The organism is Intestinirhabdus alba (genome assembly GCF_009711095.1).
Taxonomy (GTDB): Bacteria; Pseudomonadota; Gammaproteobacteria; order Enterobacterales; family Enterobacteriaceae; genus Intestinirhabdus; species Intestinirhabdus alba.
This window is the reverse complement of sequence record NZ_WMJZ01000020.1, coordinates 1-53,527: the sequence shown is the minus strand read 5'-3', so window position 1 is coordinate 53,527 and position 53,527 is coordinate 1. Positions and strand designations below refer to the sequence as shown.

Sequence of the window (53,527 nt, the reverse complement as noted above, 5' to 3'; positions counted from 1 at the left end):
GATCTGGCCGAGCCGCTATTTTTCTGACAACCGTCTGACGGCGTAGCCGGGGGAACCATGAATATCTGGTTAACTGCTAAAGAATCCGTCGGACTTCCGGGGCTGCCGGGAACAGAACACAACATCCGCAACAGCCTGAACAAGCGCGCAGGAGAGAATGAGCTGTTGCGCCGCCGCCGTTCCGGGACTAAAGCCTTTGAATATCATGTTGACTGTCTGCCTGCCGAGGCTCAGGAAGTCATTCGTCAGCGCCACTATAGCGAGTTGCTTGAACAGAGCGCGACAGCTGAACCCGCCGCCGTTCCGGCAGCGAAAAACACTATCAAGCCGCGTAATAAGCTGGCTCTCATTCGTCAGTGTCCTGCCCTGCTGGAGCGCGAGGTCAGCACCCTGACGGATAAACAGCGCCAAATTTCAGATGCGCGGGCTGTACTGGCTCAGACCGTCGTCACTATGTGCCAGTCTGGCGTATCCCGTGCGGCAGCTGTCCGGCAGATTGTCAGCGCATCCCGCGACGGCTCGTTACCGTTATCGCTGCGTCAGGCCGCTGAAATAGCCAGCGCCCGCAAGGGTCAGCGCTGTGGCATCGGTAAAAGCAGTCTGCAGGAGTGGGTCTCCATCTATATGGCCACTGAGAACAGCGCCGAGCGGCTGAAAATGCTGGCGCCCGGTCACCATAAATCACGGGCACCGGAGCAAATCGGCTGGCTTCCCCGGTTCCTGGCTCACTGGCGCAATCTGAACGGCCCCAGCCTCCAGGCGGCTTATAACTCATTCCGTGACGAGTGGGAGGCAGATTACGCGGACCAGCCCGCTATGCAGGCGGCCTGCCCGTCATACCATGCCGTCCGTCGGGCGATGGAAAAGCTTCCCCGCCGCGAACGCGCACGGGGGCGTGTTTCCGCCTCTGCTGCCCGGGCGCTTGAAACCTACGTTAAGCGCGACTGGTCCATGATGCCGGTTAATGGCTGCTGGGTATCAGATGGTAAATCGCTGAATATGAAGGTGGCGCATCCTATCCACGGGCGCCCCTTTACCCCAGAACTGACCATGGTTATTGATGGCCGTTCACGCGTTGTGGTGGGCTGGAGTCTGGCCTTGTCAGAAAACGTGATCGCCGTTGCTGATGCTTACCGCCATGCCATGAGCCGCTTCGGTAAGCCGCTGTTCACTTACTCAGATAACGGTGGCGGCGAGAAGAACAAAACGCTGGATGCGGATATTACGGGTATTTTCCCGCGTCTGGGGATCCAGCATATGACCGGCATCCCTGGCAATCCGCAGGCTCGCGGCATTATTGAACGTCTGAACGCCGTTATTCCCCGCTCCGTGGCCATCAAATTCGGCACGTATAACGGCTATGGCGCCGACCGCGAGAATGTGCGAATCACCAGCCGTGCCATTAACTCCGCGATTAATGCGCTGGAAAAGAACAAAGAGCTTAACCCGGTGCAGCGTAACGCTCTGGCGAAACTCCCCAGCTGGCAGCAACTGCTGGACGTAATCGAAGAGGAAGTCGAGAAATACAACAACACGCACCGCCATAGCTCCCTTCCCAAAGTTGATGGCAGACATATGACGCCAATGGAAGCGTATCGCGCAGCCCTTAAGGAAGGCGGCGACGAAATCGAATATCTGAGCGTCGTTGAACTGCGCGATATGTTTATGCCGGAACAGGTCCGTAAGGCCCGCCGTGGCTGGCTAGACCTGCAGAATAACAGCTATTTCAGCGAGCAACTGCTGGCCGTCGATGGCGAGGACGTCCGGGTCGCTTATGACATTCACGATGCCACTCGCGTGGTCGTTCGCCGGATGGATGGCTCGTTCGTCTGTGAAGCTATCTGGAACGGTAACACCCGAGCCGCTGTACCTGTTCCTGCCGTACAGACAGCGATGGAGCAGCGCCGCCAGCGCCGCCTGAACCTGAACGACCAGAAGCGCCGCGAAATCGAAGCCGAGGGTCGCCCGGTACTGGAAGCCCCCACACTGCCGGATTTCAATTTTGGCCAGGTCCTACAGGGAGAGCTGCAGCAGGCCGAACAACAAAACTACCACTTCTTAGAGGCTGACCGGGAACACCACCAGAAGACCGGCACCTGGGACCGTAAATAAGGACACGACTCATGATTAACCAACTCAATGAATTAATGGCCCGCCGTAGCTGGTCACAAACGCAGGTAGCCCGCGCTATCGGCAAAAGCCCGGCCGCGATTAACCAGTACCTGCAGGGGAAATATCGCGGTGACGTTGCCGGTCTGGAAAGCGATATCCAGGAATTGCTTAACCGCGAGGCGGAGAGAGAGAAAAGCCAGAAATTAAGCGTCTCTTTCATCCGTACTTATACCGCCAGTAAGTGCCTGGAGGTTATCAAGATGGCCCACCTGGACGGTGAGATTAACGTTATCTATGGCGACGCCGGAATGGGTAAAACTATGGTCATGCGCCAGTATGCCCGCGAAAACCGCTCCGCTGTTCTGATTGAAGCGGATCCGGGTTATACCGCCCGCGTGGTCCTGGAAGAGCTGTGCAGCCGTCTGGGACTGAACCGGCGCGGGAATATGCATGAACTGAGCGATGCCATTATTAACGCCCTGCGCGATTCCGGCCGCGTTCTGCTGGTCGACGAAGCGGAGAACCTGCCGCACCGTGCGCTGGAGGTTATCCGGCGTATCCATGACAAATCCGGTATCGGCGTGGTGCTGGCCGGTATGCCGAGGCTGATTATCAACCTGAAAGGTAAGCGCGGGGAGTTTAAGCAGTTGTATAGCCGCGTGGGCTTCGCGCTGCCGCTGGGTGAAGTGCTGCCGCGTGAGGATATCGACGCCATAGCGACCAGCGTTCTGACTGATGCTCAGGATGAAAACGTCAGCGACGCCCTGTTCAATGCCTCCCGGGGCAATGCCCGCCGTTTGTTTAAGCTGCTGCGCGGCGTACACCGTTACAGCCTGCTGAACAACACCCGGGTGGATGCCGGGGCGGTCCGTCACTTTGCCGAAATGCTGATTAACTGAGGTGCTGCGATGGTTAACGGACGTAATACCAACGAATTACTGCAGGCAATGGCCACCGTCAGCCTGGTGATTAAGGCGCTCAGCGCTCAGGGGATAACCATCAAAGGCGTGACGCTGACGAAATCCCGCCCGGTTATTCGCGTGGAGCGTTGCGGCTGGTGCGATGGCCTGATTGATAACGGCCGCGCTGCTTATCTGGAGTTTGGTTGTGGCGCCACCGGTCGGTATCGCCAGGGCCACTTTTATACCGGCGGCTGTAAGGTCGTCTGGTCTGAGTCTTTACATTAACAAGGTAATTACTATGTCAGTGAAATTAATTGTATCCGTGAACTCTACGGGAGAAGGAAAAGTCGGCTTTACGATCCAGATTGACGACAGTCAACAGACAGCCGTTCTGGAGCACAAGGTGGCCGATAGCATGGCGGCGGCCTGCCTCATGGAACTGCAACGCCTTTCAGCAGATACCGGTGAGGCCGTTATTAAGGAGTGTAAGTATGGCCATTAAATTCGAAGTCATCATTGTGGGCGATGAACATAGCGAAACCATAGGGGCTTCCACCAGTATTTTGTATGCCAAAGACGGCTATACGCAACACGAGAATGACCTTGCTCAGTGGCTTAAAAGTACCGTTGATGGGTTATTTAAGACGAAATTCAATTCCACCCAATATAAAGTTAATACCAGTGAGGAAAACAGCAATGTCCACTAATACCACCACCAAACAATACACCACTGAACAGGCACCGGAAGGCTACTGGACCGACGCTCGCGGCGTTCTGACCCCTGTCAGTCTGATTAAGCCGATCGACCAGGACCGCGACCAGCTGGTCGGCGAACTGGTGGAGCTGGCTTTATCGGTCTCCAGTGCGCTCCGTGACTTTAAAGAACGTGCAATTGCAGACGTTCAGGCGTTCGTTGACCTTTCCGCCGAGAAGTACGGCACAAAGACCGGCGGCGCCAAAGGAAACGTGACGCTGTTCACCTATGACGGCCGTTTCAAGCTCCAGCGCCAGATGGCTGAGAACATCAAATTCGATGAACGCCTGCAGGCGGCCAAGACGCTGATAGACGAGTGTTTATCTGACTGGATGGAAGGCGCCCGCCCCGAGATTCACGCGCTGATTAGCTCGGCATTCGCCACCGACTCAGAGGGCAATATTAAAACGGGCCGCGTTTTGGCCCTGCGTCGGCTCGAAATCGACGATGAACGCTGGCAGAACGCTATGCTGGCTATCGGTGAGGCCGTCCAGGTTGTTGGCACCAAAACGTATATCCGCGTCTATGAGCGCATTGGGGATTCTGACGAGTATCGTCCGATCCCACTGGATATGGCGGGGGTATAAGTGAACGCAGCGGAATTTAACCGGCTGTATCCGGTTGGGACCATACTCAGGCATGAATCGGCATCACAACCGGTACGCGGTGGCCGCCTGGTGCGAACGGTGGGACGGGCTAACGATTTCAAATGCGGTTGTGTGGTTGAAATCAATGTCGAGCCGTATTTCGCTAAAGCACGGGACTTAAAACCGGCTTAACCGGATATTAAATAAATCACTTTTAAATTAATTGGCGTAAACCCGCCGGGGCTGGCTTACGCCAAATTCTGGAGAACTGATTATGAACATATTGCTAGATTCTGAATGTCCCCGCTGTCAGCACGCTGCCACGCTGGAACTATCAGCAGGTGCTGCAGAGCATGACGCACAGCAACTGGACATTATTGTTAAGTGCCATTTTTGTAATGCCACTTTTAATGACTTTATTTCTATTGATGAAATGGTGGCCATCGATGAATAAAGAAAAATACCTCGCCAAAATTAAAAAGCTGCTGAATCTGGCCCGTAAGTCGACCAACACCAACGAGGCCGCCGCTGCGCTGCGTCAGGCTCAGAACCTGATGAAACAACACAACGTCAGTGAGCAGGACGTGGCGTTTATCAATATCAGCGAAGCCAGCAGCAAAGGCGCCCCCAGCAATGCGCAGACACCGCCCCGCTATATGGGCTGGCTGGTTGATGTCATCAATCGCGCCTTTGGCGTTCAGGCCATGCTGGACTGGCGTTACAGCAAGTACGGAGACGCCCGCCGCATCGTGACGTTTTACGGTCCGGACTGTCGCCCCCAGATTGCCGCCTATGCCTTTGACGTTCTGGCCCGGCAGCTGACGGCCGCACGCCGTGAGTTTATCGCGAGTCTGCACCGCAACACCAAACCGGCAACCAGAACGGCCCGAGCGGACCAGTTTTGCGAAGGCTGGGCGGCTGGCGTCTGGGAAGTCGTCGCGCAACTGGCCCCCACGGAGTCAGAAGCCACGCTAATGGCCGCATACCGTAAGCGTCAGATTGACCAGGGGATGCAGACAGCGACCTGCAGGGATGCCCGTAAATGCCGTGGCGGTGAGAGTGCCGGGACTGCCGGATATCTGGCAGGGCGCCGGGCGAAACTGAGCCACGCCGTTAACGGCGCGACTGGCGTTCAGCGTATCGGGAGGGAAGTATGAAACCGAATCCGATTATTTCGGCGCTGATGGAGCATGGCCCGCAGACCCACAAACAACTGGTTGCGCTTACTGGTATGTCGGCCCGTCAGGTCACCATTGCGATACAGCGCGGCCTGCATCGGGGCGTAATTGAACCCGGCAGGATTGGTGCCTTTCGCAGCTACGGTATTGCCGGAGTAAACCGCCGTCAGCGCTCACCAATGGGACTTACCAGCCCTTTCAGGGCCAGCGCGATTGCAGCGGCTCAGTTGGAGCGTACCGACTGTTTCAGTGATGCCGCCAGGGTGTGGCTCAACGCGGCCCGGCAGGCGGTCAAACCACGCAACGAGGAATACTGTCTGAATCGTGCCGAGTTTTGCAGTAACGCCGCTATCAGGGGCTGGAGCAATATCCCCTCATCCTTTAGCGGTCGGTAATGACCAGATTAATCATTTTGGCGAACCAAAATAACCGGAATGGCAATGGACATTAAATTAGTCGGAATGAAGGTTTTCAGGCAACTGGTAGAAAGTGGCGGCGTGGATGAATTTGTTATTCAGCGCTGTAACGGCGTTTATCACATGTTCGCCACTAATCGCCGCCGGGGCGTCTCCTTTCTTCTACAGGAGCGCAGGGGCGATTACAAGTCCTGGACCAGTATCGATCGTGCTGCTGCTTTCCTGTTCAGCCTTAACATCACCCGGTTTCTGGTTCGCAATGAGGATAAAGAAAATGGCAAAAATTGATGCTTCTCAGTGCCTGCGCCATTACACCGCAGAGCGATTTAATCAGCTGTATCCAGTGGGATCCGCCTTCGTCTACTTTTCCACGATGCACGTTTCTGATGGCGTTGAAGTCGTGACGCTCTCCGAAGCATGGGAACTGGGACTCGGTGATGCCGTGGTCCGCGTCTCCGGGGTTTCTGGCGGTGTGGCTATCTCCCATCTTGCACCGGACCCGCAGCGGGCCACCAGTCTGGAAAATATCACCTACCTGGAGTCAATTCGTCGGGCGTGGCCGGAGCATAGTCTCGTCCATCAACTGGTTGCCCGCCTTATTTACGCCATTAATCTCGTAGAGAATCTGAAGACAACACACCTGCGCGAACTTAATGCATATGAAACGACAGTCCAAAATCTGAATGCCCGAATTGAGGCGCTGGCGGCGAAGAATACAGAAGCAGAGGCGCAGGGCGTTGAAAAATTCGCTCATGAGACTATCGCTATCGGGCGGGAAGAGAACGACGACGATATTGTCTATGCAGGGAAACAGGCGCTCCTGTTTGCCAGGAAATTGCGCAGCGGTGAAGGTGGTCAACTATGACACCTAACGCCAAAAAGCTTATCGGCGCTATCAAGGCTGGCCAGACGTTCCTCGGCTGGGATGATGCCCTGTATCGCCAGACGCTGGAGCGCCTGACCGGCAAGACCAGCGCCACCCGTTGCAGTCTGGACGAACTCCAGACCGTTAAGGAGTACATGCATTCGGCGGGGTTTCCCCGCCAGTCACGCAAACACGGCCGACGCCCGTCAGTGGCCCGTAGCCGCCGGGCGCTACTGAGTAAGGTCGAGGCGCTGCTGGCTGATTCTGATCGTCCGTGGTCTTACGCTGAGAGCATGGCGAAACGCATGTTCAGCCGGGAGCGTGTGGACTGGCTGACGACCGACGAACTGACGCGGCTGATGCAGGCTCTGGCCATTGATGCAAAGCGGAGGGCTGAACGTGAAAATAACCGTAAACCATGACGAGCTGGCGCAGATTGAGCGCCTGCTTCCGGAGTCCGCCAAAATGCTGATCCATGTGCTCGGCTACAGCGCCACCTCCCGCCTGATTAACCGGTTTGGTGGGGTCACGCTGGCGGCAAAGAGCGGCGCCGCCCGGGAACGTTCCGGCGGTGTCCATGCGCTGCTGCGTGAGGTACTGACCGAAGACGAAAGTCGAAAGCTGATCGGCTATCTGGGTGCCGACCAGTTCTACATTCCCCGCTGTGATTCAGCGCTCCGGGAGCTGCGCAACGCGCGCTTTATAGCGGCTATCGCCGCCCGGCAGGACGAAGGAATGTCGATTCGTCAGGCTATGGCTCTGCTGTGCCCTGAGTACGGAATCAGCGACCGGCAGGGATGGAAGTTAATCAGAAGCAGCTCGGAGGCTGGGGAGCAGCCCGGGCTGTTTTAATAAATCGATCGCCAACAACGATCAATTATCTTGTATTGATCTATCAAACCAATTATCCGCACGGTTTGTGGGTTGTTACCATTCGCAGACAGGGCTGAATATTCGGGGGCAATATGTTTGATATTAAAATTATATTTAATGTTATCGCTGTGATTATATGTTTATGGCTTGTTAGGCATTTGACGGTTTTTCTTTTCGAGATTTTTTTCTGCAAATATGATGATGAGGAAAAAGACTAGCGGTCAGGCTTTCTAATCCTCAAACGCCCTCACTGGAGGGCGTTTTTATTTCCCACTTCCGTTTATAAACCGTCCGTAATATCCTGTTATCGCCGCCCTGGCATGAAGCGCTGAACCCCCTCAGCTGCTGATTTTCCTCCCCTCAATTCACAATATCCCCACTGTTTAACGTGGCTTGTGCCACCCATTCCATCCCGCGAGCATCGTATGAATCATGGGTTCTGGGAGAGTTCATTGAAATGGATTGCTGAAAATGCACCCGCGATCTGGTCGGGGTTGGCAGCTATAGGAGTGTCGTCGCTGATGAACATCAAAGACGGTAAACCCAAAAAATACACCGTAACCAGCTCCCTCGTATGCGGGATTATTGCCATGAGTCTGTCCGGGATGATGACTTATTTCGGTTTGCCCGGAGATGCATCTTCACTGGTGGGTGGGGTTGTTGGCTTTCTGGGGGCTGACAAGCTGCGTGACATAGCAAACGCCATTGTTAACCGCCGCATTAACGGCACTGATACGCAGGAAGGGAAAAATGATAACCAGCAATAACGGCCGACGCCTCATTCAGCAGCATGAAGGGCTGGAGTTAACGGCCTATCCGGATCCGGCAACGGGAGCCGCCCCCTGGACCATCGGGTATGGTCACACTAAAGGCGTGACGCCGGGGCAGCAGATTACCCGGGAACAGGCTGAGCAGTTTCTTATTGAGGATCTGGCCATTGTGGCCAATACCATTACTGCTAACGTCAAAGTGGCCCTGAACCAGAATCAGTTCGATGCCCTCAGCTCATTTATTTTCAACGTCGGAAGCGGCAATTTCACCGACTCCACGCTGCTGAAAAAACTCAATATCGGGGACTATGACGGCGCGGCCGATGAGTTTCTTCGCTGGGATAAGGCAGCCGGTAAGGTCATGCCGGGTCTGACGAAACGCCGCACCGCTGAACGCCAGTTATTCCTGGAGCCGTGTCCGTCATGATTAAGCCCCTGCTGATAGTGGCCGCCCTGGTTGCGGGATATTTCGCCCTCGACAGCTATATGACTACCCGGAACCAGGTGAAAACACTCACGGATGATAACGCCGAACTGACCCGGCAACTGGCTGTCAGTCGCACACAGCACAACACCGAGCAGGCTATCAGCCAGCAGGGGGTAACGTACAGCCAGCAGGAAGCGGACAGGCAGGAGAAAACGCGAATTGAAATACATCAACAAATTATTCGGGAGCCGTGCGCCGGTCAGCCTGTTCCTGATAGCAGCGCTCAGCGCCTGTGGCAGCTCACAACCGAAACCCGCGCCGCCGCCGTATCAGGCAATGCCCTCCAGTCTGACGGCGTCACGTCTGCCGCCGCTGCCGGGGAATAATCCCGGGCGGCTCAGTTGGGGCGAGTCGCTGGAGTGGAATGTCGGCCTGCTGGAGACGATACGGCTGGATAACTGCGATAAGGCGCTGATCCGGCAGATTGAACAGCTCAGGACCAGCGGGGAGACTGGCCGAACGCTTCCCCCGCCTCCTGAGTGCAGCCTGTTAACGAAGGACGCTCAGAAGGAGCACTGATTGATGGCCTGGCCAAAGGAAATGCGGGACAAAATCCGCAGCGGTTATATCTTCGACCAGCTCACGCTGGAGATGGTCGCGCTGAAGTGCGGCGTCCCGTATGACACCGCCCGCAGGTGGAAGATGCAGGCGGCAAAAACCGGTGACGACTGGGACAAACTGCGTGTCGCCCATACGCTGGCGGGTGACGGGCTGGAGACGGTGGCCAGAACGGTCCTGATTAGTCTGGTCGTCAAATGTCAGGCAACGATGGACCAGTTGAACAACAACCCGGATGTACCAGCTCAGCAATCCGTCGAGCTGCTGGCAAGCCTCGCGGACAGCCTGAGTAAAGCCGTATCGAGCAGTAAAAAAATCCTGCCGGAGACCGACCGTCTGGCCACGGCGCTGGAGGTCGTCCAGAAGCTGGGGGCGTTTATCAGCGAGCATAAACCGGCGTTGTATGTCGAGTTCGTCGACGTGCTGGAGTCGTTCGCCAGCGTTCTGGAAGATGAGTTTCGTTAATCACACTAACGGCCCGGACTCCCGGGCCATTTCATTTGGGGGAAGGATGCAAAAAGAGGTCATTGGTAATGCCACGCTGTATTGCGGCGATGTTCTGGACGTGCTGCCCCGGCTTGATGGTCCCTACGATGCCCTTATTACCGATCCGCCCTACAGCAGCGGCGGGCTGCATAAGGGGCAGCGGGCCGTTCCGCCCTCTGCAAAATATGTCGAATCACCCCGTTATGCCGAATTCAGCGGCGATAACCGCGACCAGCGCAGCTGGGCGTTCTGGTGTACTCAGTGGCTGACCACCGCCTCCCGTCTGGTCTCCCCGGGCGGTTACTTTATGATTTTCTCGGACTGGCGGCAGTTGCCGACCCTGACTGATGTTCTCCAGGCCGCTGGCGTACTCTGGCGTGGTCTGGTCGTCTGGGATAAGACCCTGTCATCACGCGCACCACATACCGGCTATTTTCGCCACCAGGCGGAATATGTGGTGTGGGGCAGCCAGGGCAGGCTGGAGAAATGCCCGCATGGTGGCCCGTTCCCGGGCGTAATCACTGAACGCGTTAACCCGGCGGAAAAGCTCCATATGACCGCAAAACCGGTCCGGCTGATGCAGGAACTGGTGGAGCCGCTGGCCGCTGATGCCAGCGTTCTGGATCCGTTTATGGGGAGCGGAACGACCGCGCTCCCGGTCCTGGCCCGGGGCGGTCGCTTTACCGGCATTGAACTGACTAACGAATATTTTGATATTGCCTGCGACCGCATCGAGAAGGCGCAGGCCATGGCTGGGGTGTAACGTGGCAAAGCGGAAATTATCCCTTAAAGCGTTCCAGCAGAGCCTGCAGGAATATATTTCTAACCTCCGCCAGACCATCGAGGCCGAGTGTCTGGGGTTCGCTGTTGACCCGCAGGCCACGAAAGAACGCCGCGCCGCCGTGGCTGACCCGGTCACGGGTTATGATTTTTTTGTTGAGACTTATTTCCCCCATTACGTCCGAAATCCGGCCAAAAGTGAGCTGCATAAATATTTATTCCGACGGCTGCCGGAAGTCATCGCCAGTAAGACCGGCGAGAATGACGCCATCGCTGCACCCCGTGGTGAGGCTAAATCGACGCTGGTCAGTCAGTTGTTTAATTTGTGGGTCATCATTCTGGGCCTGAAGCATTACCCGGTCATCATTATGGACAGTATCGACCAGGCCTATCCGATGCTGGAGGCCATCAAGGCAGAACTGGAGTTTAACCCCCGTTTAAAGAACGATTTCCCGGCAGTATGCGGCCAGGGGCGTGTCTGGCGAATGGGGACCATCGTCACCGCCAATAACATCAAAATCACCGTTGCCGGTAGTGGTAAGAAGCTGCGCGGCTTGCGTCATGGCCCCTATCGCCCGGACCTCATTATTCTGGATGATATCGAGAACGACGAGATGGTCCGCAACCCGGAGCAGCGCGACAAGCTGCACGACTGGCTGACCAAAACCGTCATGCCACTGGGCGAGGCTGGCGGTAAGACCGATATTGTCTATATCGGGACTATTCTCCATTACGACTCTGTCCTCTCCCGAACGCTGGATAATCCGATGTGGAAAACGGCCCGATTCAGGGCCGTGATCCAGTGGCCCGCACACATGAAACTATGGGACGAGTGGGAAGAGCTGATCCGTAACAAGCAACTGGAGGCCGCGGAGGCGTTTTATCAGCAGAATGAAGCCGATATGCTGACCGGTGCCGTCGTATCGTGGGCGGCGCGGCCGCTGCTGGCCCTGATGAAAATCCGTGTCCGTGACGGCCACGACACCTTTGATTCTGAATATCAGAACGACCCGGTCAGCGGTGAGGATGCCCTGTTTGCAGGCTGTATTAACTTCTGGGTTAACCGGCTGAATGAGTGGGTTTTCTATGGCGCCGTCGACCCCAGCCTCGGCAAGAAGAACAAGAAGCGCGATCCGTCGGCCATTCTGGTCGGTGGCTTTAACCGCTTTACCGGGATTCTGGATGTGGTGGAAGCCGATATCCGGCGCCGTCTGCCGAATAAAATCATTGAGGACGTCATCAAATACCAGCGTGAATGGCATTGCCTGTGCTGGTCGTTTGAGTCTGTCCAGTTCCAGGAGTTTTTACGCACCGTGTTAGTTGAACGTTCCGCCGCTCTCGGCATTCCTGTCCCGGCGTTGCCGGTCATTCCGCTGGATGATAAGGCGCTGCGCATTGAATCACTGCAGCCGCATATGGCCAACGGCCTGATCCGGATCAGTCCGGCCCACCAGACGCTGATTGACCAACTCCGCCACTATCCGAAAGCGGACCACGACGACGGGCCGGATTGCCTGCATATGCTCTGGACGCTGGCGGTCTCCCGCAGCGCTAAATTTCAGGTCCACACCCCGAAAAGCCAGGGGCGTGACACTCGCGGACGTTTTGGAACAGGGGGCTGGTAATGGCTCAGATTGTTGATATGTACGGGCGACCGCTGAAAAGCGAAACGCTCAAAACCACGCAGAGCGTTAAGTTAAGCGAGCGCCTGCGCATCTATCCCGATCACCCGTCACGCGGTCTGAATATCCGCCGCCTGCCGCGTATCCTGGAGGCCGCCGAACAGGGAAACCTGTCGGCGCAGGCGTGCCTGTTCGGCGATATGGAAGAGCGCGATGGTCACCTGTTCGCGGAAATGGAAAAGCGCCGTAATGCGCTGCTTACGCTGGACTGGTCCATAGAGCCACCGGCTAACGCCTCCCGCGACGAGCTGAACCTGACCGCCGCCGTGGCCGACTGGATGACCGGCATCCCCAATATGGAGGATGTGATCCTCAACGGTATGAGTGCGGTGGGCTATGGTTTCAGCTGTCAGGAAATCGTCTGGGAGCTGGTCGACAAGACCTGGCTACCGGCGTCGCTGACCAAAAAGCCGCACCACTGGTTTATTACCACGCCGGAGCACGGGGACGAAATCCGCCTCGACGATGGCAGCTATGAAGACGGAAAAAGCGGGTCCGAGCTGTGGCCGTTCGGCTGGCTGGTCCATCGTAATAACGCCCGCTCCGGGTTTATCGGTTCGTCGGGGCTGTACCGCGTTCTGGTCTGGCCCTATCTGTTTAAAAACTTTGCCCTGCGTGACCTGGCGGAGTTCCTGGAGATATACGGTCTGCCGGCCCGTATCGCCTATTATGCGCAGGGAACCAGCGACGAGGACCGGGATCAGATACTGGAGGCGCTGGTCACCCTGGGGCATGAAGCGGTGGCCGCTATTCCCCAGGGGAACGAAATCAAATTCGAAAACGCCGCGTCAGGTGGCGCCGACACGTTTATGGCCATGATTGACTGGGCGGAGCGCACCACCTCAAAGGCGATTTTAGGCAGTACGCTGACCAGCCAGGCCGACGGTAAAACATCGACTAACGCGCTGGGGAACGTCCATAACGAGGTGCGCCACGATATTCTGACGGCCGATGCCCGGCAACTGGAAGGGATGTTTAATAACCTGGCCCACATGCTGGCTACCCTGAACGGCTACGATGAAATCCATCCGCGCCGGTTGCCCCGTTTCGTGTTTGATACCCAGGAAGAGATTGATATCAGCAACTGGGCGACCGGGCTGGCCACGCTGGTGAATCAGGTCCGCCTGTCGGATATTCCGGTTTCGTGGGTCAGGAAGAAGACTGGCATCCCGACACCGAAGGACGGCGAGCCGGTGCTGGAGGTTCCGCCGGTGGCCACGCTGACCGCGCCAGTCAGCCTGAGACAGCGCTATGAATCCCTGAATCTGGCAGCGCTCAACACCCGCACAACCGACGATGACGATCCGGCTCAGGAGGCTATCGATCGCGCAGAACTGCCCGCCGGTGCCATCAATCAGGGGATGCAGGAGCTGCTGGCGCCACTGGTGCAGGCGCTGCAGCAGGGACAAAGCGCCGATGAGGCGATGAACATCCTGGCGGAAGCCTGGCCCACGCTGCCGGACGACACGCTGCGGCAGCTGCTGACCCAGGCGTTTTTTGTCTCGGATATCTGGGGGCGTCTGAATGCCGACAGCTGACGACGTTGATCTGGGTTATGCCTACACGCTGGCCCCGGAAGAAGCAATTAATTACTTCGAGTCAAAGGGGTACGCCATCGGCTTCAACTGGTTCGACGTCCGCGATGTGGCCCACGCCCGCTCGTTTACCGTAGCGGGGGTCATGAAGCTTGACGTGCTGCAGGATATCCGGGGCGCCCTCCAGTCTGCGCTGGAGAATGGCGACACCTGGCAGGAGTTCGTTAAGGGGTTGCTGCCTCTACTGGAGGCTAAAGGCTGGATGGGTAAAGGGCTGGTCGCTGATCCGGAGACCGGGGAACTACAGGGCAAACAACTGACGCCACGCCGCTTACAGACCATCTTTGATACCAATATTCAGTCCAGCTATAACGTCGGGCGCTATCAGCAACAGATGGCCAACGTTGCCGACCGGCCCTATTTTGAACGCGTGGCGGTGATGGACTCCCACACCCGGCCCAGACATGCTGCCCTGAACAGGTTTACGGCGCCAGCAGACGACCCGGTCTGGGAATATTTGTATCCCCCGGACGGGTACGGCTGCCGCTGTCGTATTCGTGCCCGCTCTCAGGCGGACGTGGAGAAATACGGGCTTACCGTTCAGAGCAGTGAGGGCCGTCTGGTCGAAGTAGAACAGGAATACGGCCAGCCCGGACAGACCATCAAAACGATGGGCCTCAGAATGCCGGATGGCTCTGTCTATACCGCTGATGCGGGCTTTGGTTATAACCCGGGGCGTGTTGCCTGGCAGCCGGAGCTGGATAAGTATCATTATGCGTCCGCCCGCCAGTACGTCACCGGCTCCCTGACCGGGCCGGACTTTGCCCGGGCATTGCGGAATACTGCGCAACTGGACGCCCGCCAGCGTTATCCGCTGGCCGTTCTGTCACCCGACCAGATGGGCCATACTGGCGCAGACCGTCAGACCGTCAGTCTGTCGGCTCCGGTCATGCAGCAGCTGGCGCAGCGTGACACACCGCCGCTGATGTCCGATTACGTTCTGATCCAGCAGACTATAGAGAATGCGCAGACGATGACGCAGAGCGGGAATGCGTGGCGCTATTCGATGCAGTACGGCAAACGCTGGTCGGTGGCCACTGTTCAGGGTGGCGAGCTGACAGGCTGGGCGCTACAGGACACTCCGGGGGCGTAATGGCAGCGGATAAACTGGATATTAAAATCGACTTAACGGCGTATAACACCACGCTCGACAAACTGATCCGCTCCACCACCCAACGCCATGACCTGATGACCGCGCTGGCCGGGACAATGCTCGATGTCGTAGAGGAAAACTTTCAGCAGGAAGGCCGCCCCAAATGGATGGGCTGGAGTCCGGCCTATGCAAAGCGGCGCGGCCCGGGGCAGATCCTCCAGAAATCCGGTCGACTGGCGGCGAGCATTAGGGCCGCTGTAACGAATGACGACGCCACTGTCGGGACCAATGTCAGATACGCCCGGATCCACAACGAGGGCGGCGAAATCAGGCATCCGGCCCGGACGACTAACCTGTATTTTAAACAGTACAAAAGCGGCGGTGTCAGCCGCCAGTTCGTCAGAAAGCGCAACAGCAATTTTGTACAGAGCGCGACCGTCGGCGCCTATACGGTGAATATGCCCGCCCGACCGTTCCTCCAGTTAATCGACAGCGATATCAGGGACCTGGAAGAAACCGCGATCCTCTACTTTGAACGCGTTATTGACTAGTCGATGACAAACGCGCTGTAATCCCCTGTGCGCGTTTTATCTTCCTGAGAGGCGCCGTTCTGTTACCTCCCCCCTGAAAACCCGTTACAGGCGTTTTTAAAAGGGGTTTAACAGGGGTTACTTTCCTGCTTTTCCCCTTACTTCCTTATTGCTACCGCTGAACCCCCTCAGCTTCTCCCGTTTTTGTGTCCCTGCCATCATGCCGCGTATGAAAACACGTATCGCGGCGTTAGCCATAGAAATCGCGAAAGCGAACCATAACGAAATCCAGCTTTTCCCCGCCGGGGAATTCAGCGCTGTGGATGGTCGGCCGGACGACGTCGATGGCGGTCGCTGGGTCATGACGGCGGAGCTGGCGGCCAGTCTGGTCTCTGCGGTGGACGCACGGGCCACGCCGCTGGTGATTGATTACGAGCACCAGACCCTTTACGCCGCTAAAAACGGCCAGCCTGCACCCGCTGCGGGCTGGTTCAGCCAGGTGGAATGGCGCGACGGGTCCGGGCTATGGGCCGTCGGTGTTGAATGGACCGACAAAGCCGCCGCCATGATTGCCGCCGGTGAATATAAGTACATTTCCCCGGTATTCCTCTACAACAAGCGCGGCGAAGTCACGCAGCTGCTGCACGCCGCGCTCACTAATACCCCCGCGCTGGATGGTATGGACGCGGTCATGCTGGCCGCAGCCAGCCGTCTGGCTAACCTGTCAACCCAAACGGAGACCACCACTGTGGATGAAGAATATTTAGCGGAACTACTGCGCAGCCTGCGCTGGATGCTAAACCTGCCCGAAACATCAACCCCAGAGGACATTAAGGCCGAACTGCAGAAAGTGGTGGATTACATTACCCAGAATCAGCAGAAATCCGGCACGGCGGCCGCCTCCAGCTTGCTGGACATCCTGACCGCCCGTGACGAGCAGGTCGCCAGCCTGTCCGCTCAGGCATACGACCCGGCCAAACATATTCCGGTCGCGGCATTTACTGAGCTGCAGGCCCGTTATGCGGCCCTGTCTCAGACCTCAGCCACTCAGGAAGTCGACACGCTGATTCAGGCGGCGCTCTCTGACGGCCGTCTGCTGCCTGCTCAGGAGTCGTGGGCGAAGGATTACGGCCAGAAGGATATGGCCGGGTTCAAAGACTGGCTGGATAAGGCGCCGAAACTGGCTGCACTGACTCAGACCCAGACCAAAACATTCATCCCGCCGAAACCGGAAGACAAGGTCAACACCGCCAGTATGTCGGCGGAACAGCTGGCCATCTGTTCCGCGTTTGGTCACGACCCGGCGGAAATTGCCAGACAACTGGAGGATTAAAAATGGATCGCGCTATCTGGCGTAAAGACGGCCTGCTGATTCCCCTGAAAGTGGCGGGCGGCGTGAACATCTACGGGGGCAACATGGTCGCCATCAATAGCGACGGGTTTGCCGTTCCTGCCGATAAAGGCACTGATACCGACTCTCTGGCGGTCATCGGGCTGGCCGATGAGTGTGTCGATAACACCGACGGCGCGGACGGCGACGCTCTGGTTCTGGTTCAGCGCGGCGCTGGCTTCTGTCTGGCGAACAGCTCAGCCAAACCAGTCGAGCAGGTCGCAGTTGGCAAGCGCTGTCAGGTGGAAGACAGCGTAACAGTCTGTGTGGATGGCACCGTAAACCGTACTGCCGGAACTGTTCTGGAAGTATCCCCGGACGGCGTCTGGGTTTTCATCTCTTAAGGAGTAACAAATGCTTGTTAACAAGGCGAATATTGCGACGTTTTTCGTCAATCTGAAAACCACTTTTAACGGGGCGTTAAAAGGCGCGCCGACGCAGTGGCAGAAGATTGCGATGAAAATTCCGTCAACCGGGAAATCAAACGATTATGGCTGGTTGTCCAACTTCCCTCAGATGCGTAAGTGGATTGGTGAGAAGGTCGTTAAATCGCTGGCCGCGTTCAAATACTCCGTTGAGAACGACGACTGGGAAGCGACCATTGAGGTCGACCGTAACGACCTCGAAGACGACCAGACCGGAATTTACGCCATCCAGGCGAAATCCGCCGGTGAATCTGCCGCGCAACTTCCGGATGAGATTGTCTCCGGGCTGGTAAGTAATGCGTTTACCTCACTTTGCTATGACGGTCAGTATTTTTTTGACACTGACCATCCTGTGGGGAATGGCGTCTTTTCCAATAAAGGGACTAAAGCGCTGTCCATCGACACGCTGGCAGCAGCGAAGGCGTCCTATGGTGCTGCCCGTACACAGATGGGAAAAGTCAAAGATGACGATGGCCGCGCTCTGAACGTTACGCCGAATATTCTCCTGGTCCCGGTGGCATTGCAGGATATTGCCAACGCCCTGATGACGTCGGACCGACTGGAAGATGGAAAAGTCAATATCTATAAGGGCACGGCGGAAGTCGTGGTGGATCCGCGTTTAACCAGCGACACCGCCTGGTTCCTGCTGGACACCAAAAAAGCGATTACCCCGTTCTTCTATCAGGAGCGTAAAGCCCCGCATCTGGTCGAACAGACCGACCTTAATTCGGATGATGTATTCACCCGTAAGAAATTTAAATACGGGGCAGAAGCCCGCGCCGCTGGCGGCTATGGCCTCTGGCAGCTGGCCTATGGCTCCACCGGAACGGAGGCATAATCCATGGAAAAGGTTATCGATATTACCGCTAAACGTGACGGGTTCCGCCGTGCGGGACTGGTTCACAGTGATAAAACCCAGACTTACCCGCTGTCCCGCTTTACGAAAGAGCAGCTGGAGCAGCTTAAATCTGAGCCGATGCTGGTCGTGGCCATCCGCAACGCAAACGACCAGCCGTCTGGTCAGTCCGATGAGCTGTACCAGCAGGTAAAACTGCTGACCGACCTTCTGGACGGCGAGCGTAAAAAGAACAGCGAACTGACTGCCGGGCTGGATGCTGAACGTCAGAAGGTTACAGACCTGACGGCAGAGCTGAAGGCAGAGCGCCAGAAGGTTACCGACCTGACGGCAGATCTGGAAGCGGAGCGTCAGAAAGCCGCCGATGTGGCCACGCAGCAGGACGCCGCACAATCCACCAAAAAAGGGAAATAAGCCATGGCCTACGCCACACCAGAACAGTTTATTAAATCGTTCAGCGAACGCGAAGCAGTCTCACTGACTGACGAGCAACGCACGGGAACGGTTGATAACGAAAAGCTGCAGTTTGCCCTGGAGCGGGCCAGCTCTCTTATCGACGGCTATCTGGTGGGGCGTTACAAAACCCCATGGCCGGATACCCCGGGCGTGCTGATTGGGTATTGCTGCGATATTGCCCGCTATCAGCTGACGACGGATTACCGACGCCTGACCGACGAAATCAAGCTGCGCTATGACGATGCGATCAAGTTCCTGCGCGACGTGGCCAGTGGAAAAGTCAATCTGGGGCGCGATACGTCCGGCTCAGTGATCCAGTCATCGTCCCAGATGCGTATCTGTTCGGGAATCCGTCAGTTCGGCCGGGAATCCACCCGGGGCGGTGCGTTTTGATTACGTCCATTGAACGGGCCATAGTTGAGCGCCTGCGTCGTGGACTGGGAGAGATGGTGCTGGATGTGACCACCTACTCTGGGGAGCTGGACGACGATCCGGGCGAGATTGTTCGCCGTTTACCCTCCGCGTGGGTCACGTTCGGCGGCATTGTCAAAACCGAGCGTTACAGCACCTCACGCCAGAAGCGCATCGCTACCGGGCGTTTTGTGGTGGTTGTGGGTGACTACAACGACCGCGACGACGAAAGCGCCCGCCACGGCGGCGTTAATCTGAATGAAGTCGGGACCAACCGCCTGGTAACGTCGGTTCGCCGTCTTATCACCGGGCAGGATTTGGGGCTGAAAATTGACTATTTCGAGCCGGGCCGGGTCCGCACGTTGTTTAACACCCGGATGAAAGACCAGGCGCTGGCCGTCTTTGCGTGTGAATTCGATACCCGCTGGGTGGAGCTGGCGCTGGAGAATGGCAGATGGCCGGAGCGCTCAGGCGACCCCGCCTCACCGGATGCCGACTTCAATATTTACCGGGGCGAACTGTCCGATCCGGATCCGGATTTTCTGCGCGTCGGTATGCGTTATCACCAGCCAGGCACCCGACCGGAGGACGATCCGGAAGACCTGGTCGAACTGCAGGAGCCAGACCATGATTCAGGGCGTGATTAGTCTTATTTCTCTTTTTCTGCCGGATTCCATTAAAGGGCGGCGATGGTGGCACTGGGAAGACCGGATGTTGTTCCAGGATAACCGCAGGCGTTACGGGATAGCCTGGGCGTATGGATTCACCCGCTTCATCGTGCGTACCCGGGAGCTACTGAAATTAATCGAGGATTCTGCAAATGGCAAAACTAAAGGTACAGGCTGCGCCGGGGCTTAAATTCCCGACGGAGCATAACGCGAAACAATACATTGCTGGAGAACCCGTGGAGGTCGACAGTTCGGCCTATTATCGCCGCGCACTGACCGATGGCGATCTGGTTCTGGTCGGTGATAAACCGGAAGCCCCCGCCACACTGACAGACGCGGGAAACGAGAGCGAAGCGGAAAGCGCCAAAACGTCCGCGCCGGTCAAAGGCAAAACGAACAAGAAGGCGTCAGAAAATGAGTGATATCCAGTTTGACACTATCCCGAACAGTATCCGCAAGCCCGGCGCGTATCTGGAGTTTAATACGCGTCTGGCGGTTAACACCCTGCCCGGGAATCCCCAGCGGGTACTTGTTATTGGTCCGATGTTATCCACTGGCCGCGCTGAGCCGCTGACGCCCGTTAGCGTCTTTTCCGACGATGAAGCCGCCGACCTCTTCGGCGAGGGGTCACTGGCGACCGCGATGGCCCGGGCGGCAATCAGGGCCAATAACTATCTGCAGCTGGACGTTATCGGCCTGACTGATGGTGACACCGGGGTGGCGGCTGGCGGATCCATTAAGGTGGAAGGGAAAGCCACGCGGGCCGGAACCCTGACGCTCCGGATTGCCGGAGACGAGGTCGCAATAAACGTGGCCAGCGGTGACGGTGAAGCCACCATTATTCCGGCTCTGGTGGCTGCGATGCAGAAAATCCCGGCGCTGCTGGCTGGCGGTGCCTATGACACCGAAAACAAACAGCTAACCCTGTCGGCGCGTTCCTTCGGCGAATGGGGGAATGATATCGCGCTGTCCGCCAGTACCACCGTTACCGGTCTGACCCTGACCGTCACCCCCATGGCCGGGGGCGAGAAGAATCCGGATATTCAGCCCGCGCTGGATGCGGTGTTTGCCGCTGGCCATAACATTCTGATCTGCCCGTTCAGCACCGACAAGGCGCTGGCCGCTCTCAGCGAGCACCTGACAAGCACCGGTAACGCAATGGAGCAGCGCGGCGCCGTGGGCTGTGCTGGCTGGACCGGCAGTCTGGGGACCGGAACGACGCTGGCCAGTGGTGTGAACGATGGCCGCGTCTCTGTCCCGTGGTATCGCGGTTCGGCCCGGCTGCCTGCAATTCTGGCCGCGATTTATGGCGCGGTGATGGCCAGCGAGGAAGACCCGGCGCGGCCACTGAACACGCTGGCGCTGACCGGGCTGGATATCGTGGATATGTCGCAGCGTGAAAGCCGCAACGAACAGGAAAACGCCTTACATAACGGCCTGACGCCGATAGAGGTCGGTCCCGGAAATACCGTACAGATTGTCCGCGCTGTCAGTACCTACACCGTCAACGCCACCGGCGTGGCGGATCCGTCGCTGCTGGATATTACGTCAATCCGGACGCTGGATTATGTCCGCAAGGCGTGTCGTGAGCGTATTTTGCTGCGCTTCCCCCGCGACAAGCTCAGCACCCGGACACCGCCGAAGGTGGAAAGTGAGCTGTACGACGTGCTGATGAAGCTCGAAGACGCGGAAATCATCGAGAACGTCGAGGCCAACCGGAGCAAACTCAAGGCCCAGAAAAGCGGCGTTGATGCAAACCGCGTTGATGCCACCATCCCGGCGGATGTGGTGAACGGCCTTCATGTGTTCGCTGGCCGTATCGATATGATTTTGTAAGGAGGGCCGGTTAATGGCACTGGAAGAATATATTGGTTCGATTGTCCTGGAGATTGACAGCCAGGAAATCGAAATCACCGACCTGGACGTTCAGAACAGCACCGGCCGTAAGCTCGTCAAGACGATGAACAAAACCGGCCGGGCGAAAGGATTTGCGCGGGGTATCGCCACGTATGAACTGTCAGTTTCGGCGGTTATCCCGGATTCGGACGAGCCGGACTGGGAGAATCTGGAAGGCGTCAAGGTTACCCTGTACCCGCTCGGCAATACCGGCAAGCGGACCTCATATCTGGACTGTTTCACCACTGAGGTGGGGGAAAAGTACACCGTGGATAACGAAGCCAAAATTGACATCAAGCTGGCCGCACTGAGGAAGGTTAACGCATGATTAAGGCGAAAACTGAAACCGGAACGCTGATGGATGGGATCCCGTTCGGGGATACCCTTCACGTCGATTATGAAATCGGCCTTCCCCTCATGCGCCATAATTTCGAAGCCCTGGATGATACCGAAGAAAAATACGGCACTGTCGAGGGGTTTATCCCTGATTCCTGGTACCGTTGCGCCATTCTGGCCAGTACGCTGGTCAGGCTGGGAAGCATTCCCCGGGAGGAGCTGACGGCGGAGCTGCTTCACGAACATCTGACGGATGACGATTACGACATTCTGACAGGTGCCCAGGGGGAATTACGGGCAAAGCGGAGCGGCGGGAATCCCGGCTCGCCGGACACCGACTCGCCGTCCTCGCCCTCGGAAAGTACGGCGTTACCGAAGAGCGAATAATGCAGATGAGCCGCCAGGAGCTGGACAGCTATCTGGCGGCTCTCAGCAGGCTGAACGGTAACAAGCCCGGCAGGAAAGACTCATCCCCCCGTCAGTCGTTTAAATCCCTCAGAAAGAAACGTAAAAAAGGGAAATCCCGTAATGGCCGGTAACTTCAAAGTAGGCATGACCCTGACCGCCAAAGACGATGCGTCGGCGGTTCTGGTTAAAGGGTTAAAACTCACCACCAAAGCGGCCACCGATGCCACTAAGGCCGCCAGCCATGCCAGCACTGAGCAGAAGAAAAGCAATGAGCAGACCGCCCGGAGCGCCAGAACGGCGGCGGAGGAAGCCCGCCGTCTCTCCACGACCCGGGAAAGCCTGGGCGTTCGCTCTGAGCGGGCCATTCAGCGGGAAATCACGAAGACCATCGCTGGCTATAACCGGCTGGCCCGTAGCGGTGTCGCATCTGCCCGCGAGCAGGAACGGGCTTATCGCTCCATGCGTGGGCGTCTGCGTGAGCTAAATCAGGAAATGCGCGGCTACAGCCGCATGGCAGAAGCCCGGCGCATTGGCGGTAATATCATGGGGATAACCGGCGGTATCGCCGCCGGTGTTGCCGTTGCGGCCCGGCCTGTCAGCCGCCAGATGGTCTATCAGCGCCAGCTCAGCATGATGGCTAATACTGCGTTCGGTGGTGAAGGACAGGCGGGACGACTGGCAGGACGCCAGAAAATGGATACCAGCATTCGCCAGGCTGTCGGCTACGGTGGAGGCACGAAGGAAGACGCGGCGGAGGCCATGAACCAGATGCTGGCCAGCGGCGTTGTCTCTTATGAGACAGCCAGTCAATGGTTACCGGACCTCATGAAATACGCCACGGCGTCCGGTGCATCACCGCTGGATCTGGCCTCGCTGGCCATCAAGGGCAAACAGTCGTTTGGCCTCCAGGATTCGGACATACCCACCGCGCTGAATATGGCCATTGCCGCCGGTAAAGCGGGCAACTTCGAACTGCAGGACATGGCCCGCTGGCTGGCACCACAGATGGCGGCGGCAGGCTCTGCCGGTATGAAGGGGATCGACGACTTTTCCAAACTGCTGACCCTGAACGAGGCCGCAGGCGTCACGGCGGGCAGCAGCGACGAGGCCGGGAACAACGTCGTTAACCTGCTGGCCAAACTCACCAGCGCGGACGCGGCGAACGCGGCGAAAAAAATCATCGTTAACGGTCACGGTATCGACCTGCCAGGCACGCTGGCCAACGCCCGCGAAAAGGGGATCGACCCCATCGAGGCGTTCTCCCGGGTTGTCGACCGGGTTGTCGGCAGTGACAAACGATACCAGCAGCTCCAGCAGCGCATGGGCGCAACAAAAAACAACGCCGAGCGCTCCGCCGTCATGGAGTCGATGGCGACGATCCTGGAAGGGAGCGGCGTTGGTAAGGTGATTGCTGACCGCCAGGCGCTGATGGCGTTACTGGCCTATCGTAACAACCCCACATACCGGAAGCAGGTCGAAGCGGAGATAAACCAGCAGCGTGCGCTGCCGGAAGGCAAACGCGCCGGGGATGAAGACTTCGCCTTTATTGCTGATACCAACGATTTCAAATTTGAGCAGGCCCGCAACACGGCCGACTTTGCGCAGATGGACAGTGTTAAAAAGCTGGCTGATGTCGCAGGCTCTGCCGCCGGTGAACTCAGCCGACTGGGCGAAGAGTTCCCCGGGCTGACCACTGCAGCCGCAGGCGCAGCGACAGCCATTCAGTCCATGACTGCCGCTGCGGTGACCTTTGCGGGGCTGAAATTTCTGGCGGGCGGTGCCGGTGCTGCAGTCGGAGCCGCTGCCGGAACCACCGGCGCGGCCAGCGCAGCCACAGCCGCCGCATCAACGGCCGCAAAAGGCGGCTCCCTGCTGGGATTTCTGGGAAAACTGGCGGGAGCTGGCGGCACGGTCACCGCACTGGCCACCATGACAAGCCCGGAGGAAGACGCCGCCGTCAATGGCAGCGAAGAGCGCTGGAAAGCTATCCGGGCCAAATATCCCCAGTCACTTATCGATGCCGCCCGAAAGAAATACCAGCCCTGGTATCAGTTCGGCGAAGGGTATTCGACTGAGAACGAGGTCTGGATCCGCCGCTATCTCGACGAACAGAGCAGCGCCGCGAATGCCAGCGTGTCTCCGTCACAGGTCACCAGCGCGACCGGAGGGGCGCCGGGTGTCGTTCCTGCCTCTTCCTCCAGGAGCGGCAACGCCTCACCGCAGCAAGCCGGTGGAACGGTTTCACTCCCACCACAGCAGGTGAACGTTACCACGCAACTGTTCGTCGATGGCCACGTTCTGGCCGAGTCGGTGAATCAGCACAACATTCAGGACGGCAACAGAGGCACAGGAGGACCAAATTAATGGGCTGGGAAAACATGCAACCTGCATCATTCCGGGGGGTGACGTTTGACGTCATCGCTACCGATGAAGAAATCAGCCGTGACCACGCCGCGTATGAATATCCCCACGTTGACGGCGCCGACCTGAAAGACCTGGGGCGCAAATCGCGGCCGTTCCGGCTCACAGCGCTGTTATGGGGCGACACCTACGAGTACCACCTGCAGAAGTTGATTGCCGCACTGGACGAGCCTGGAGACGGTGAGCTGATACACCCGGTTTATGGCTCCATTCCGTCTGTTATCGTTACTGGCTACGGGATCCATCATGACGCCGAAAACCCGGATAGCTGCACGGTTGACCTGAGTTTTCTGGAAAACCGGACCGGAACTGCGCTGTTCAGCGCGGCCCTGCCTGAAATGTTCGGAGCGTCGCTGTTTGATACGCTGGACTCGCTGACGGCAGAGCTGGGCGAATTTTTTGATGCTGTTACAGCCCCTTTAAATACGGCTAACAGCCTTATTAAACGGGCTAAAACGGTGGAGTCCACGCTGATTAATACGCTGCTGACGTATGACAGCGATATCTCATTTACGATGGATCAGATGGTCGGGCTGGCTGAAAACCCCGCTCAGTTTGTTCAGGCGCTCAGCGAGGTTCTGGAGACCCATGTGGCCAACATGGCCAGCGCTGTTCCGGCGCTGGCCTCCACAGCGCCGGTGACGGCCATCGGTCTGGCTGACACCGTGGCGGACGTGGCCACGTCATCGACCGTAATTTCTACCTGGAATGAAGTCGTTAAGGATATGGATACGCTGGTCAGCCTGCCGGAGGCCTTCATTAATGGTGATACAGCCCCGACGGTGGACCTGCCGTCGGATGCCTCGCCGGAGGATGTTCAGGATATTAAAACGACGTATGCCGTGGCGGCCGTCACCGAACTGGCCAGCGCGGCCACGGCGATCCTGTCTGATGATGAGCAAACGGCGCAGCTCACCCCCAACGATATCGGAAAGCTAGTCAGCGATGTACGGATCCGGATCCAGACCACCATTGACCTGTTCCGCCATCGTTACGAGCCAACGCGGGAAACGGTCACGGAAACCGCCGCGCCGGTGGGGATTATGTGGCTGACGCTGGTCGACAGCATGAAGACTATCGCGCTGACGCTGCAGGATCTGGGCGTGATGATTCTCGCCCGCCGTCCGCCGCTCACCCGCCGACAGGTACAGGCTGACAGTTGCCTGCATCTGCTGGCGCACCTCTGGTATGGCGACCATCATCGCTCCGCCGAGCTGCTGCACCTGAACCCTGAAATTCGCAACCCCAACCAGATTACCGCCGGGATGGTACTGAATGCCTATGCCAGATAACGAACAGGACAAAATCAGCCTGGTGATTGCGGGAAAAGCCCACTCAGACTGGAGCAGCTACCGTATCGACAGCGACTTCCTGAAACCCGCCGACGGCTGGCAACTGGTGCTGGGACTGCCGGATAAGGTCTTTCCGGCGGAGATTGTCCGGGGGGCCGTTATCCGGCTGCAGGTGGGCGACGAGACGGTCCTCAGTGGCCGGATTGATGCCGTTCGCCGAATTGTCTCCCGCCAGAACTATACGCTGGCGCTGACCGGCCGTGACGATGCCGCCGTTCTGGTTGACTGCGCCGCCCCGGTTTTCAGCGCGAACCAGCTCACCCTGGACGAAGTTATAGAAAAAATCGTCAGGCCGCTGGGAGTCCGGAATATCCGGGTTCAGGCCAGCAGCGCTCCGCGTAACGACAAGGTCACTATTGAGCCGGGAATGCGGGCATGGGATGCCCTGGAGAAAGCGGCCGCTGGTCGCGGTCTCTGGCCCTGGTTCGATCCCGATGGGACGCTGGTCGTCGGTGGGCCGGATTACGCGGCGGATCCGGTGGATACGCTGGTCCTCAGAAATGACGGCACGGGTAATAATCTGCTGTCACTGGAGGAAACCCGATCCGTTAACGGCTGTTACTCCGAACTGACGGCACTGGCTCAGGGACACGCCCGCCACGCAGACAGTAAGACCAGTACAGCACCGATTGATGTCTGGAACGACGACGGCAGCGTCCGGCTGCTGGCCAGCGCTGCCAGTGAAGCAGGGAGCGGCCAGACCGGCACGCATGATATGCGGGCAGTGGTAACGGATCCGACGGTGACCTGGTACCGCCCGCAGATTATTACTATCGGCGATACCAGCAATATGGAACAGGTGAATTATCGGGCCAAAAAGGCCATGAGCGACGCCCGCCTGTCCGGCTGGGATATCAGCGCCGAGGTTCCCGGCCACCGGACCGCCGCCGGGACTCTCTGGACACCGGGGCAGCGTGTCCGCATTGTCAGCGAGCCGCACGGACTGGATGCCGTGTTTTTTCTGATGGGGCGCCAGTTCAGCGGTGGGCGAAATGGCCAGACGACGGGACTCCGGTTTAAAGAGGACAGCGTCTGGATCCCTGATGCATTCCCCCGGGATAAAAAGCGCCGCCATCGCCGGGGCCGGAAACAAAAAAATGATGTGGCAATTATTGACGTGGGGAGTCCGTAATGTGGAATAAGGTTAATCAGCGGATACAGCAGGCACTCCAGAATATACGCCAGGCATTCCGGACCATCACCAGCGCGACCGACAGTTCGACAAAGGTCCAGATGTTGCAACTGAAAGGGCTGGCCGGGGAAAACCTGGACGGGGCGGAATATTTCCAGCATTACGGCTTTACCTCCAATCCACTGGCCGGGTCGATGGGGATTGCAATCCCCCTCAATGGCTCCACGTCCCACACCGTCATTGTGGCCACTGAGCACGGCGCGTATCGCCTGACCGCACTCAAACCCGGGGAAGTGGCGCTGTATACCGACGAAGGCGCTAAAATCGTCATGAAGCGTGGCCGCATTATTGAAACCGAATGCGACATTTATCGCGTGAAGTGCAAAACCTACGAAGTGGAAGCCGAACAGAGTGCCGGATTTACCACACCGAAGGTGACCGCCAGCCAGGAGGTTATTGTCGCCGGGAAGATAACCGGTAACGGCGGGATGGCGGTCAGTGGCGGTGAAGGCACAGCGTTTACCGGAAATGTTACCCACACCGGCGGCACCATAACATCGGTTGACGTGACCATTAACGGGATTAAAATCGGTACCCACAAACACAATACCCCCGACGGGATGTCTGATATCCCCGTAAACTAACCGCTGAACCCCTTCACCTCCTGATAACAGCCCCATGCTGCCAGACTGGCGGCATGGACCAGAATATTTCCCCCTCTACCGGCGATTACACCAACAGCCGGATTTATTCGCTACAAAACGCGGTGTATCTGCGTCTTGAGACCCCGCTCGGGAGCTACTGGGCGGATCCGTCTCTGGGTTCTCGTCTCCACGAACTGCGCCGGGAAAAGGATTTACCCCGTATCCGCCAGCTGGCCTCCCAGTATGCCTCTCAGGCGCTTCAGCCGCTGCTCGATGACGGTCGGGCTGATTCCGTTACCGTTGACACCCGGGAGGGCCGACAGGGCTGGCTGATTCTGCTGGTAACGGTCACGGACGGCACGGGAACCCCTCACCAGTTCCCACACCCGGTAAGGATTGCATAATGACATTTCCGGTTCCAACAATTGCCGAAAGCACTGCCCGCCAGCTGCGTGACATACAGAACGCGCTCCCGGGCGAAAGTATCGATACCGGTACAGACAGCGACTACGCAGTCCGGGCTAATACCGTTTCAGCCGTGGCTGACGGACTGTACGCCTATCAGGGCTGGATTGTTCGTCAGATATTCCCTGACACCGCCGATCCAGAAAATCTGGAGCTACACGCCCGCACCCGCAATATTTATCGCAAAAAAGCGACCCGTTCGGCTGGCTCTGCCTCCATCACCGGCACGGCAGGCAAGGTGTTACCCGTCGGCGCCCAAATTCGGGCCGAGGGGATCAGCGTTAACACCACCGCCGTCTGTACGATTGGTGACGATGGAACTGGCGTTGTCGCGGTCAGAAATACCGCTACCGGGTCCGCAACCAACAAGGCTACCGCTATTGCCGCAACACTGGTCAGTCCGCCGGAAGGCATCAACAGTGCGGTTATCGTCGGTCCACTGACTGGCGGAACGGATCAGGAAACTGACACTGACCTGCTGGCGCGTTATCTGGAAGTTCTGCGCAAGCCTCCGGCGGGGGGCAACCAATACGATTACAAGCGCTGGGCGCTGGAAGTGGACGGCGTGTCGTCGGCATATGTCGCACCACTACGTCGTGGACTGGGTACGGTTGATGTGGCGATCACCTCGGCTAATGACCTGCCGTCGCAGGAGCTGATCGAGACTGTCAGGGCGTATATTGAAGACCGGCGCCCGGTTACGGCAAAAGATACGCTGGTCGTGGCCCCGACAAAAAAGCCGGTGGATTTTGAAGTACAGATTAAGACCAACGGCCTGACCATTGAGCAGGTTAAACCGCTGGTCGCTGACGTGATTACCGACTTTATGAGCCGTCTGGAGCCAGGGCAGGAACTCGTTATTTCCCAGCTGGAAACCCAGATATCGCTAATCAGCGGCGTGACTGACCGCAAAATCATTTCACCATCCACCAACGTTGAAGCGGTCATTGATGAAACGACGTGGGAATGGCTCCGCCCCGGCGATATAGCTGTTAAGCCGTTTCCGCAGGGGAATACCGGCAAATGATAACCGTTGATTTATTCCGGGCCTTATTGCCGCCGGTCAGCTATGACCCGAACGGGAAGCACCTCTCGGCCGAACTGAAAGCGGAAGCCCGGTTGATGGACGCCGTTGGAGCGTCTGCCGGGCGCGTTCTGGCGTCAATTACCCCATTTTATGCCTCCACCACGCTGTCAGACTGGGAGCGCATTTACGCAGTTTCCCCTCGCGACGGCGCAACTCAGCAGGAGCGACGCGAGAACGTTCTGGTCAGGATGGCCGCTACCGGCGGTCTGTCTATCCCGTATTTCATCGGGCTGGCGGCCAGTCTCGGCTACACCATCACCATATCAGAGCCACGGGCATTCCGTGCTGGCGTGAATCGCGCCGGTGACCGTCTGTTTGTTGAGGGGATGCGCTGGGTCTGGCAGGTCAATGTTATGGGGGCCAGTACCCCGAAATACCGGTTCAGAGCGGGCGCATCGGCAGCGGGCGAGCCGCTGCTGGCGTTCGGCGAGTCCATTCTGGAAAGCACGTTTAAAGACCTGAAACCCGCTTTTACCGACTGTTACTTCACGTATGAGGATGGCGAGTAATGCAAAATCTGATGCCACCGGTTACCACACCGGACAATCTGTTTCACGACGGCGATCCCACTCAGGGCATTGAGGGAACCATCGTTACCGCTGAATGGTTGAATAACTCCCAGGCAGCGACACGGGACACGCAACAGGAGCTGATTAATGTTCTGGATGCAGCCAGTGTAGAGCCGGACAAAACCAAACAGGACCAGCTTTTAAAGGCGATTCAGTCGCTGATATCTGACGCTGTTACAAAAGCGAAATACGTCCCTGATGTCGGTGAACTGTACATTACGAAAGGGACAACCAACCCGAACGATAAATGGCCGGATACCACCTGGGAATATCTGGGGGATGGTCTGACGCTCAGAACGGCAAAAGCGGACCTTTCCGATCTGGGTAAAATTGTAGGCGGGGATACTGTAACACTGGTTACTGCCAATCTTCCCGCGCATACCCATACCATCGGTGGTTCTACAGGTCAGTTTGCAGCAGCAAATGCGACGACCAGCTCGTTTGATTACGGAACCAAAACATCGTCAGGAACCGACCTCGGAGCCAAGACCACCAGTTCGTTCGATTATGGCACCAAAACCAGCAGTTCATCCGGTGCACATACTCACACATATGCAGATCAACAACTCGCTTATGGTAAAGGAACCGCTGTAGCCGGTAGTACCGGCACATGGTCGGGTACTTTTGATACCAGCAGGACCACATCCAGTAGTGGTGCTCATACGCATACTGTCGGGATAGGTGCCCATACGCATTCGGTTACGCTAGGTTCTCACAGTCATAGCGTAGGGATAGGTGCCCATACACATACAGTAACACTACCAGCCCATACCCATTCGTTACCTGCTGCGACCGGTTCTGCAGGCTCTGGGGCCGCCTTCAGCGTAGTGAATAAGAGTATCCTGGTTGCTATCTGGGTTCGTACCGCTTAAATCTTTTGCATAATATTTCGGACTGTCCAAAATGCGCATTTTTCAGCGCGTCATGCAGTCCGAAATTGTATGCGAAACAGTCCAAAAAATTTCGCCGCGCTACAGCGCATCTTTGGCCGAAGGGAAACCTTCAATGATGGTCTGCTCCGATGAGCTGAACTGCCCCTCATTCTTCTGGTTGTACTTGCGGAAGGCTTCCCGGTTCTGACGGAGGATGATTTTGAACGACGAGTTGGACCAGGCAGCTTTCGCCGCGATGCTGGCCTTGTCACCGTCAAAGTCCTCAATCCCCTGGGTGATGGTGATATAGGCGCCGCCATACTTACGTGCGGTGCGGTAGCCGTTCTCGATGAAGTCACCAATAAAGCCGTTTTCACTCGCCAGAAGCTTCCAGGCCTCATCGATGATGGCCGCCTTACGCTCACTACGGGGTGACAGGAACATCCGCTGCTCGACATAAATCATCATCGAGAACATGATGGCCGCCAGCAGGTCAGGTTTGTTTTTGAGGCGCCCCATCTCCAGCACGCAGAACCGAACGTTGTCATCGAGCGCTGGTTCCGGACTGTTGAAGTATTCGCCGTAGATACCGCCGGTGGTGTACTTGTGCAGCGACACCACCATCTCCTCCATCAGATTACGTACCGTGGTGGCGTCCCGGTACTTCTCACTTGTGGTCCAGACGTTGAGCAGGTCGGAGACGTCGTCTATCAGTACCGCGTTGCCGCGACGTTTCGACGGTGCCTCCCCTTCCCAGACCGCCTGTACGGCGTTGAGCAGAATAGACTTGGCGGTATCATCGACCTTGCCTGACGGGCTGGAGAGGACCAGCAACAGGTCGCGGATACTCTCTGCCGATTCCACAATATTGACGATACCGGCAAACGGGTTGAACTTGAGGTCGGTGGCATCGACGTAGACCCCGCCAACGTTGGCGCACAGGGCTTTGTACGAATCCCCCATATCGAACACCCAGGCCCGCCCTCCGCTGTCAAGGATGTGCCGGATGATGGTCTGCATCAGGAAGGACTTTCCACCTCCGGAGGTGCCACACACCCCGAGGTTATAGTTGTCATTACCCAGCCCTGACTTGCTGTCGAACAGGTCCAGATACGAGAGCTGGTTACGGTACGAAGGAATGGGCACGCCTTTCGGGCAGATACGGTTATCCGCCACCACCGGCAACAGATTGGCGACATTAAAGGACTCAGCCCGGAGCGTCGCGCCGCTGCGGCGCATATCACTCCATAACCCTTCCGGCATCATGAACGGAAACAGCGACAGCCAGTTACGCAGCTGCATAAAGGTGGGCGAACACAGCGAAATGCCATTGGCGCGGAAGGTATTCTGCAGCGCCAGTTCGCACATCAGGGCTTTATCATTATCATCCTCGCAGAATAGCGTGACGCCTAAACTGTAGCGCGCCAGCGCCGACTGCCCGGTAGACAGTCGCTCACGCAATCCGTCCCACTCACGGGCGGCCTTTTTAACCCCCGGCACCCACTTACCGAACGGGGAGTTTGCCCGCTTATCGTTGGTGGCAAACTTGCGTACCGCTTCGTTCTGACTCTTCGCCTGAACATCCAGCTCTGTCGTCAGCGTGATAGCAAAGGGGCACGGCACCGTCGACGTCGGGTCCAGCAGATTGCTGAGGTTGTTCCCGCCCTGCCACAGCGCAAACTTCACCGGATTCTTCTCCGGCATGTAACTCATGATGCGGGTTTTCACCCGCCCCCCCTCTGCGGAGGACTGGCTCTGGTGCAGACAATCCGGCGTCACTTTCAGATTGATGGAGCGGGCAACACACTGGGCATTCAGCTCTTCATACGGGTCCACCTCATCAGGCGGTGGCGTGATGCGATCATGGCGGAAGTTCACGATTTCACGGACCAGCCCGACCAGCCCCCGGTCATCCAGCACCTCAGATTGCAGGTTCGCAGCAAACAGCGACTGCTGCACGATACTTAGCGTCTGGCCCAGAGAGGCAAACAATTCATCAACATCACGACGCAACGGCTCGGCGTAGCTGATAAAGAGGCGATAGTTACGCAGCGACAGCGGGTAGCCTTTGTTGTTGGGCAGTCCGTACAGTGCACCGTGTTCATAGAACGCGCGGGTGATATGGTCAAAGCGCGTTGCCTGCTCCCCCTGCCAGGCCATGTCTGACAGACCGTTATCCAGCAGATGGCTGACGCACTTGCTCCCGAGGAGGAGCACGCTCAGCGGCTGTTCACGGGGAAGTTTGTTACGCAGGAAGTTGTCCAGGGCCTCCACGATACCGTCGTTGGCCCCAATCAGCGGCGTACATTCGAGGATAAAACCCATGGTGTTCTGGTTTACAAACAGGCCGCTGTCTTTATCGTAATGCTGGTAAGGCAGCACGCTGACCAGAGAAGGGTAGTCCATATCATCCAGCGCCTCTCCGGCTTTCGCGGCACCATCCTTCCGCTGCCAGTCGGTCATCAGGCGACGAAACAATTCATCATACAGGGCCATATTCAGCTCCCGGCCCAGTGGTCAGGCTTCACCACGAAAGACACGACCGACGGTTGATGCATAACATCATCCCGGTCAATCCAGCCCGCAATCCACAGTCGAGCCGTGGTTGGATTGACCCGTATAGGCTGACTAACCCCGGTATCGGCATAGCGCTGGACTTCAGTGACAGGTGATGACGCCGGCAAGGCAGGAGAAACGGCTGGCCGGTGAGAAGGTACTGCCGGGCCTCCCACATCCGGACGAACCGGGCGCGACGCGGGCAGCAGCAGGCTCCCCGTCGTCGTTCTTACTGATCGCGTACCCGCGTCACGGGTGGCCGCCTGAATACCAGTCAGCGGTGAAGGTGAGACCGGAACCGGTGCAAGGCGCGGCAGGGTCTCAACAGCCGCGTCCGTCTTTCCCGCATCACCATCAACGCCGGACATCACCGGGGAAGACGGCGAACGCCCTGCCGCCTGCTGATTAGCCTGCTCCATGGTGATGCAGCGGTCATGGGCCACAGTATTACAGTCAAAGTCAGAGTTCATTCCGGCACAGCCGGAGAGCAGGCCAGCGCCTGCCAGTAAAGGCATAATGAATTTATTCATGATTTATCCTGAGAAAAAGAGGTTCAGCGGGTGAAGGTTTTTATGGCCGCCAGTGCGCCGAAGAAGCGACGCTTATCACTCATCAGCGCGCCCGTCACCGGAACGGCGAAGCACATCATTCATGACACGGGCACAGAGGTCGGATTTACCGCCACCGGTACGCCCGACAACTATCGTATGGCCACTTTGCGGCTCACCCTGCAGGCAGAATGGGTGAGCGGGCTGGTTCAGCGTGATAAACGTAGTGCAGTTATCCAGAATGTGTTGCGCCAGCTCCGGGGAAGACAACGAAGCCAGAGGATGGCGTTGTGGTTTACGCATACAATCTCCTGAGTGGGGAAGAAAAATTAACGACGCGGGTTGAACGGAATACGGGTACGGTCAGCGTTAGCGGGACGTACCCAAATAAAATGAACAAGCGTCACCCACAAACAGAACAGCGGCAGGACCGAGCTCAGTACCGTGATGCACTGCCACTGCCAGAGAACCACCACCTCATGAACCACCGTCAGCAGACCCGGGATCGTTGATGCCACCTGTCCCGGCATCTGTTCGAGATAAAACAACAGTAACCCGCCGTAGACCGTAAAAAGGAGAATGCAGCCCATCACCCACCACAGCAGGCAGCGGACAGCCAGCGCTATTAAGTGCAATGCAGCGCCGGGGCCAGTGTAGTGATATTGCATCGCCCGCCATCCCTCTCTGATATCTGTCCATAACGTTTTCATCGCATCGACTCCTGCATTCCTGCCTGTATCTGATCTTTCATGGCACCCACGGAGTCCCCGAGATTGAGGTTACGCAGCGCTTCTTTGGTGATGGTGATCCCGTTGCCGGTCGCTTTTTCCTGAGAAGATACAGCAGGCTTCTTCTCCTTCTTCACGTCGGCATACTGCAGCTGGAAACCTTCCTGGAAGACGACCGAAACCTGCACACCGGCACCGACCGGGATAACCGGGTGGTACTGCTCGGCGCGTTTGATGAAGTAATCTGAGAGGGTTTTGCCTGCCTGTGACGTACCACCACCGAACCCGGCGCGAGCAACATCGCCACCGCTGACGGTATTCGCTGCACCAAGGCCAACGCTGGTTGAGCCGACGTTCGATATGGCGCTGCCCATTGCATCGATGGCACCACCGGCAAAGGCATAGCCGACAATTTTGCCGTTGCGGATGACCGGCTCGGCCCGGATGCCATTTTTCCCCATAAAGGAGACGTGTCCTTTGAAGGGCTGGTCGATAACGTGGCCATGAACACGGCAGGACAGACGGTCGGTACGCAGTAGCGCGCGCTCACTGGAGATATCACCGTAAGCGGCTGCGGTTACAAAGCAGCCCCGCAGGTCATACTCCCCGTCGTTCGGTAAAATCACCTTCCCGGTCAGGCGGAACTGCATCGGTGATGAGGCGCTTTCACCCGTGACAGAGGCGTTAGCATCCGCCCCCTCAATCACCGTCGCCCCGACAAAACTCCCCGACGGAATATACGGCAGCGCCGGCGCATCATCCTTTTTTTCGCCGTAATCGATACTCATGGTGGACAGCCCCTGATTCAGCTGTGGAGCGATATTCACCGTCGTCTGATTGCCGGGAACGCCGGGATAAAAGGCAGTCGGCGGTGGAACAGCCCCCGAAACACCACCGACAGGCAGGGTGCCGGCGGGCGCTCCCGGACCCGGTGTGGCATGACCGCTGCTGCTATCCCCTGTCTGGTTCATCGCATCAATCTGGGTTTGCAGCAGTTTGATATCATCATCCTGTGACTGAATTTTGTCCCGGTAGGCCTTGTTTTCACTGGCGAGCTTATTGAGCTGATTCTCAAAGCTGGCCAGCTTTTTATCGGCTTGATTCGCGGTATGCTGCAGGTCAGCCACCGCCGTATCGCTGACTTTTTTACCGAAGGTACTGGAGGTCACCGCGCCGGTCATATCCGGTACCGGTTTTTTTGCCTGGCTCTTACCGGGGGACACCTTTGATGGTGCACCGATATACCAGGCGACACCGCCGATAGCGCTTAATCCCAGCGCCACGGCGATCAGCACCGCCATCTGCTTGCGACGGGTCAGCACGTTAATGTTAGCCATTAGCCTGCCCCTCCCCGTCGTTGCTGACCGTGACCCACACTTGCGTATCGGTACCGGGCATCAGCGTGGTACTGAACGGAAACACCATCACTGCACGTACGCCAGGTGCCTGAAACAGTCGTTCAGGTATAGCCAGCACACTGGCACCACGATTACGCACCGTCAGGCGATAGAGCCGAAGCCCACCACCGCTCCACATTTGTTGAGGCGTCACCGACAACCAGCCCGGCAGGGAAAATGTGGGTACCGCCACGACAGGTGCTTCGGTAAACCCTTTCGGTACGCCGCCTCTCAGTACTGCCTGCTGAACAGAGATCAGGGTGCGCACATACGGCTGCGACTGCTCCCAGCGCCGCGCATCATCATGCTGTACCGGACGGCTGGAGATAAACTGCAGCACCCGGCCATCCCGTTTCTGCGGAACACCAATAACGGAAACGGTCAGTCCACCTTCCGTGCGGACATAGAAGGTAAACGGGGTAGTCTGGGCGGTCATTAGCTGCACGCCACCGTTGGCCTGCCCCAGCGCCTTGTTGTCATTCAGAAACATCCCCTGCGCACTGTCCACGGCGATAATCTTATCGCCAGGTACAACCAGCAGATTCGGGTTGGTATTGCTGAGCGCAACCCGGACCTGGCTGTCCGGCGAAACGGGGATTTTTACTGGTAACATCGCCACCGGCTCTGCCAGCACAGTGCCGCTCAGACAGAGCAGACTGACCAGCAATGCCAGACGGTGCCTGCCATGCCTGTTATTTTTTCTTTTCATCCACCTGCTCCCTGAAATCCTGAATGGTGGTAATACCCCGGTGATAGCGCAGTGCCATCCGGATAGTTTTGTCTTCCGGCAGCTGCTTACGATTGCCTATCCACTGCTGTACCGTCCCGTGAATATCCACAATCCCCGAAGCCGGGTACGTATCGAAGCCGGACAGATAAAAGGCGGTCGTCACGTTATTGTCGATAACGCGCTGCGCCTCGCTGGCCAGCACTTCCTGCATGGCAGGACGCTCTTCGTTATCAAAGAAGCGCAGCAGCGCTTTGTGATTGGCCTTCACCGATTCCGGCGACACGTTGTAGCGCAGGAAGACCAGTGACTCGGCGGTTTGCTCCAGATAATTCGCATCCATCCGGTTACGCGTCAGCGTGAACGGGGTATCAAACCCCATCGGGATATAGGTTTCTTCACGGCTGTTAATCAGCGTATCGAGTCGCAACCAGGCCACCAGGTTGCCGGCAAGACTCAGACCAAAGAACACCAGAAGCAGCAGAAAGATGAGTGATGTGTAGCGGGCCGACAGGCGCTTTGCCTTCAGGTCCATGGGAATACCTCCTGGCCATCAACGCAGCCACAGCCGGAATGACGAATCGGGAATGACTTTGTACATGCCTTTGAAGAGTGAAGACGGGAGGTACCAGTAGCAGGCGTTAAGCAGCCAGTCGGTCCCTCTCCCCTTTTTGAAATACTTCAGACAGAACCAGAGCAGAACGGCAATGACCAGACCGGTAACGTACTTACCGGTATAAAAGCCCCATCCCATCGGTGCGAACAGGGCTATTGTCTCATCCATCGGTAGTCCGATGGGCCGTGTCTGCTCTGTCAGTGTCTGAGGAAACATGAAGCGCGAAGCGCGTTCCTCATCCATTGACTAGTCTCCGTGCCGATCAGCCCCCGGAGCGGGCAGAAATGATGGAGAAGATGATTTTGGTAATCACGATAAACACCGGGATGAGCAGGAAGGTCGCCGGGTTATGTGATTTGAGGTACAGCAGGAAGACCAGCACCACTTCCGCGATCATGAAGTAGTACATCATGGTGGAGTCTTCACCAAAGGTATCAGTCGCATCCTGTTTGCCGGCCGCCGTCAGGTCTTCGGCATGCGCCATACCGCGTGCCGCCAGAAATAATGCCAGCGGCATTGCCACATACTTAAACAGCGCCTTCGCGGTACGGTTATTCACCAGCGACGGCACCGCTTTCACGGCAGATACCATGCGTGAGAGCAGTCCCTTTTTATTCCCCTTGCAGACAACGTCCGCCCCCTGATTTATCACTGAAATATCAGCCATATTATTTCCTTTAATTAACGATTAAGTTGTTCGGGCAGATACGCCCCCGCGACGCCCGCAAGGCAGAAGCCGCGGGGGATTATCTGTACAAACGTCTTCAGACACGCTACCGCCCCAGGGTGTCACACCTGTCGTGGGGGGAAACTCGCCCGACGGATTTTGGGCAAAGGGATGCCCGCCGTTTTATCGGTGAAGAAAAAACGGATAAGGCAAAACAAAAAAACTGAAATCAGACCGTTGGCGTCAGTCCGACATAATGGCAGGGAATATCGATAATGCAGGTCGGGTGATATTCCCTTTCAGTCCAGAAATATCAGAGCGTGGTGATCTCCCAATAGTCTCCCGTAATTTCAGGTACACGTTTCAGGCTGTCATGAATACGCAGCATGGCCTCAAGCTGGCGGGAACGCTTACCTTTTTTTGCCAGTGCAGTAAGTCGCTCACTGGCCTCAGCGGTCAGGATGACTGTAATGGATTTGGGACGCTTTATAGGGACTGTTGTCGTTAGCTTGCTCATCAACAAAATTCTCCGTCATAAACTGAGATAAATTGTTTCATAAGCAAAATTTTTGACTAGCCGGGCAACTGCCCGGTGTTTAAAAATACAGTGGTTTTGATAACCAAATAATAAATAAGGAAAACTAGTTTTTTCTCTCAAAAAAAGGATCAAAAAAGTTAACATTATGTTGATCTGAATCAATTTATTGGTAATAAATAAAATCATTGAAGCTTCACAGCGATATCGAACGTTCTCTGAGCATACATATGTCGAGAGGAATATTTACAGTTTGCATATACGGATAGTGAACATCATCACTGACATTCACTATTACCGGATTTAAATATCATTTAACCTTTAAAATAACAGTGTCTGAGGAAAATTTTTCAGGTACAAATCTAATCCATCCATAAAACCTTGCCACTCGCAATAAACCTCCCTGATCAAAAACCTGTAGTTTCTGATAGATGCTTTTTATTTTTGACTCAACTGTTTTTTTGCTAAGATTAAGATAGTTAATAATCCATCTTGATGAATAACCACAAATAATAAGCCATGCCACCTCCCACTCTTTGCTAGTAACTTTACCCAACGGATTGAAGTCTTTAAAATTATTAAGAGATACATTTGACATGACCACTTGCTCTCCGGTGAAAATTGATGGTATCAATTCATGGATATAGCTATGGCATGTAATATCTATCACATCAACAAGTACCGAATCTCTTCCTTGATAAGAATAAGGAGCCATTTTTAAAACAAAACAATTAGCACCTTCAATATCGATAAAATAACCACAAGAAAAAATAGTCATATCTTTTTTTGTTTGAATTACTTTATTCTCGAAGGCATACATAATATTAATATCATTGGCTGTAATAGCTGGGATACTTGAATCCTCCAAACCAATCACAGAAACGATTCCAGAAGGAAAAAAACGTGACGCAAATGTTGCACTAGCACCCAGATACTTATGACTTGCATCTTTTATGTACCAGTCTTCATGACTTTTTTTAAGATAGGGAGAAAAATCGTGATAAAACGCTTGAGATCTGACATTCAGATCCATACGATCGTGCGTAGCCATGACCATACTCCTGAAAGTTGGTTGGTTAATGGTTAGCTCATGCAGGGGGCTCGAACCCCCCTGTGTGAGCGAAGTCTTATTGTCTACAACATAACCTTATGCTGTATTTAAAATATACCACAAAAAGATATACTTACAAAACTAATTCATCATATATATTGCATGGTTTTTCTGAAAATAGAAAAGTAGCAATCATCCCATACCACTATTGTTAGCTGGCTTCCTTAACCAGAAAATTCTACTCTCTGTTGAGTACCTTTTTGACCCGTAAATCTGTTTTCTCTTTTAGAGAGTCGATCAATTTATCGTAATTGTTACGACTATCAGATTTTATATCCTGCAAAGAAAACATCAGTGCCAGTATCTCCTGTGATGCCATTCTTGATTTTACTACTTCTTCAAAAAGCGCACTTTGAAATACATCTTCACCGGCTTCTGCATCTGATGCCTTCTTATTTTTGGCATTGAGGTATACACGCATTCCCAGTTCCAGCATTTCGGAACAGACACTGGAGATATTGGCATCGGAAGCTGTCGCGCCCTCTTCCCTTCTCATATCGACGATTTGTCGGATACCATCAATTGTTTTTTGCTTCATATAAACATTCTGCCGTGGCATAACTTTATTTCCCTCTTGCCCTGACAGCACCACACTGGCACTGTTTAAAAATAGCCTCAATAAATATTCAGCACTATTGCAGTGCTAACTGGCCATAATCAGGCACTACAATGCCACACATTTAGCGGCACCGCAATGTGTGGCATTCATAGTAATTGCATGATTATTCTCATTTAGCACTACATTAGCCACAATAGAGCCACAAACAGGCGACATTACGGCACTATGGCAGTGCCCTTCTGTGCGATAAAACACTAACTTGCATTCATAATCCAATCGTAAATACATGATTTAAGTATATAATCCTGCAAAATGAAATTTTGCGTGGGGTGTGAGACAGAAACTACCGGAGAACCATATTAGCACAGGCATCCATAGAGTAATTCTCGGCCATATTTGGCTTGCCTGAGATCAGGTAATAATGCGATCATCAGGGCATCTAAAACACATCACAGGGAAATAATAGTGAGGAATCTACTTCTGGCAGCATTACTCCTGATAGCCGCTCAGAATGCTAATGCAGATTGTTTTGATATGGCGGGCAGAGATTATCATATAGATCCAGATCTGCTTCGGGCAATCTCCTGGAATGAATCGAACTTCCGCACAGACGTTAAAGGCCACAATCCTGTTTCGGGTTTTGGCTCCGGACTTATGCAGGTGGACTCCCAGCACTTTAACGAACTGGCTCGTTATGGAATAAAACCGGAGCACCTTATTACCGACCCATGTATGAATATCTACACCAGGGCTTACTATCTTGCAATAGCTTTCAAAAAGTGGGGAGTCAGCTGGCAGGCCGTGGGGGCGTATAATGCAGGTTTCCGGAAAACAGAAGAACAGGCGCAGAGAAGATATATCTATGCCAGAAAAATTGAGGCAACATACCGGGCGATAAAAAAGAATAAAGACTCAGGGCAGACTCTTGCAAAACAGTAAAAAGACCTCAACAGGAGGTCTTTTTATTCATCCAGTATTTATGTCGTCAATCAATAGCCCGATAAATTAAATATGCTTCAGGGTGTTTTATGATACTGATGTAATCTTTCAGTGCGTCCTGACGAGCGACGAGGTGTTTACAGACTTTCGAATATTCAGGCCCCATATCGGCAACCTGCCAGGACAACCAGTTCATAATCATCAGGGTCGCAATAATTCCGGCAGCATCGGCACTGACCTCTGCTTCAAAGTAATTACCAGGAATAACCATGTTATAGCGCTGTTCTCCTTCCGGTGCGATATATCCTGTTTGCGCGGTTGTGAATCTGACACAGTTCGGAGCCACGTTTCCTCCGGTGCCCTGCGGAATAATCCAGTAACTCCAGAAACCACCATCATAATCTGAATGCTGACGTAACCAGCTGGCAATCATATTATCAGCAGAAGGCGTAAAAAAGAGCGCAGGAATAAAATCAAGACGTTCATCGCCATCTGTAACACAATAGCGCTGTCGTTCATCGACTTTAAATTGTTCGGCTGATTCACGAGTGGCGGTTTTGACGTTTAATGTGTGCATTCTAATTTTCTCCTCATTGAGTTATTACATCGTTCGACTTCATCACTGAGCGGCGAAGGGCAATGAGCAGCTGACAGAAAGGAAATAAAGGGGCGCGCAGCGTTTATATACCCCTTTATTTCCTTTCTGGCTGATGCTAAAAGCAGCCCTCCGCGAACTGATGAAATCGGGCGATAGTCACACCAGGAGAATGCACACATCCCGTAACGGAAAATCGTCGCGGGACGAATATCCGTTACGGCCATCAGAGTGGCGGTAATTTATTACCGCCACGGTGAAAGCGGCGCATCCATTCTGGATGCAGCAAGCATGAATTTGAATTTGCGTCAGGATGGACGCCCGAAGGGCGGAGACGGTTTACCGGCTCCGTTCACGACAGCCGTGTCCCTTCAGGGACGACGCCTGGAAAAGAAAGGATAATATCCATATCAGCGGCAGAATAATAAAGACCATCGCCAGCAGGAGAATGAAGAATAGTAATCAGCTAACCAAAAGACAGGAACTTCAGACAACCTCGCGCCGGAATAACGCAGGCAGCGCGTCAGCGCAGCCTGCTTATTCTGCGCCGCAGGCGCGCGGCCTTTGATGCCACCAAAGGCAGGACACTCCCCTGCCCTTCTGGATAGCTATGCTGTGTCATTTATACAGCGCAAAAATTCGCGCATGGCACTGATACGGCGCTGATCGTCCAGCCGCTTACCAAAGTTGTTGATGTAGTACACAGGCGTATACCGCACCCTGTTTAATTGCATCGTCAGCGTATTGCCCGTGACCACCTCGGCAGGAATACCCAGCAGGGAAAGCTGAATAAACGCCATATCGGCCGCAACAGGATCAATATCGATACAGCTTCCGAACATATGCTCAGACGGGTTATAGCCCGCCTCCAGCAGATATTCCGCATACGCCACAATCATTCCCGCCGCACCGCTTGCCGGATCGCTGACGGTCACGAATCCCTCACGGCGTATCGTTTCGTCGACGTCCGGCATCAGCAGCCTCGCCAGCAGTGACTGGACGTGATACGGCGTGAAATACTGTCCGTTGCGGTCGTCGCCAAGCTCAAGCTCCATGAAGATCGCGCCGAGGAAGTCGTGGAATTTGGCCTCCAGTGCGCAGACCATCAGGCAGAAAAGCGTATGCAGATTGCTGATATCGCTCTCGCTGTACTTCGCGCAGATTTTGCGGCTCTGCTCAATATTCTGCGGCGTTCTTATCCGCGTTATATCCAGCTCGCTGGCGGCCAGCGTGATAAAGTCGCTGAACACCTCCCAGCGGCGCAGGCTGCGGGCGGTATCCCTGAACACGCTGATAAACTGGCGGCGGGCCTGGTCGATTGTCATCATCCGGTGCGGTATCGGCTGCACATTCACGGTGGGCAATACGGGTTTAGCGGGTGTTAAGGGTGCGGCTTCTCTCGCCTGATCAAAGAAGCTGGAAAAACTGAGTTGAGACATATTTCCTCCTTAAATGCCGCCCCCTGCGGGGCGGCACCTCCGTCAGTTAAATGCGCGCTTCAGTTCGAGCGTGCGTAACACTTGCCCCCACTCGCTTCCGCGCATGGCAGGAATGCGAACGGAGCGCCCCTTTCTGCGGCACTTTGCGATATGTCTCCCCAGCGCCCGCATTTCGGCGCTGATTTCGTCACGGTCGATATCACTGCGTGTAATGCGCACCTGTTTTTTGACAGGTGCGTTTTCCGCCTCAAGCATCTGGACATACAGGGCGGTCGGTGTAACAATCGAAACTTCACTGAATTGCATTGGTTTGTTCCTTTTGGTGAAGGCCGGATTTATCGTTGAAGGCGAATAAATCCGGCGGGATATGGCAGACGAAAGTCTGCCTTTTTCATTTCTGGCGCTGCATTCCCTCCTTAACGCGTGCCAGAATCTCCGCGTGGTCAAGGTTGCTGTAGCCACGCATCCGGTAATAACGGATACCGATCCGCGCGTAGATTTCGGTCACGTTGCCGCAGACCATTTCCGCCAGCATGAAGGTTTCACACTCGCCGTCTTCACTGCTGCGCCAGTTCATCGGGTACATCAGCCCCAGCGCATCATGGAAGGCGTGCACGTCGATTTCGACGGGCGCGGTCAGGTATGACTTTTCGCGGCTCAGCCAGTACGCGCGTTCGGCCTCACTGGTCGCGTAAATACCTGCTTCGGCACTGGATTCGGTCAGATTTAAGTGCATGGCTTATCTCCTTCTGGTTAATGGCGTTGATATTTCGCCGTGGTGGTTATTCGTCAAACGTGGTGCCGGAAAAATGCGCCATCAGGTGCAGCATGTCGGCAATCCCGTCGACTTTCTGCTGAATGGCTGGCGTGGCTTTCTGGATGCGCGTGACAGCGGTTCTGAGTTCGCCCATATAGCGGTTTGCAGACTCGCCCAGCGCCGTTTTGTCCGTATTGCTCTGGTACTTCATCAGGGCTTTACTGACGTGGTTTTGCAGGGTATCAAGCTCGCTGAGCGCGCTTTTCTCCCATGCGTCGAAGCTGGATGTGCTGTTCGTGTTACCGTTGCTGATGCTCATGATGTTTCTCCGTTGTTGCTGGCGGCAGGTGATGCCGCCAGCCGATTAAGTAATCAGTAATCCGCCGCCAGCTCGATCATCAGGTCAGCACATTCACCATCGGCACGTTCTTCTTCCGCAGTCGTCAGCATGTAACCCCGTTTCGCTGCCGCCCCCATAAACGCCGGACGGTCTTTCAGTGGCAGTTCTGCCAGGTAATGCATAGCCATACCCAGCAGACGGGACTCATAAATCTCGTAGTGCAGGCCACATCCCCGGTTAGCCTGTATTTCCATACGGGCCAGCACCACGTCCGCGCGAATAACATCGAACGGGTTACGGGAATAGATATTGCGCACAAAGCCATCAGTACGCAGGGACGAGGTTTTCACCCATCTTTCGGAAGATTCTTTGGTGGCGGTTTTGACGTTGACGTTCTGTGTGTTCATCCTGCTTTTCCTCCTGTCTGGTGGTTAATCCATCTCTCGGTGAGTTCCCTGGCGGCAAAGGGCAAAGGAGCAACGGCGGGGCGACAGGAGAAGGGCGAAGACAAAAGTTTTTGCGGTCCTTCGCAAAAAGTTTTGGCGGAGTTCATTTCACCCTTCGGATGACGACACGACGGTGCTACGACAAGCCCTCCGCCCGGGGACTTAACGGGAGAGGGCTCGCCAGAGATACGGGGAGAGGATGAACACACCCGACACGGCGGAACGACGGGGCGTCAGAGGACTGTCGGCAGTTTTACCGCCGACAGGGTGAAGCGGCGCGTCCGTTTACGGACGCAGCAAGCGTAGGGGTTGACGTTGCGTCAGGATGGACGCCCGCAGGGCAGAGACAGCTTGCTGACTCTGTTCACGACAGCCGTGTCCCGTCAGGGACGACGCCCGTGTGTTGCCGTTTCGGTGAAAACAGCCAGTTCATTAGCCAGACCCGCCAGCGTATACCGTTTTTTATCCAGTACATTAGCCCGCAGCAGCAGCAGGCTGTTAACCAGAAAAGTGTCCAGCACCGGCATTCTGCGCAGACATTTAATGATGTTATCCGAAAAGCATGTGTGCAAAAAAAATCCCGACAGGCCGTCAGCCATCTTCAGCCTGCCAGCGATACAGACAGCTCAGGGACAGGTTCAGTTCATCAGCAATACTCCGCACATTTTCACCCGTTTCGTTGCGGGCCTTCATTCTGCGCACGGCCTCCCGCCGGATCTCTGCGCTGACCCTTTTCACGGCAGGGGAGGTTTCCCATATCCGGTTTAGGGTCGCCGTTCTGGAGGACGACTTTTGCTGTAGTGCTGAGGGTCTGCTTCGGTCTTTTATCCTGGCGTACCCTTCCGCCATCATTCTGACCTGCAGGTCAGGGTCCAGCTCGCCGCTCCGGATACGTCTGATAACGTTGTCCCGGCATCTGGTTGAGTGTTCGGCACTGGCAAGCGGGACATGTTTCGCTATACCCCAGCGCTCGCGATATTCACTTACCGACATCTCATGTGTCATACGCAGATGCGGGGCCAGGAAGGAAAACGCCCTTCCGCACTCCCTGCAGACGATGTTTCCCCGCATATTCCGTTCTGTTGCCATCACCCCACCTCCCTGCCGTCGCCGTATCCCTCAGCCCAGTCGGCAATCTGCGCATCAAGTACGTCCAGCTGCTTCTCCACTTCTTCGGCCAGCATGTTGAAGTCGCACTCCAGACCACCACTCAGGCCATCCCACTCAACCGACATATCGGTGAGCTTGTTTATCATCGTCTTCAGGCGTTTACATTGACTGCGGGCAATTTTCAGTTCCTGCCCGTACGGATTTGCTCTCCTGCTCATGTCCCCTCCCGGAACGTCAGCTTGTTCGGTACCATCCAGTGCTCCAGCTGTCGTACGGGAACGGAAGCCTCTTCTGTCAGCAATCCGGCCTCGAACACCATGCTCCAGAGCGGTTCGCGTGCAAATTCATCCCGCTCCAGCGCCGACAAGGAAGGAAAGCGCTCGCTCCAGCGCCAGAACATCTCCTCCAGGTCGTACTGGCGCAGTTCAGTCCCCGACCAGCGCGCGCTCCAGCTGCTGACCGTTTCTGGCGTATGGAATGCCAGCTCAATCTCCGCCTGCCCCGCCAGCGCCTGGTACGCCCGCTCACGCTGGCACCGTTCCTTGTGGCGCTGGCGGATGTATTTTTCATCCCGCAGGGCGTCCTGACAGCGAACCCGCTCGGCCTGCTGAAAGGCCACCTCCGGAAAGAGACGCTGACCTGCACCGACAGGAAGCGGCAGCCAGCAACACGTCCCGCGACTTTCAATCAGGGCATCGATGGCCCTGAGCCAGCTGTCCCTGCTGCCCCGCAGCTCCCGCGCCGTCAGCACCGGCGCAAAATGATGGATTTCCCTGAGTGAGATGCGCGTGCTGCCCGTGAGCCGCCGGAAAAAGGCGCTGGCATACGGGTACATCGTGGACACCGCGCCGCGCGATCGCCGGCGTTCAACCTCAGCGATGGCCTCCATCGCGGCGCGTCGCTCAGGGCTGAAGGGGACCAGAGAGTGATGTGAGGGGATCATGCCGCACCCTCCGCTGCCAGAATGCTGATGATGCTGGCCTGACTGTAGCCGTCCGCATCGAGACGCGCCGTCAGGCTGACGGTGTGGCTGACAAGCTCCGGCTGGTAGCCGTTCAGGGTACGAATGACGGAGAACGGGCGACCTCTGGCGGGCACGAACACCACCATCCACGCCGGACTGATGGCACCTGGACTGCACACGGCAATATGGTAGTTGCCGTGCGGGGGCGTAAAGCGCACCTGCACGGGGAAGAAGCCGCCGAACTCGCTGCGGTACTCGCCGTTCACATCCCAGTTCTCAGGGCAGGACAGGTCACGCATGACGGCGTGGGTTAGTTCGCGGCGAAAGTCTTCGCCGCTGTCCCGCCAGTCCTCAAACTCATCAAGGGACATCGTTTTCAGTACATCGGGGGTCAGAATAGTACGCATGGGTATCTCCTTATCGCCGCCCCGCAGGGCGGCTCTCCGTTATCAGGCGGCATGTGCCGTGTTGGTGGTGTCGTTGCCAGTGCTGTCGGTATCTGAAGCAGCGTCGTCAGCATCGGCCTTACCTGCTGACTCCGGTCCTTTGAGCCATGCCGGAACCCAGCGGGTGTGCTGCATAAAGTGCTCCGCATGCGCTGCTGCATCGCCCTTCTTCATCTTCTCCGCGTCACCCGCCGCGCCCGTCAGCCCCGCCTCTTTCAGGGAGGCGACAATCTGCGGATGTTTCAGGCCGGAGAAATAGTTGTCCTTCGTCGGCTGCCACCAGTCGCGCAGGTGGAATCCGATTGCCGCCTCGACCGCATCGAGGGTACTGCGCGAGGTGTGTCCCATATCGCGGGTCTGTACCCCGTCAACGGAACAGGCCGTGCAAAAGGCCATCAGCGACATCAACACCCCGCCGTCAAGGGCAAAGAAGGTTGTGAAGTCCTTCTCCCACCCTTCCGGCAGCAGAGCTTTCAGCCTTGCCCGTTCGGTCATGAGCATCTCAAACGCTGCGCCATCCTTACCGGACGGGGCGTTCTCCGTCAGGCTGCCGTGGGACACGGTCAGACTGATACGGAACGGGTGCGTCGTGGTCAGACAGCCGGAAAAGACACAGGTACACATGCGCCAGACCATCAGCGTCACTGCCTTTTCGGGCTGCTGCATCAGCGCCGCCTGGACTGCCAGCGTACGCTCGGAGGTCATTTTCTTGAGCAGCGGAACGCTGATCCCCTCTGCGGCGTCGGGCTGGCGTGAGGTGAATGGCACCGTTACGCTGCTGGTTACGGTTTCTTCCGGCATATCCGCTTTCAGGCGCACACCGCGCTGCACGTACACCTGCCCTTCGTACAGGCTGACCATCACCCCCGCGCCTGACTTCATGTCGTCAGTCCACGCGCTGGCTTCTGCCGCCGCCTGAATGGCGAGGATGTCCGCTTCGATCGCATCTGACTCGTCGCAAACGCTGTCATATGTATCGTACTGCTCCCGCAGCGCATCAAGACGCTGCTGCTGCTCAGGGGTGTACACCGGATCGGGTTCAACAGGCTGCACGAACTCCTTACCGTCTTCGCCGTGGTACCAGATGCGGGCTGCGCGTCCGCGACTCCATGCCCAGCCCTCACGCTGCTGAATGTCCAGGGCGATACGCTCCAGCTTTTCCTGCACCAGATGCTCAACCAGCACGCTGTCTGCCGTGCCGTCGCCCTCGTCCTGGCTGAACAGATCTTCACGGACGTACCCCCCTGCCGCCTCATACGCTTCGCGCCCGATAAACCGGAATCTGGCGCTGTCGGTGCGCATCTCGGTTTCGGTAATGGCGCGTTTAATCAGGTGTGCGGGCGCGTTCGACCAGCTGGCCTTTACGCTTTCGAATACCTCTACCTGGCGGGCAGGATCGTCCTCGAGACAGAGCGCCTGACACTGCTCAACGGTCAGTTCGTCCTGCGCGAGCTTATCCATCAGTGATGGCGCGAGGTTTGCCAGCTTCAGCATGCGCTGCACGTGACGGGAGCCGAAGCCGAGCGCATCGCCAATCTGCGCGGGGGTTTTGCCCTGCTCTGCCAGCGTACGGAAACCTGCGATTTGCTCGGCGGGATGCATGGCGGCGCGCTGCTCGTTCTCGGCAACCGAGGCGAGGGCCGCAATGTCGTCTGAGACGCGCTTCACCATGACGGTATGATCGGCCGCAAGACGGTCTTCCTGCGCCAGCAGATTCAGGGCAGTCAGTCGGCGGCCACCTGCGGCCACGCCGGATTGTCCGTCCGCGAGGGTGTGAACAATCAGGTTCTGCAGCAGTCCGAGCGCCTCGATGGAGTCAGCCAGACCGCGAACGCTGTCCACGGAATACGGGATGGTGCGCACGTTCAGCGGGGATTTAGCGAGACTGGACAGCGGAACATACTCGATGACAGCGGCCTCAAGGGCGGCTTTCAGGGCTTCTTCCTGCGCCTTCGTGATTTTTTTGCTGCTCGCTTTTTTGGGGGCTTTTGCTTTAACATCGGTTACTGACATAGTTGATACCTCACTGGATATTGATGATTGTCTGGCCCTGCGGAGTTCGCGCTCCGGCAGGGCACCTCTTTCTTACTGCGGCTTGCGGATACCGTAGTCCGCGATATAACGGTTGAGCCAGTACGTGCCGCCCGGCTCAAAGTTCCACGTGCGCCAGACCATTTCACCGTTCTGACGGACAACCAGGCGAAAATGCGCCCCCTGATCGTCCTCAATTGCCACGTTGGTGTACTGCGCCACAACGACCTCAGCCTGTTCGCGGGTAAAGGTGTCGTCGGGTAAAACCGCCAGCGCCTCGCTCATGTTGCTCCTCCTTCTGAACCTGTTTTGCTTTTAAAAACCATCACCCGTTGAGTTGCCGGGGCCGCGGTTTTGACGTTTTGCGGGGACCTGCTGAACGCCCCCGCTGGTTGTTACCTTCACCCGTTTGAGAGCCGTTCGCCGCAGGGGCGTAAACCAGCGCGGGCGATGGCGGATGTCCAGGGCGCGGTTTACCGCGTGCCATTTACCCTGGACAGCTGACAGCGGCTGTGCTTGTCTCAGCCCCGGCGAAAGGACTCAAAAGGGTGAAATGACCAGGAGAAAATGAGCAGGAACCCGCTGCAACGACGGAACGCGCGGGCGCGAAACGGCGTTGCCCCGAAGAAGCCCGGCAGCATTACCGCCGGGCTGGTGAGAGCGGCGCATCCGTTTACGGATGCCGCAAGCGTGATGTTGAACCTGCGACAGTGCGATGGAAGCCCGACAGGGCGGAGACGGTTTACTGGCTCCGTTTACGACAGCGCCGGTTCCCGCCAGGGAAGTCGCCCACAGTCATATCGCCCGGGAAGAAAAGCCGACAGGACAGCGATATCAGCCAGTACGCCACCGGTATGGCCACTATTGACAACGACAACGACAACGACAACGACAACGACAACGACAACGACAACGACAACGCAGAGATTATCAACAGAACAGGAATATCGCAGACCGGCTACAACACATCGATACTCATACTCTGACACCACCGGGACATCAGGCACTGGCGGAGATACGCGGCGCCGCAGGCGCGGCGTACTTCGCCGGCAGGCAGAGCCTGCCAGGGTTTTGCGCGCGGACTGACAGGCGGCTAAACCGCCTGCCGGGGAAAATCAGTTACTGAAGACATAACCGTCATGGAACACATAGCCGCTGCTGAACAAATCCCGGGCATACGCCTCAAAATCGAAGTAGCTGCGCAGCGGCTCCGGCACCTCATTTAACAGGCCGTTATCGTCAACCATCTCCTGCGCATAGTCTTCCTCACTTTCCGCCTCACCGCGGTATGCAACATCAAACGCGTCATAGTCACACTCGCCGGTATACTCCGCCCAGGCGATAAAAGCGGCTTCCCTGCCCTCTTCTTCGGCGCGTTTGTAAGCGGCGATAAAATCCCAGTCAATGGCGCTTTCAGAGACGAACTGCGACGGGATACCTTCCTGGTCCTGGAACATAAATTCTGCGTCCCATTCATCGGCGTGCAGCGCCTGGCAGGCCTCGTAAAAATCCTCCCTGCCGTCAAACTCCGTCAGTTCAAACCATTTGCCAAAAATGCTGCCGCAGTTGTATTTGTGATACGTACCCACATAAACAGCCGGTGTGGTGGTCGTAGTGCGCATAAAAAATCCTCCATAGTCGATGTTGTCTGAGTTACGGCTTACGCCGTGCCGACACGACAGCCCGACAGGGAGCGAAAAATGCAGGGGCGATGCATGAAGCCGCAGCGCCGGTAAACAGCGGAGAGGGTCTGGACGGTTAGCGAGCGAATATTGAGCGAGATAACGACGGGAAGAACCGCGACAGGCATTTAAACATACGGCGACCGGGTGAAAGCATCGACGTCAGTGAACCCTTGCATTTGCAGCGTTCGGGCTAGAGTAGAGGCACGGCGTAAGCCGCAGACCGCTCGGGACGTTACTCACCGCGAAGCCGGAACAACGTGGAGGAAGAGCCGTAAAAGCGGAGCCGGCGACATCCTTCGTGGTAGATTCAGGGGGCCGCCGCCCCCTGCTGTTCGCTACACTGGCCGGATTGCTGACAGGGCATTGCGGACAAGACTGATTTCTCCACGCGCTTCTGCCATGACCTCATGTAACAGGGTTAAATCCATCCACCGGCGCGGAGGCTCGCCCGGAATACGCAGCACATCGCACATCTGGCCACATGCCAGGATTTGATCAACTTTGTCGCTGATAACAAAGAACTCGACGCTGCTGTAGCGTGCCCATTTGTTCAGGATGGCATCGAGCACCACCGGCAAATTGTCATCATCGTCCAGCCAGCAGGGCATATCATTTTCCTTCACAACCAGACGGAAATTTCGGGTCTGACGATAAAACAGCGTTTCCCCGCGCGTGGTCAGCGCCGCCTTTATCCGGCGCGCATCCTCCCATACCTGCCGGGATACATCCCGCACGGCGCGGGACAGGCAATCCGTTACAGCCTGAATCTCCGGCTCCGTCAGCCATTCCCCGGCCCAGGGGAACGCTATCTGTGTTCCGTCCTCCGGAAGCTGCGGCGCGTCGGCATAGCGGCTGCCGGATAAAATAATCTGCGCTGACGTCCCGGCTATTTTTGTCATGGCATTTTGCAGCTCTGCGGGTATGTCACCGCTACAAAGTAAAGGAAGCAGATGAACAATATTTGCCGCATCCAGACGGACATAAATGCTTATCCATCCCGGTTTATTGACCGGATCACGCTGATCAACATCGGTATGGTCAGGCCATCCATAATCAGCAATCAAATCGCGCGCACGGCGCATCACAAGGGCGTTTAACGTGGTGGTTTCCTGCATAATGGGTTCCTCTGAACGGGGTCAGTACACGCCGCCCGGGCGGCGTGTTGATTTCATTTTTTCAGTAATGCGCGAACTTTCGCCGCATCAGCCAGGCGGCGGGTAACGCTTTCCGGGACCGGATGATTGCTGTCACGGGCGGTCCATTCCCTGTGCCATAACGCCTGTTCGGCAGTGGTTAGCAGGGTTTCAAGCAGATCCGCCGGCACCATCACCGCCGGAACTGCCTCTTTCACCTGTTCAATCAGATCCATCACTGCACCGGCAGGCACGCCCGACTCAAGCTGTTGTTCTTCCGGTATGGCGTCCATACGCGCCAGTACCGCCCTTGTGTCCTGTTCCGAAACGGCATATTCCATTCCGTCGGCCAGTGCTTCGATATCCGCCGGGGACCAGACAATGAGGTTCAGCGGGGTTTCTGCGGGATACTGCTCACGCAACAAGCGGCAGAGGGTTTCACAGGTTCCGTACATGTTTTTCTCCTTAGTCCTTAAAGCAGGCATCCAGCTCAAGCATTTCGTTGTATGCCGCCATAAACAGGGCATTGATGCGAAAAAGGGTCTGACGGGTCAGGCGTTCGACCAGCACATCAGAGTCAAAGCGATAGCGGTGCTCCATCCCGTTCAGCGTCGCCCGCAGGTCACACATGCTGTTGGCTACTTCCGCCACTTCTGCGCGGAGTTTTTCGTGTCCTGCATAGTTCATTACGCGGCCTCCGGGAACTCGTCGTTAGCGGCCGGGTACTGCATGGCGCGCCGGACGGCGGCCAGACGCTGCTGTCCGGCCCGGTGATACTGCTCAAGCAATTCAATACCGATGTAACGACGGCCAGCCTGGAGGGCGGCCACGCAGGTGGAGCCACTGCCGGCAAAGGGGTCGAGCACAATCGCGCCGGGATGTGTGAAGGACTCAATCAGCGGTTGCAGGCTGGTTACGGGTTTTTCGGTCGGGTGGTGCCGGTTGCCTGAATATTTCCACGCAATTACGTCATTCAACGGGTTTTGCGGCAGGGGCGGACGGCCTTTTGCAAGGATGTAGGCGCATTCGTGGCGATAGCCCACATATGCGGCCTTCGATGTGTAGGTTTTGGTAAACACCAGGTGGCCGACAACGCTGAACCCCGCATTTTTCCAGGCGGCCATAAAGCGATCGACGCGGTT

Annotated in this window: 72 protein-coding genes (1 of these 72 cut by a window edge); 42 read left to right on the top strand and 30 right to left on the bottom strand. The window is 56.4% G+C overall.

Annotated features, from left to right (window positions below; genetic code table 11):
• The 41 genes from GJV78_RS14790 to GJV78_RS23315 form a co-directional block, all read left to right on the top strand.
• On the top strand, positions 1-46 hold the final stretch of the coding sequence (locus tag GJV78_RS14790) for a helix-turn-helix domain-containing protein (protein WP_155109072.1). The gene continues 221 nt to the left of window position 1, outside the view; only the last 46 of its 267 coding nucleotides appear in the window; the start codon falls outside the window, past its left edge; its stop codon occupies positions 44-46.
• Between the two features lie 11 nt (positions 47-57).
• Entirely contained in the window at positions 58-2,112 is a 2,055-nt protein-coding gene (locus tag GJV78_RS14785; protein ID WP_155109071.1) for a Mu transposase C-terminal domain-containing protein, read from the top strand.
• 11 nt (positions 2,113-2,123) lie between these two features.
• A complete protein-coding gene (locus GJV78_RS14780; RefSeq protein WP_230979149.1) occupies positions 2,124-3,011 on the top strand; it encodes an AAA family ATPase in 888 nt (295 codons plus the stop codon).
• Positions 3,012-3,020: 9 nt separating this feature from the next.
• Positions 3,021-3,299, top strand: coding sequence for a hypothetical protein (locus tag GJV78_RS14775; RefSeq protein WP_155109070.1), 279 nt, complete (start codon positions 3,021-3,023; stop codon positions 3,297-3,299).
• 13 nt (positions 3,300-3,312) lie between these two features.
• Positions 3,313-3,516 (top strand): hypothetical protein, encoded by a 204-nt coding sequence (locus tag GJV78_RS14770; RefSeq protein WP_155109069.1) that lies wholly within the window; start codon positions 3,313-3,315, stop codon positions 3,514-3,516.
• Positions 3,506-3,721 (top strand): hypothetical protein, encoded by a 216-nt coding sequence (locus tag GJV78_RS14765; RefSeq protein WP_155109068.1) that lies wholly within the window; start codon positions 3,506-3,508, stop codon positions 3,719-3,721. The genes GJV78_RS14770 and GJV78_RS14765 overlap by 11 nt, the downstream gene beginning before the upstream one ends.
• Positions 3,711-4,355 carry a DUF3164 family protein gene (locus GJV78_RS14760; protein ID WP_155109067.1) on the top strand — a complete coding sequence of 215 codons (645 nt, stop codon included), beginning with the start codon at positions 3,711-3,713 and terminating at the stop codon, positions 4,353-4,355. Before GJV78_RS14765 ends, GJV78_RS14760 begins: the two co-directional genes overlap by 11 nt.
• 353 nt (positions 4,356-4,708) lie before the next feature.
• Positions 4,709-5,512: a DUF2786 domain-containing protein gene (locus GJV78_RS14755; RefSeq protein ID WP_230979148.1), complete on the top strand. Its 804-nt coding sequence runs from the start codon at positions 4,709-4,711 to the stop codon at positions 5,510-5,512.
• The gene (locus GJV78_RS14750; protein WP_155109066.1) at positions 5,509-5,928 is read left to right on the top strand and encodes an ANR family transcriptional regulator; all 420 of its coding nucleotides are present in this window, start codon (positions 5,509-5,511) and stop codon (positions 5,926-5,928) included. The genes GJV78_RS14755 and GJV78_RS14750 overlap by 4 nt, the downstream gene beginning before the upstream one ends.
• Positions 5,929-5,973: 45 nt before the next feature.
• A complete protein-coding gene (locus GJV78_RS14745; protein WP_155109065.1) occupies positions 5,974-6,237 on the top strand; it encodes a hypothetical protein in 264 nt (87 codons plus the stop codon).
• Positions 6,224-6,814 (top strand): hypothetical protein, encoded by a 591-nt coding sequence (locus GJV78_RS14740; protein WP_155109064.1) that lies wholly within the window; start codon positions 6,224-6,226, stop codon positions 6,812-6,814. Before GJV78_RS14745 ends, GJV78_RS14740 begins: the two co-directional genes overlap by 14 nt.
• Positions 6,811-7,236, top strand: a complete 426-nt coding sequence (locus GJV78_RS14735) for a gp16 family protein (RefSeq protein ID WP_155109063.1) — start codon at positions 6,811-6,813, stop codon at positions 7,234-7,236. The genes GJV78_RS14740 and GJV78_RS14735 overlap by 4 nt, the downstream gene beginning before the upstream one ends.
• On the top strand, positions 7,214-7,666 hold the full coding sequence (locus tag GJV78_RS14730) for a mor transcription activator family protein (protein WP_330998814.1): 453 nt from the start codon (positions 7,214-7,216) through the stop codon (positions 7,664-7,666). Before GJV78_RS14735 ends, GJV78_RS14730 begins: the two co-directional genes overlap by 23 nt.
• A gap of 446 nt (positions 7,667-8,112) precedes the next feature.
• On the top strand, positions 8,113-8,454 hold the full coding sequence (locus GJV78_RS14725) for a phage holin, lambda family (RefSeq protein WP_155109061.1): 342 nt from the start codon (positions 8,113-8,115) through the stop codon (positions 8,452-8,454).
• A complete protein-coding gene (locus GJV78_RS14720; RefSeq protein ID WP_155109060.1) occupies positions 8,438-8,884 on the top strand; it encodes a lysozyme in 447 nt (148 codons plus the stop codon). The genes GJV78_RS14725 and GJV78_RS14720 overlap by 17 nt, the downstream gene beginning before the upstream one ends.
• Positions 8,881-9,270 (top strand): hypothetical protein, encoded by a 390-nt coding sequence (locus GJV78_RS14715; protein WP_155109059.1) that lies wholly within the window; start codon positions 8,881-8,883, stop codon positions 9,268-9,270. Before GJV78_RS14720 ends, GJV78_RS14715 begins: the two co-directional genes overlap by 4 nt.
• Positions 9,271-9,466: 196 nt before the next feature.
• Positions 9,467-9,967, top strand: a complete 501-nt coding sequence (locus GJV78_RS14705; RefSeq protein WP_155109057.1) for a DUF1804 family protein — start codon at positions 9,467-9,469, stop codon at positions 9,965-9,967.
• Positions 9,968-10,013: 46 nt separating this feature from the next.
• Positions 10,014-10,751 carry a DNA-methyltransferase gene (locus GJV78_RS14700; protein ID WP_155109056.1) on the top strand — a complete coding sequence of 246 codons (738 nt, stop codon included), beginning with the start codon at positions 10,014-10,016 and terminating at the stop codon, positions 10,749-10,751.
• 1 nt (position 10,752) lies between these two features.
• Entirely contained in the window at positions 10,753-12,393 is a 1,641-nt protein-coding gene (gene terL, locus GJV78_RS14695) for a phage terminase large subunit (RefSeq protein ID WP_167519584.1), read from the top strand.
• Positions 12,393-13,988, top strand: coding sequence for a DUF935 domain-containing protein (locus GJV78_RS14690; RefSeq protein WP_155109055.1), 1,596 nt, complete (start codon positions 12,393-12,395; stop codon positions 13,986-13,988). Before terL ends, GJV78_RS14690 begins: the two co-directional genes overlap by 1 nt.
• A complete protein-coding gene (locus tag GJV78_RS14685) occupies positions 13,975-15,138 on the top strand; it encodes a phage head morphogenesis protein (protein ID WP_155109054.1) in 1,164 nt (387 codons plus the stop codon). The genes GJV78_RS14690 and GJV78_RS14685 overlap by 14 nt, the downstream gene beginning before the upstream one ends.
• Positions 15,138-15,689 (top strand): phage virion morphogenesis protein, encoded by a 552-nt coding sequence (locus GJV78_RS14680; protein WP_155109053.1) that lies wholly within the window; start codon positions 15,138-15,140, stop codon positions 15,687-15,689. The genes GJV78_RS14685 and GJV78_RS14680 overlap by 1 nt, the downstream gene beginning before the upstream one ends.
• Positions 15,690-15,897: 208 nt before the next feature.
• Positions 15,898-17,001 (top strand): phage protease, encoded by a 1,104-nt coding sequence (locus GJV78_RS14675; RefSeq protein ID WP_155109052.1) that lies wholly within the window; start codon positions 15,898-15,900, stop codon positions 16,999-17,001.
• A gap of 2 nt (positions 17,002-17,003) precedes the next feature.
• Entirely contained in the window at positions 17,004-17,402 is a 399-nt protein-coding gene (locus GJV78_RS14670; RefSeq protein ID WP_155109051.1) for a hypothetical protein, read from the top strand.
• Between the two features lie 10 nt (positions 17,403-17,412).
• Positions 17,413-18,321 carry a Mu-like prophage major head subunit gpT family protein gene (locus GJV78_RS14665; protein WP_155109050.1) on the top strand — a complete coding sequence of 303 codons (909 nt, stop codon included), beginning with the start codon at positions 17,413-17,415 and terminating at the stop codon, positions 18,319-18,321.
• Positions 18,322-18,324: 3 nt separating this feature from the next.
• Positions 18,325-18,753, top strand: coding sequence for an HI1506-related protein (locus GJV78_RS14660; protein WP_155109049.1), 429 nt, complete (start codon positions 18,325-18,327; stop codon positions 18,751-18,753).
• A 3-nt stretch (positions 18,754-18,756) separates the two neighbouring features.
• Entirely contained in the window at positions 18,757-19,188 is a 432-nt protein-coding gene (locus GJV78_RS14655) for a gp436 family protein (protein ID WP_155109048.1), read from the top strand.
• Entirely contained in the window at positions 19,185-19,853 is a 669-nt protein-coding gene (locus tag GJV78_RS14650) for a DUF1834 family protein (protein WP_155109047.1), read from the top strand. The genes GJV78_RS14655 and GJV78_RS14650 overlap by 4 nt, the downstream gene beginning before the upstream one ends.
• Positions 19,834-20,064 (top strand): hypothetical protein, encoded by a 231-nt coding sequence (locus GJV78_RS23010; RefSeq protein ID WP_167519583.1) that lies wholly within the window; start codon positions 19,834-19,836, stop codon positions 20,062-20,064. The genes GJV78_RS14650 and GJV78_RS23010 overlap by 20 nt, the downstream gene beginning before the upstream one ends.
• Positions 20,027-20,296, top strand: a complete 270-nt coding sequence (locus GJV78_RS23320) for a DUF2635 domain-containing protein (RefSeq protein WP_155109046.1) — start codon at positions 20,027-20,029, stop codon at positions 20,294-20,296. Before GJV78_RS23010 ends, GJV78_RS23320 begins: the two co-directional genes overlap by 38 nt.
• Positions 20,289-21,710 carry a phage tail sheath C-terminal domain-containing protein gene (locus GJV78_RS14640; RefSeq protein ID WP_155109045.1) on the top strand — a complete coding sequence of 474 codons (1,422 nt, stop codon included), beginning with the start codon at positions 20,289-20,291 and terminating at the stop codon, positions 21,708-21,710. The genes GJV78_RS23320 and GJV78_RS14640 overlap by 8 nt, the downstream gene beginning before the upstream one ends.
• A 13-nt stretch (positions 21,711-21,723) precedes the next feature.
• Complete coding sequence (locus tag GJV78_RS14635; protein ID WP_155109044.1) at positions 21,724-22,098, top strand: phage tail protein; 375 nt, start codon at positions 21,724-21,726, stop codon at positions 22,096-22,098.
• Positions 22,095-22,493, top strand: a complete 399-nt coding sequence (locus tag GJV78_RS14630) for a hypothetical protein (protein ID WP_155109043.1) — start codon at positions 22,095-22,097, stop codon at positions 22,491-22,493. Before GJV78_RS14635 ends, GJV78_RS14630 begins: the two co-directional genes overlap by 4 nt.
• A gap of 141 nt (positions 22,494-22,634) precedes the next feature.
• Positions 22,635-24,878, top strand: a complete 2,244-nt coding sequence (locus tag GJV78_RS14625; RefSeq protein ID WP_155109042.1) for a phage tail tape measure protein — start codon at positions 22,635-22,637, stop codon at positions 24,876-24,878.
• Entirely contained in the window at positions 24,878-26,227 is a 1,350-nt protein-coding gene (locus tag GJV78_RS14620) for a DNA circularization protein (protein WP_155109041.1), read from the top strand. Before GJV78_RS14625 ends, GJV78_RS14620 begins: the two co-directional genes overlap by 1 nt.
• Positions 26,211-27,419, top strand: coding sequence for a phage baseplate assembly protein (locus tag GJV78_RS14615; RefSeq protein WP_155109040.1), 1,209 nt, complete (start codon positions 26,211-26,213; stop codon positions 27,417-27,419). Before GJV78_RS14620 ends, GJV78_RS14615 begins: the two co-directional genes overlap by 17 nt.
• Positions 27,419-28,063 (top strand): phage baseplate assembly protein V, encoded by a 645-nt coding sequence (locus GJV78_RS14610; RefSeq protein WP_155109039.1) that lies wholly within the window; start codon positions 27,419-27,421, stop codon positions 28,061-28,063. The genes GJV78_RS14615 and GJV78_RS14610 overlap by 1 nt, the downstream gene beginning before the upstream one ends.
• Positions 28,064-28,116: 53 nt before the next feature.
• On the top strand, positions 28,117-28,467 hold the full coding sequence (locus GJV78_RS14605; RefSeq protein ID WP_155109038.1) for a phage GP46 family protein: 351 nt from the start codon (positions 28,117-28,119) through the stop codon (positions 28,465-28,467).
• Entirely contained in the window at positions 28,467-29,555 is a 1,089-nt protein-coding gene (locus tag GJV78_RS14600) for a baseplate J/gp47 family protein (RefSeq protein ID WP_155109037.1), read from the top strand. Before GJV78_RS14605 ends, GJV78_RS14600 begins: the two co-directional genes overlap by 1 nt.
• The gene (locus tag GJV78_RS14595; RefSeq protein WP_155109036.1) at positions 29,552-30,124 is read left to right on the top strand and encodes a YmfQ family protein; all 573 of its coding nucleotides are present in this window, start codon (positions 29,552-29,554) and stop codon (positions 30,122-30,124) included. The genes GJV78_RS14600 and GJV78_RS14595 overlap by 4 nt, the downstream gene beginning before the upstream one ends.
• Positions 30,124-31,056 carry a tail fiber protein gene (locus GJV78_RS23315; RefSeq protein ID WP_209439254.1) on the top strand — a complete coding sequence of 311 codons (933 nt, stop codon included), beginning with the start codon at positions 30,124-30,126 and terminating at the stop codon, positions 31,054-31,056. The genes GJV78_RS14595 and GJV78_RS23315 overlap by 1 nt, the downstream gene beginning before the upstream one ends.
• 99 nt (positions 31,057-31,155) lie before the next feature.
• Here the strand turns inward: GJV78_RS23315 and traC are convergent, their stop codons facing one another.
• The 12 genes from traC to traM form a co-directional block, all read right to left on the bottom strand.
• Positions 31,156-33,552, bottom strand: a complete 2,397-nt coding sequence (gene traC / locus GJV78_RS14585; protein WP_230979147.1) for a type IV secretion system protein TraC — start codon at positions 33,550-33,552, stop codon at positions 31,156-31,158.
• 2 nt (positions 33,553-33,554) lie between these two features.
• Positions 33,555-34,142, bottom strand: a complete 588-nt coding sequence (gene traV, locus GJV78_RS14580) for a type IV conjugative transfer system lipoprotein TraV (RefSeq protein WP_155109035.1) — start codon at positions 34,140-34,142, stop codon at positions 33,555-33,557.
• Between the two features lie 75 nt (positions 34,143-34,217).
• Positions 34,218-34,463, bottom strand: coding sequence for a hypothetical protein (locus tag GJV78_RS14575; RefSeq protein WP_017694222.1), 246 nt, complete (start codon positions 34,461-34,463; stop codon positions 34,218-34,220).
• A gap of 26 nt (positions 34,464-34,489) precedes the next feature.
• Positions 34,490-34,870: a hypothetical protein gene (locus GJV78_RS14570; RefSeq protein WP_017694221.1), complete on the bottom strand. Its 381-nt coding sequence runs from the start codon at positions 34,868-34,870 to the stop codon at positions 34,490-34,492.
• A complete protein-coding gene (locus tag GJV78_RS14565; protein ID WP_017694220.1) occupies positions 34,867-36,225 on the bottom strand; it encodes a TrbI/VirB10 family protein in 1,359 nt (452 codons plus the stop codon). Before GJV78_RS14565 ends, GJV78_RS14570 begins: the two co-directional genes overlap by 4 nt.
• Positions 36,218-36,994 (bottom strand): type-F conjugative transfer system secretin TraK, encoded by a 777-nt coding sequence (gene traK, locus GJV78_RS14560; protein WP_017694219.1) that lies wholly within the window; start codon positions 36,992-36,994, stop codon positions 36,218-36,220. Before traK ends, GJV78_RS14565 begins: the two co-directional genes overlap by 8 nt.
• Positions 36,978-37,547 (bottom strand): type IV conjugative transfer system protein TraE, encoded by a 570-nt coding sequence (traE, locus tag GJV78_RS14555; RefSeq protein WP_017694218.1) that lies wholly within the window; start codon positions 37,545-37,547, stop codon positions 36,978-36,980. Before traE ends, traK begins: the two co-directional genes overlap by 17 nt.
• Positions 37,548-37,565: 18 nt before the next feature.
• A complete protein-coding gene (traL, locus tag GJV78_RS14550) occupies positions 37,566-37,844 on the bottom strand; it encodes a type IV conjugative transfer system protein TraL (protein ID WP_230979153.1) in 279 nt (92 codons plus the stop codon).
• Between the two features lie 46 nt (positions 37,845-37,890).
• The gene (locus GJV78_RS14545; protein WP_017694216.1) at positions 37,891-38,295 is read right to left on the bottom strand and encodes a type IV conjugative transfer system pilin TraA; all 405 of its coding nucleotides are present in this window, start codon (positions 38,293-38,295) and stop codon (positions 37,891-37,893) included.
• 313 nt (positions 38,296-38,608) lie between these two features.
• Positions 38,609-38,812 (bottom strand): TraY domain-containing protein, encoded by a 204-nt coding sequence (locus GJV78_RS14540; protein WP_017694215.1) that lies wholly within the window; start codon positions 38,810-38,812, stop codon positions 38,609-38,611.
• A gap of 328 nt (positions 38,813-39,140) precedes the next feature.
• Positions 39,141-39,881, bottom strand: a complete 741-nt coding sequence (locus GJV78_RS14535; RefSeq protein WP_017694214.1) for a helix-turn-helix transcriptional regulator — start codon at positions 39,879-39,881, stop codon at positions 39,141-39,143.
• A gap of 238 nt (positions 39,882-40,119) precedes the next feature.
• Positions 40,120-40,500, bottom strand: a complete 381-nt coding sequence (gene traM, locus GJV78_RS14530) for a conjugal transfer relaxosome DNA-binding protein TraM (protein WP_032667774.1) — start codon at positions 40,498-40,500, stop codon at positions 40,120-40,122.
• Between the two features lie 465 nt (positions 40,501-40,965).
• Here traM and GJV78_RS14525 point away from each other — a divergent pair, with 465 nt between their 5' ends.
• On the top strand, positions 40,966-41,439 hold the full coding sequence (locus GJV78_RS14525; protein WP_017694212.1) for a transglycosylase SLT domain-containing protein: 474 nt from the start codon (positions 40,966-40,968) through the stop codon (positions 41,437-41,439).
• A gap of 46 nt (positions 41,440-41,485) precedes the next feature.
• On the opposite strand, the gene GJV78_RS14520 is transcribed toward GJV78_RS14525, so the two are convergent.
• From GJV78_RS14520 to GJV78_RS14435, 18 genes are all read right to left on the bottom strand, one after another.
• The gene (locus GJV78_RS14520) at positions 41,486-42,016 is read right to left on the bottom strand and encodes an antirestriction protein (protein ID WP_017694211.1); all 531 of its coding nucleotides are present in this window, start codon (positions 42,014-42,016) and stop codon (positions 41,486-41,488) included.
• 626 nt (positions 42,017-42,642) lie between these two features.
• Positions 42,643-43,473: an N-6 DNA methylase gene (locus tag GJV78_RS14515; RefSeq protein ID WP_155109034.1), complete on the bottom strand. Its 831-nt coding sequence runs from the start codon at positions 43,471-43,473 to the stop codon at positions 42,643-42,645.
• Between the two features lie 42 nt (positions 43,474-43,515).
• A complete protein-coding gene (locus tag GJV78_RS14510; protein ID WP_017694209.1) occupies positions 43,516-43,779 on the bottom strand; it encodes a hypothetical protein in 264 nt (87 codons plus the stop codon).
• A gap of 85 nt (positions 43,780-43,864) precedes the next feature.
• Positions 43,865-44,209, bottom strand: a complete 345-nt coding sequence (locus tag GJV78_RS14505) for a hypothetical protein (protein ID WP_017694208.1) — start codon at positions 44,207-44,209, stop codon at positions 43,865-43,867.
• Between the two features lie 46 nt (positions 44,210-44,255).
• Positions 44,256-44,549, bottom strand: coding sequence for a hypothetical protein (locus GJV78_RS14500; RefSeq protein WP_017694207.1), 294 nt, complete (start codon positions 44,547-44,549; stop codon positions 44,256-44,258).
• A gap of 53 nt (positions 44,550-44,602) precedes the next feature.
• The gene (locus tag GJV78_RS14495) at positions 44,603-44,977 is read right to left on the bottom strand and encodes a hypothetical protein (protein ID WP_017694206.1); all 375 of its coding nucleotides are present in this window, start codon (positions 44,975-44,977) and stop codon (positions 44,603-44,605) included.
• Between the two features lie 422 nt (positions 44,978-45,399).
• A complete protein-coding gene (locus GJV78_RS14490) occupies positions 45,400-45,588 on the bottom strand; it encodes a hypothetical protein (protein WP_230979146.1) in 189 nt (62 codons plus the stop codon).
• A gap of 19 nt (positions 45,589-45,607) precedes the next feature.
• The gene (locus GJV78_RS14485; protein WP_017694204.1) at positions 45,608-46,105 is read right to left on the bottom strand and encodes a MucR family transcriptional regulator; all 498 of its coding nucleotides are present in this window, start codon (positions 46,103-46,105) and stop codon (positions 45,608-45,610) included.
• Entirely contained in the window at positions 46,105-46,344 is a 240-nt protein-coding gene (locus GJV78_RS14480) for a hypothetical protein (RefSeq protein ID WP_016589766.1), read from the bottom strand. Before GJV78_RS14480 ends, GJV78_RS14485 begins: the two co-directional genes overlap by 1 nt.
• The gene (locus GJV78_RS14475) at positions 46,341-47,069 is read right to left on the bottom strand and encodes a plasmid SOS inhibition protein A (RefSeq protein WP_017694203.1); all 729 of its coding nucleotides are present in this window, start codon (positions 47,067-47,069) and stop codon (positions 46,341-46,343) included. Before GJV78_RS14475 ends, GJV78_RS14480 begins: the two co-directional genes overlap by 4 nt.
• On the bottom strand, positions 47,066-47,497 hold the full coding sequence (gene psiB, locus GJV78_RS14470) for a conjugation system SOS inhibitor PsiB (protein ID WP_017694202.1): 432 nt from the start codon (positions 47,495-47,497) through the stop codon (positions 47,066-47,068). The genes GJV78_RS14475 and psiB overlap by 4 nt, the downstream gene beginning before the upstream one ends.
• 42 nt (positions 47,498-47,539) lie before the next feature.
• Positions 47,540-49,549, bottom strand: a complete 2,010-nt coding sequence (locus tag GJV78_RS14465) for a ParB/RepB/Spo0J family partition protein (RefSeq protein ID WP_017694201.1) — start codon at positions 49,547-49,549, stop codon at positions 47,540-47,542.
• 72 nt (positions 49,550-49,621) lie between these two features.
• Positions 49,622-49,852, bottom strand: a complete 231-nt coding sequence (locus GJV78_RS14460) for a DUF905 domain-containing protein (RefSeq protein WP_155109033.1) — start codon at positions 49,850-49,852, stop codon at positions 49,622-49,624.
• An 830-nt stretch (positions 49,853-50,682) separates the two neighbouring features.
• A complete protein-coding gene (locus GJV78_RS14455; RefSeq protein ID WP_017694198.1) occupies positions 50,683-51,189 on the bottom strand; it encodes an antirestriction protein ArdA in 507 nt (168 codons plus the stop codon).
• A 398-nt stretch (positions 51,190-51,587) separates the two neighbouring features.
• A complete protein-coding gene (locus tag GJV78_RS14450; protein WP_017694197.1) occupies positions 51,588-52,367 on the bottom strand; it encodes a hypothetical protein in 780 nt (259 codons plus the stop codon).
• Between the two features lie 53 nt (positions 52,368-52,420).
• A complete protein-coding gene (locus GJV78_RS14445; protein WP_017694196.1) occupies positions 52,421-52,840 on the bottom strand; it encodes a DUF1380 family protein in 420 nt (139 codons plus the stop codon).
• Between the two features lie 10 nt (positions 52,841-52,850).
• Complete coding sequence (locus tag GJV78_RS14440) at positions 52,851-53,072, bottom strand: hypothetical protein (protein WP_002211748.1); 222 nt, start codon at positions 53,070-53,072, stop codon at positions 52,851-52,853.
• A partial coding sequence (locus GJV78_RS14435; RefSeq protein ID WP_155109032.1) for a DNA methyltransferase occupies positions 53,072-53,527 on the bottom strand: 456 nt, incomplete at its 5' end. The genes GJV78_RS14435 and GJV78_RS14440, both read right to left, overlap by 1 nt.

Excerpts from the sequence above, each read along its gene's own strand:
- GJV78_RS14785 (WP_155109071.1), top strand. The coding sequence starts at position 58 with ATGAATATCTGGTTAACTGCTAAAGAATCCGTCGGACTTCCGGGGCTG.
- GJV78_RS14565 (WP_017694220.1), bottom strand. The coding sequence starts at position 36,225 with ATGGCTAACATTAACGTGCTGACCCGTCGCAAGCAGATGGCGGTGCTG.
- GJV78_RS14460 (WP_155109033.1), bottom strand. The coding sequence starts at position 49,852 with ATGAGCGAGGCGCTGGCGGTTTTACCCGACGACACCTTTACCCGCGAA.
- GJV78_RS14755 (WP_230979148.1), top strand. The coding sequence starts at position 4,709 with ATGACGCACAGCAACTGGACATTATTGTTAAGTGCCATTTTTGTAATG.
- GJV78_RS14725 (WP_155109061.1), top strand. The coding sequence starts at position 8,113 with ATGAATCATGGGTTCTGGGAGAGTTCATTGAAATGGATTGCTGAAAAT.
- GJV78_RS14455 (WP_017694198.1), bottom strand. The coding sequence starts at position 51,189 with ATGCGCACTACGACCACCACACCGGCTGTTTATGTGGGTACGTATCAC.
- GJV78_RS14620 (WP_155109041.1), top strand. The coding sequence starts at position 24,878 with ATGGGCTGGGAAAACATGCAACCTGCATCATTCCGGGGGGTGACGTTT.
- GJV78_RS14680 (WP_155109053.1), top strand. The coding sequence starts at position 15,138 with ATGGCAGCGGATAAACTGGATATTAAAATCGACTTAACGGCGTATAAC.
- GJV78_RS14700 (WP_155109056.1), top strand. The coding sequence starts at position 10,014 with ATGCAAAAAGAGGTCATTGGTAATGCCACGCTGTATTGCGGCGATGTT.
- GJV78_RS14705 (WP_155109057.1), top strand. The coding sequence starts at position 9,467 with ATGGCCTGGCCAAAGGAAATGCGGGACAAAATCCGCAGCGGTTATATC.
- traV (WP_155109035.1), bottom strand. The coding sequence starts at position 34,142 with ATGAATAAATTCATTATGCCTTTACTGGCAGGCGCTGGCCTGCTCTCC.
- GJV78_RS14600 (WP_155109037.1), top strand. The coding sequence starts at position 28,467 with ATGACATTTCCGGTTCCAACAATTGCCGAAAGCACTGCCCGCCAGCTG.
- GJV78_RS14535 (WP_017694214.1), bottom strand. The coding sequence starts at position 39,881 with ATGGCTACGCACGATCGTATGGATCTGAATGTCAGATCTCAAGCGTTT.
- GJV78_RS14545 (WP_017694216.1), bottom strand. The coding sequence starts at position 38,295 with ATGGCTGATATTTCAGTGATAAATCAGGGGGCGGACGTTGTCTGCAAG.
- GJV78_RS14735 (WP_155109063.1), top strand. The coding sequence starts at position 6,811 with ATGACACCTAACGCCAAAAAGCTTATCGGCGCTATCAAGGCTGGCCAG.
- GJV78_RS14475 (WP_017694203.1), bottom strand. The coding sequence starts at position 47,069 with ATGATCCCCTCACATCACTCTCTGGTCCCCTTCAGCCCTGAGCGACGC.
- GJV78_RS14450 (WP_017694197.1), bottom strand. The coding sequence starts at position 52,367 with ATGCAGGAAACCACCACGTTAAACGCCCTTGTGATGCGCCGTGCGCGC.
- GJV78_RS14750 (WP_155109066.1), top strand. The coding sequence starts at position 5,509 with ATGAAACCGAATCCGATTATTTCGGCGCTGATGGAGCATGGCCCGCAG.
- GJV78_RS14685 (WP_155109054.1), top strand. The coding sequence starts at position 13,975 with ATGCCGACAGCTGACGACGTTGATCTGGGTTATGCCTACACGCTGGCC.
- GJV78_RS14520 (WP_017694211.1), bottom strand. The coding sequence starts at position 42,016 with ATGCACACATTAAACGTCAAAACCGCCACTCGTGAATCAGCCGAACAA.
- GJV78_RS14720 (WP_155109060.1), top strand. The coding sequence starts at position 8,438 with ATGATAACCAGCAATAACGGCCGACGCCTCATTCAGCAGCATGAAGGG.
- GJV78_RS14635 (WP_155109044.1), top strand. The coding sequence starts at position 21,724 with ATGGCACTGGAAGAATATATTGGTTCGATTGTCCTGGAGATTGACAGC.
- GJV78_RS14715 (WP_155109059.1), top strand. The coding sequence starts at position 8,881 with ATGATTAAGCCCCTGCTGATAGTGGCCGCCCTGGTTGCGGGATATTTC.
- GJV78_RS14570 (WP_017694221.1), bottom strand. The coding sequence starts at position 34,870 with ATGAAAACGTTATGGACAGATATCAGAGAGGGATGGCGGGCGATGCAA.
- GJV78_RS14775 (WP_155109070.1), top strand. The coding sequence starts at position 3,021 with ATGGTTAACGGACGTAATACCAACGAATTACTGCAGGCAATGGCCACC.
- GJV78_RS14675 (WP_155109052.1), top strand. The coding sequence starts at position 15,898 with ATGAAAACACGTATCGCGGCGTTAGCCATAGAAATCGCGAAAGCGAAC.
- GJV78_RS14505 (WP_017694208.1), bottom strand. The coding sequence starts at position 44,209 with ATGCACTTAAATCTGACCGAATCCAGTGCCGAAGCAGGTATTTACGCG.
- GJV78_RS23315 (WP_209439254.1), top strand. The coding sequence starts at position 30,124 with ATGCAAAATCTGATGCCACCGGTTACCACACCGGACAATCTGTTTCAC.
- GJV78_RS14625 (WP_155109042.1), top strand. The coding sequence starts at position 22,635 with ATGGCCGGTAACTTCAAAGTAGGCATGACCCTGACCGCCAAAGACGAT.
- GJV78_RS14760 (WP_155109067.1), top strand. The coding sequence starts at position 3,711 with ATGTCCACTAATACCACCACCAAACAATACACCACTGAACAGGCACCG.
- GJV78_RS23320 (WP_155109046.1), top strand. The coding sequence starts at position 20,027 with ATGGCAAAACTAAAGGTACAGGCTGCGCCGGGGCTTAAATTCCCGACG.
- traL (WP_230979153.1), bottom strand. The coding sequence starts at position 37,844 with ATGTTTCCTCAGACACTGACAGAGCAGACACGGCCCATCGGACTACCG.
- GJV78_RS14770 (WP_155109069.1), top strand. The coding sequence starts at position 3,313 with ATGTCAGTGAAATTAATTGTATCCGTGAACTCTACGGGAGAAGGAAAA.
- GJV78_RS14480 (WP_016589766.1), bottom strand. The coding sequence starts at position 46,344 with ATGAGCAGGAGAGCAAATCCGTACGGGCAGGAACTGAAAATTGCCCGC.
- GJV78_RS14780 (WP_230979149.1), top strand. The coding sequence starts at position 2,124 with ATGATTAACCAACTCAATGAATTAATGGCCCGCCGTAGCTGGTCACAA.
- traC (WP_230979147.1), bottom strand. The coding sequence starts at position 33,552 with ATGGCCCTGTATGATGAATTGTTTCGTCGCCTGATGACCGACTGGCAG.
- GJV78_RS14655 (WP_155109048.1), top strand. The coding sequence starts at position 18,757 with ATGGCCTACGCCACACCAGAACAGTTTATTAAATCGTTCAGCGAACGC.
- traE (WP_017694218.1), bottom strand. The coding sequence starts at position 37,547 with ATGGACCTGAAGGCAAAGCGCCTGTCGGCCCGCTACACATCACTCATC.
- GJV78_RS14440 (WP_002211748.1), bottom strand. The coding sequence starts at position 53,072 with ATGAACTATGCAGGACACGAAAAACTCCGCGCAGAAGTGGCGGAAGTA.
- GJV78_RS14595 (WP_155109036.1), top strand. The coding sequence starts at position 29,552 with ATGATAACCGTTGATTTATTCCGGGCCTTATTGCCGCCGGTCAGCTAT.
- GJV78_RS14610 (WP_155109039.1), top strand. The coding sequence starts at position 27,419 with ATGTGGAATAAGGTTAATCAGCGGATACAGCAGGCACTCCAGAATATA.
- GJV78_RS14640 (WP_155109045.1), top strand. The coding sequence starts at position 20,289 with ATGAGTGATATCCAGTTTGACACTATCCCGAACAGTATCCGCAAGCCC.
- GJV78_RS14485 (WP_017694204.1), bottom strand. The coding sequence starts at position 46,105 with ATGGCAACAGAACGGAATATGCGGGGAAACATCGTCTGCAGGGAGTGC.
- GJV78_RS14515 (WP_155109034.1), bottom strand. The coding sequence starts at position 43,473 with ATGTCTCAACTCAGTTTTTCCAGCTTCTTTGATCAGGCGAGAGAAGCC.
- GJV78_RS14575 (WP_017694222.1), bottom strand. The coding sequence starts at position 34,463 with ATGCGTAAACCACAACGCCATCCTCTGGCTTCGTTGTCTTCCCCGGAG.
- GJV78_RS14540 (WP_017694215.1), bottom strand. The coding sequence starts at position 38,812 with ATGAGCAAGCTAACGACAACAGTCCCTATAAAGCGTCCCAAATCCATT.
- GJV78_RS14665 (WP_155109050.1), top strand. The coding sequence starts at position 17,413 with ATGCTTGTTAACAAGGCGAATATTGCGACGTTTTTCGTCAATCTGAAA.
- GJV78_RS14670 (WP_155109051.1), top strand. The coding sequence starts at position 17,004 with ATGGATCGCGCTATCTGGCGTAAAGACGGCCTGCTGATTCCCCTGAAA.
- GJV78_RS14495 (WP_017694206.1), bottom strand. The coding sequence starts at position 44,977 with ATGAACACACAGAACGTCAACGTCAAAACCGCCACCAAAGAATCTTCC.
- GJV78_RS14660 (WP_155109049.1), top strand. The coding sequence starts at position 18,325 with ATGGAAAAGGTTATCGATATTACCGCTAAACGTGACGGGTTCCGCCGT.
- GJV78_RS23010 (WP_167519583.1), top strand. The coding sequence starts at position 19,834 with ATGATTCAGGGCGTGATTAGTCTTATTTCTCTTTTTCTGCCGGATTCC.
- GJV78_RS14605 (WP_155109038.1), top strand. The coding sequence starts at position 28,117 with ATGGACCAGAATATTTCCCCCTCTACCGGCGATTACACCAACAGCCGG.
- GJV78_RS14690 (WP_155109055.1), top strand. The coding sequence starts at position 12,393 with ATGGCTCAGATTGTTGATATGTACGGGCGACCGCTGAAAAGCGAAACG.
- GJV78_RS14615 (WP_155109040.1), top strand. The coding sequence starts at position 26,211 with ATGCCTATGCCAGATAACGAACAGGACAAAATCAGCCTGGTGATTGCG.
- GJV78_RS14745 (WP_155109065.1), top strand. The coding sequence starts at position 5,974 with ATGGACATTAAATTAGTCGGAATGAAGGTTTTCAGGCAACTGGTAGAA.
- traK (WP_017694219.1), bottom strand. The coding sequence starts at position 36,994 with ATGAAAAGAAAAAATAACAGGCATGGCAGGCACCGTCTGGCATTGCTG.
- GJV78_RS14445 (WP_017694196.1), bottom strand. The coding sequence starts at position 52,840 with ATGTACGGAACCTGTGAAACCCTCTGCCGCTTGTTGCGTGAGCAGTAT.
- GJV78_RS14765 (WP_155109068.1), top strand. The coding sequence starts at position 3,506 with ATGGCCATTAAATTCGAAGTCATCATTGTGGGCGATGAACATAGCGAA.
- GJV78_RS14465 (WP_017694201.1), bottom strand. The coding sequence starts at position 49,549 with ATGTCAGTAACCGATGTTAAAGCAAAAGCCCCCAAAAAAGCGAGCAGC.
- GJV78_RS14500 (WP_017694207.1), bottom strand. The coding sequence starts at position 44,549 with ATGAGCATCAGCAACGGTAACACGAACAGCACATCCAGCTTCGACGCA.
- GJV78_RS14740 (WP_155109064.1), top strand. The coding sequence starts at position 6,224 with ATGGCAAAAATTGATGCTTCTCAGTGCCTGCGCCATTACACCGCAGAG.
- GJV78_RS14510 (WP_017694209.1), bottom strand. The coding sequence starts at position 43,779 with ATGCAATTCAGTGAAGTTTCGATTGTTACACCGACCGCCCTGTATGTC.
- traM (WP_032667774.1), bottom strand. The coding sequence starts at position 40,500 with ATGCCACGGCAGAATGTTTATATGAAGCAAAAAACAATTGATGGTATC.
- psiB (WP_017694202.1), bottom strand. The coding sequence starts at position 47,497 with ATGCGTACTATTCTGACCCCCGATGTACTGAAAACGATGTCCCTTGAT.
- GJV78_RS14630 (WP_155109043.1), top strand. The coding sequence starts at position 22,095 with ATGATTAAGGCGAAAACTGAAACCGGAACGCTGATGGATGGGATCCCG.